Raw genomic sequence first — 57,671 nt, 5'->3', positions numbered from 1 at the left:
TGTTGAAATAGCCGCCAATTCATTTACCGTAAAATTCGGATCACTTACCATTTTATTAAAGCCATTCACATAGATATCCGTGATTTCACTAACCATTTCGATTGTCTTTTTTACTTTGCGTGCATCTTTAATTAAGTTGTTGACTGATTTTAACGCATCGTAAAATTCCTTACCTTGTTTGTAAATCTTGATACTTTCTTGAACATTGCCTATCATGTTGGTAGCCGTAGTTGTACCTTGTACTGCACTGATAACATTCTGTACAAGGTTGGTCGGGTCTGTTACAACCCATTGCGCTTTTGCCTGATGGGAGAAACCCAACAGCGCTACGCATACTATTAAAAGAAATTGTTTCATATTTTTAATAATTAAATTTTTAATACATTCATTTTGAAAGGGAGAGGATTTGCTAATCCTCTGCCCTGTAATAGTTCCCGAAATCGCTCAGGTGAAGTACATCGCGTTCCCTATCATAGGAAAGCCCTACAAAACCATACAGGTTAAAATACCGAACATGACGTAAATATCTTTTTATAGGGCATCGGAAGACGGCGTTGTTCCGATAGGATAGCTCTATACAATAGCCTCCATAGCGGTAACCTTTGTTGCGGAAGATATGAATGGAAGGGGAGCCTTCACGGCTGACCCACTTCCCTTTCACATCCCATAATGAAAAATCGTTCAACAAAGGTGTCATCAGGTCACTTTTCGAGATACGCTCGTATTCGGACAATAGCCTGTTCATGGCTTAATTTTTCTTTTCCAACTTGCTTTCAGCAAGTTGTTTTATTGCCAATTCAATATTTCCGTCGAGTTTATCGGTTAACTGCATTACCTCCATTTTTTCTGTTTCTTCGGTTGTATATGTGAGATACTCTTGCGTAGAAACTTCGGTCGCATAGACTGCTGATTGCACTCCGCCTAATCCGATCCAGACTTCTTTGTATAATCTGGAGGGGTGGTTGCTCATATTAATCGACAGGATTTGTGATTTTTCCTTGTCGGTCAATCCAAGCAGCGACTGAATGCCATCGAACTTGTTCATATACTTACGCTGATCGAGCAGTATTTTACAGTCGGAGTTGTTGATAATGGATTCTTTTACAATCTCCGAAGCCAAAAGGTCATCAATTTCCTGTGTGACGGTAATTGCTTCTCCATAGAATTTTCTGACCGTTTTATAAAGGTATTTTATGTAGGAAGCCATACCTTCTTTGGCAATCGCTTTCCATGCTTCTTCTATTAATATAACCTTTCGAATACCTTGTAACCTCCTCATTTTGTTGATAAAAACTTCCATAATGATAATCGTTACAATAGGAAATAGAATGGCATGGTCTTTAATTGCATCAATTTCGAAAACGATAAAACGTTTGGAAAGTAAATCAAGCTGCTTGTCGGAGTTGAGAAGAAAGTCATATTCGCCACCTTTATAATAAGGCTCCAGAACATTCAGGAAATTTTTCAAGTCAAAATCCTTTTCCCGCACGCCTTTTCCATCAAGGATTGCAGCATAATCCAGTTTTACAAATTCATAAAACGAATTAAAGCAGGGAACGAGGGATTCGTCATATTTCAAACGGTCGATATAGAGACTCACAGCATTGGACAAGGCAACTTCCTCCGCCCGTGATGGCGGTTCATTGTCTCGTTTCCAAAGTGTCATGATAAGCGTCTTGATACTTTCCCGCTTTTCAATGTCGAATACATTATCATCGGTAAAAAACGGATTAAACGAAATCGGATTTTCTTCCGTGTACGTATAATAAATTCCGTCCTCACCTTTGGTTCGGCGGTTAATCAGGTTACATAATCCTTGATAGGAATTACCTGTATCTACTAACACAATATGTGCACCCTGTTCATGGTATTGCCGTACCATGTGATTGGTAAAAAAGGATTTTCCCGAACCCGAAGGCCCCAAAATAAATTTGTTGCGGTTCGTGATTATTCCTTTTTTCATCGGGAGGTCGGATATATCCAAATGGAGTGGTTTTCCACTGATACGGTCACACATTTTAATTCCAAACGGACTAACGGAGTTCCGATAGTTTGTTTCTTCCGTAAAAAAGCAAAGTGCAGGTTCTATAAAAGTATAGAACGATTCTTCCGCAGGAAAGTCCGCTGCATTACCTGGTATACCAGCCCAAAAGAGCGTAGCAGCATCCACAGTATTGTGTCTGGGTTTACAATCCATGAGCGCTAATTGGCTACCCACATCGTTTCGGATACGGCGCAGTTCTTCCAAGTCTTCGCTCCATGCTATCACATTAAAGTGCGCCCGAATTGAAGTCAGTCCGAAACTGTGTGCTTCGTTCAGATACTGATCTACCCACTCTTTGTTAATTTGGTTGCCCCGCGAATAACGGGAAAGCGACTGCATATTGCGAGCTTGCTTTTCGAAACGGCGTAAATTTTCCGCCGAATCGTCCAAAAACAAAAACTGATTATAGATATGGTCACACGGAAGCAATAATCCTACAGGCGAAGCGAATGACAATAGGCAATCACTTCGGTCGGTTGAGAGTTTCTCATACCGCATATCCGTTCCCACCCGAGCTGGCAAATCTTCTACATCCGACAGTGTATGCAGGCATACATGTTTGTTTCCTATGCGAAGACCGTCGGCTCCGAGTTCCATATCTTCCAGACAGGCACTGTCTTCCAATGAGAGGGCAAAATATTTTTCAATAAGTCCTCCATTCTCAGGCGTTCCCGTTATTTCATCATCGGTAAGGCGTATGAGACGGATAAATCCACTGTCATTCACGATACGCTCAAACTGTCCTACGGCTTCTAAAAATTTAATCGCTGTATCCTTATTTACCTCTTTCGGGATAATATTCCCACGACAAAGTGTAGAAAAATTACTTTGCATACGCATTCTGTCCTTTGTCGTTTTTGTAAGGAACAGGTAACAGGAATGATTCAAGTAAGGTCGTTCATTGAAGTGCCGTTCGTAACTGCGGGAGAGGAAACTCATATCCCTATCGCCCGTTTTCGGCTCATATTTTTCGCTTACAAACCAATCCATTTTATGTACCACACTATACAAAGGCAGTACTTTGATAGCTTTCAACCACGAGGCATGTATCGCTTCATATTCCGCTGAAGTAACTGTAAATAATTCGGGTAACTCTACTCGAAAAGCAATTGTTATATCGGCATCTTTACTGATAATACAGTCATGTTCAACAGCCAATAATGGAAATTTACTTTCTACCGTAGCGGCTTTCATTATATTTCTCATCGTGTTCTCTCCTTTCTTTTTCTTCGGAATAAGCGGTAGGACATCTTACGGTTAATCAAATAGCGAGGGTGCTGGCGTTTAGCCAGCACTTTCATCAATCCGTGTTCCCCATATTTCTGATTCAAGTTGAAAGTCAGCCAGACAAGCACAGAGGCAGCAATTACTCCGAAGCCGATACAAAACCACTGGTCGATACCGATCATATAGAGAATTACAAACAGCACAAACACTGCCAACAGTCCGCCTGCAAAAATGAAAAGATACTGAGCTTTCAATCCCTTAAATTCCACACTCTTGCCTATTCCTTTGTTAATATTATACTCCATTTTTTTCCTTTTAAGGAGTGATTGATTATAAAAAGAAAGAGCGAAGAATAGTCGCCGCGACGATAAGAAAAATACAGGCACCGAACCAGCTTGCTGCGGTTTTCGAAGTATCAGGGTCGCCCGAAGAGAACTTATTATATACCTTAATACCTCCTATCAAACCGACGACCGCACCAATGGCGTATATCAACTTCGTGCCGGGGTCAAAATAACTGGTAACCATATTTGTAGCATCATTGATACCCTGTAACCCATTGCCCTGAGCAAAGGCGGAGGAAGCGGCAGCGATAATTAACGTTGCCGAAAGAAGAATTTTTTTATTTGTCATAAACTTGATTTTTTATTTATGGTGCGGGGGTGGATAATCCCCGCACCGAATTAAACTTGTGTTACTAAAATTTTTGGTGTTATTCAAGGATAAGCTGCAAGCTATCCGTAATCATGCTTTTTCATTTATTACTTTTTTAAGTTATACATATTCTCGAAGATCAAAATCTGAAGGAATATCACTCTTGGGAAGATTATCTTCTGTTGATCTTACAGCTATCTTTTGATGAAATGCCGTAAGATAGGTTTCCATAAGGAAATTTACCTTATTCTCCCTTTCAGATTCAGCGGAAACGATAGCTTCAAACATATCGGTTTCCCGCATTTCGAGGAAGACACGTCCGCTCTCTTCCTGCTCCTTTTCTGTCATTGAAGGATTGTGTACCACTTGGCGGTAGGCTTCGCCCATTTGTTCAAAACTAACCCCGAGAGCGGAGTGTACGCCCTTGGTCGGAATATCTTCGGTTTCCTCTTCAAAGTTTTCTGTCTCTTCCGCTTCTCCATTGTTCGGGAAATTATTATTGTAGGAGAGCGGAACTTCAATTCCTATCGGCTCGTTTTTCTCGCCTTCGGGAATGCTTCCAAAAACTTCATCCAACTCATCCGAAGACACTTGTCTGGGGTATTCGGGTACGTTTGACGGTACAAAGATATTTTCTTTTTCCGTATCTGATTCACTTTCAGCAGCTACGGACGCTTCTGGCTGGGAGTGTCCAAGTTCTGGCAGTATAAATTGGCTTTTACCTATTATATCTCCTTTACGTTTGGAGGCAGTAGGCTTACTCTCCTTATTTTTTTTCATGCGGCGAGATTCGGTAGTAAAATAATACACCATCCATGCGGTATATGCAATCGCTGTTATAGCCAATCCCCACAATACATATATTGTTATCATTGCCATTATACCAAATCGTTTCTTTCACGGCGGTAGAGATAATTGATCTCCTCCTTGTGTTTATCTATGTGTTCGGTAATTACATTGTCAATATAACCACCGATAGTCAATCCTTTTTCATTCAGCGAACGAATAAAATCAGTCAATATCTTATGATTACGTTTACTGATATAGACACACTGCCGACGATCAAGCTCTATCGGTTTGAGGTATCGTTCTGCGAACGAGGTCGTCTTTTCCATACTTTCTTCAAGTTCTTTCTTCTTAAATCGGTTCATTGTATTTTTATTTTAGATGTTAAAAAATATCGGGATTTCGTTTTTTATAGAGTTCCGAAATATCTTCCTGAAACATGCTGAAATGATGTTCCAATACATTATCCAGATAACTGTATAAAGAGATTTCATTAGAGCCGATTACCTGAATGATACGTATAATACGGTCGTGAAACTCTTTGCGGATATAAACTGTTTTACCGCTTCGGGTAGATGAAGGAGCATCTTTAATAAAAAGACTCTCATAATCTCCTCCTTTGTTTTTTCGGCGACGAGATTCTTCTTTGTTAACAGTAGCAGCCGTTTTTTCCTCCTCCTGTTCTTCGAATTTTTCCTTATCGGGTTGTTCCGTTTTATAGGGTTGAATTTCTCTGTTCCGTTTATTGGTCTGGCTGATGATAAATGCAGCATCCAGTTCTTCATTATTTTCTTTCTTACCCATAACAGTTTACTTTAACAGTTCGATTAATTCATCCACTAATTTGTCAAGGTTGCTGCCTCGCACCAATGAGCGGTCAGCAGGGAAAAGTGTCGAGCGGAAAACGGGTTTTCGATTTAGGGATTGTTCCCTGCGGAAGCGCTTGGTGTCAGGCAGGAATGTTTTCATCAATGATAATCCCAAATCCCGAATAACCGCTTCATAAACCTCATACAGTTCGGTTTTCTCACGACCGTCCACTAAATTCCAAAGCAGGTAAAGTTGCCGGATTTTGGATTTTCCGCTCGACATTATATGGTCTTTAACCGATATGGCGTAATTGAGTGTACTTTCCAATACGAACCGGTCTGCACAAATAGGAGAGATAATGTAATCCATTTCTGCAAGGGTGTGAATCAGGTCTTCGTTGTTCATGGTTCCCGGTAAGTCGAAAAAAATAAAATCGAAATCATCCTGTGGCAACAGATAGGCAGCATCGGCAATTCCTTCCTTTACATCACTTTCGACTACCGGATAGGCTTTCTTGTCTAAACGGCTAAACTGTTCATAAGCCATGCGTTTGTAGAAATCATCATTCAACGCCATATTCAAATCACGCTCCCGCATTTCTACAATCGAGTGCTGAGGATAGTCGCAATCGACAACCGCTACTTTATAACCTTTTGAATAATGCAGGCAAGATGCTACCAATACAGTCAGCGTAGATTTTCCTGCTCCGCCTTTTTGTGTGGAGAAAGCCACATACTTTGTTTTTCCTTTCATTGTTACTTGATTGTTTAATTATACATTTAATTATCTGTCTTTCTGAACATTCATTTAGTTGAGTAATCAGACATATTCATACCTGCGCAAATTGGAGCACAAGTAAATGAATCCGCACGTTGTTGTGCTGGTATGCTGGTACGCATTTGCGTTGTTGCGCTGGTACAGACTTTCCTGCATATCTGTTTTCTTGCATAGCTGCCTCTTTGTCTGTGTGAGATAAAACATGCTTGTCTTTCTGTATATCCGATTAAGTGTGAAGGCAAGTCTATAATTACCTGCTCATTTATCTTCGCAAATGATGTTTCAACTGATGTTTTATATACTTGATTATTCATACTTGTAATCACATGTTTAATTGATTTCGAATGCAAAGAAAACTCTAATTCTGGAGGGTTTTATACGTTTTTCGGGTTATGTCTGCCTGTGGCATACAACTGGCGCGATTAGGCATAATGCGCATTAATACAAATCGTTACAATGCTCCGTAACTTTGCGGCATGAAGATTTTAAAGCTTAAAGAAGCCTCTCCTTGTACGTTTGACGGGAGGCTGTTTTTATTGGTCTGTCCGCCCCGAAGGCGGGCAGATTTACCTGCCACGAACATAAAATGTTCGGCAGGTAGCAAGCTGTGTTTTCTGCTGCACGAAACACTTTTTGCAGCACAAAACAGCTTGCCCACAAGGGGGAGGAAAGCCTACTCCGAAGTCGTTGGCTTAAGTGGTGTGGCGAGCCACAAATTAAGGAATCAGATTTTATTAACTCATAAAAAATCAGATATGAAAAACAGTAATGTTTCCCGCAAGGGGAAAGGGGGACGTCCCTCAAAGAAAGATCCGGCTAATTACCGCTATTCAGTAAATTTTTCGGCTGTGGAACATGCCCGATTTCTCGACCTTTTTGAGCAATCGGGATTGCAATCGAAAGCGGCTTTTATTAAAGCGCGAGTCTTTGACGATTCGTTCCGTGTGATAAAAACCGATCAGGGAACGCTGGAATATGTTGCTAAACTGACTCAATTCCATGCACAATTTCGTGCCATCGGGACGAATTATAATCAAGTTGTGAAAGAATTGCATACCCATTTTTCGGAGAAAAAAGCACTTGCTTTACTCTACAAATTGGAAAAAGCAACGGTTGAATTGGCAGTAATCGGTCGGCAGATTGTTGACCTTTCAGAAGATTTCCGTAAAAAATGGTAGCCAAAATCACAACAGGAAACGACCTCTATGGTGCGCTTGCGTACAATCAAGAGAAGGTGGATAAAGAAAAAGGAAAGGTACTTTCCACCCATATTTTACGTGAACCGACAGACGGAAAGTTCAGTGTTCCAATAACAATGGAAGATTTTCAGCGGTGGATGCCGACACATTATCGCACAGAAAAACCTGTAATTCACATTTCACTCAATCCTGATCCGAAAGACAATGTTTCGGAAGAACAGTTAAGTGAGATTGCCGAAAAATATATGGAACGTATGGGTTGGGGCGGACAACCCTATATCGTATTCAAACATTCGGATATTGACAGGGAACATATACATATCGTATCGGTACAGGTCAGACCCGACGGCAAAAAAATAAAAGACAGCAAACGGAATGAGCGAAGCGTGGCGATAACTGAATGCTTGGAAAAAGAATATGGATTGCTTCCCGCCAAAGGACAGTCGCATTCGGAAAAATGGCAATTCACTCCAATCGATCATACAAAAGGCAACCTGAAAAAACAGATTGCCTCGGTGGTCAAACCCGCAGCTGCTATGTATCGTTTCCAAACATTAGGCGAATTCCGAGCCTTACTCTCTCTCTATAATATAGGTATAGAAGAAGTGCGTGGCGTGCGTAGCGGTAAACCTTACAGAGGATTGCTTTATACGGCATTGGAAGTAGACGGAAGTCGTGCAGAAGTTACTCCGCTGAAAGCATCCTTATTTGGGAAAGCGGTGGGATTTGATGCTCTGGAAAGGCTTATGAAACATTCGGGAGAGAAAATCAACAAAGATAATATACGTGAAAAGGCTCGCCGAAGGGTGGAAGAGGCTTTGCTTAATGCTCCCGACGAGAATATTTTAAGAGAGAAGCTACGATTGTACAATATTGACCTTTACCTAAGACGTAACGACAGTGGACGAATCACAGGAGTAACCTTTATCGACCATGAGAACCGATCTGTGTTGAATGGTTCGCGACTCGGAAAGCAATTTTCAGCGAATGCTTTCAATGAGCTTTTCGGAGAGTTCCCACGGGACGTGGAACACACCGATAAAGCAATTTTAAAAGAACCGTTCACACCTTTGGCAGAACCGTTCAAGGAAGCGGAGAAAAATGTACCGCCTCCTAATCTTGATAAAAAACAACGGCTCGTTGATCGAAAGGACAGAAAAATATAAACAATAAATCAATTATTCATTTCAAAAATAAATTTTATGCAACAAGAAGATGATTTGAGAGGCTTGGCAAAGGTTATGGACTTTATGCGGGCACTAAGTATTTTATTTGTCGTAATCAATATCTATTGGTATTGTTACGGGCAAATGGTGGATTGGGGTATCCATGTCGGTGTTATCGACAGAATATTGTTGAACTTCGACCGTACGGCGGGACTGTTCGGAAGTATTCTTTTTACGAAACTTTTTTCTGTGCTGTTCCTTGCTCTTTCCTGTTTGGGAACAAAAGGTGTGAAAGAGGAAAAAATCACATGGAATAAAATTATTACGTCTCTCTCCGTTGGAGTCGTGCTGTTCTTTTTCAACTGGTGGCTATTGGATTTGCCATTTCCCTTTGAAGCCAATACAGGTTTTTATATTCTAACCATATCGGTCGGGTATATCTGCCTTTTGATGGGTGGGGTATGGATGAGCCGCCTGCTGAAAAATCGGTTAATGGAAGATCCGTTTAATATCGAAAATGAATCCTTTATGCAGGAAACTCGGTTAATGGAAAACGAATATTCTGTGAATTTACCAACCAGATTTTACTATAATAAACAGTGGCACAACGGATTCATTAATGTCGTCAACGCTTTTCGCGCCTGCATATGCATCGGAAGTCCAGGCAGCGGTAAGTCTTTTGCAGTTATAAATCAATTTATTAAACAACAAATCGAAAAAGGATTTGCGATGTACCTGTATGATTTCAAGTTTCCCGATCTATCGGAAATAGCCTATAACCACCTTTTGAATAATCAGCAAGGATATGAGAAAGTACCTACATTCTATGTTATCAATTTTGACGATCCGTCGCGCTCGCACCGCTGCAACCCCATTAATCCCGCCTTTATGACAGATATATCCGATGCCTACGAATCGGCTTATACAATTATGCTCAATTTGAACCGCACATGGGTGCAAAAGCAGGGCGATTTCTTTGTAGAATCCCCGATTATTCTGTTCGCTTCTATTATTTGGTACTTGCGCATTTATGAAGATGGAAAATATTGCACATTCCCGCACGCGATTGAGTTTTTGAATAAACGATATGAAGATATTTTTCCGATTTTGACTTCATATCCTGAACTCGAAAACTATTTATCCCCCTTTATGGATGCGTGGCTTGGCGGAGCTGCCGATCAATTAATGGGACAGATAGCCAGTGCGAAGATTCCGCTTTCAAGAATGATTTCCCCACAACTGTATTGGGTAATGTCGGGAGATGAATTTACGTTAGATTTGAACAACCCAGATGATCCGAAAGTGTTGGTAGTAGGCAACAATCCCGACAGACAGAACATTTACGGAGCAGCTTTAGGATTATATAATAGTCGTATTGTGAAACTCATAAATAAAAAGGGACAACTGAAAAGTTCGGTGGTTATCGACGAACTTCCCACAATTTATTTTAAGGGTTTGGACAATTTAATAGCTACAGCCCGAAGTAATAAAGTCGCTGTATTACTCGGATTTCAAGATTTTTCACAACTTATACGCGACTATGGTGATAAAGAAGCAAAAGTGATAATCAATACCGTAGGTAACATCTTCTCAGGTCAAGTTGTCGGGGAAACCGCCAAAACCCTCTCTGAAAGATTCGGTAAGGTTTTGCAAAAGCGACAGAGTATGACCATCAATCGCAACGACAAGTCCACATCCATTTCTACTCAACTCGACAGTCTGATACCCGCCAGTAAAATATCAACATTAACGCAGGGAATGTTCGTCGGTGCGGTCGCAGACAATTTCGATGAACGCATAGAACAGAAGATATTTCATGCCGAAATCGTAGTGGATACAGAAAAGGTTAAACGTGAGACTTCCCAATACAAGAAAATTCCCATTATTACCAATTTTGAGGACGAAAACGGTATAGATAGAATACAGGAAATGGTACAAGCCAACTACGACCGTATCAAAGCGGAAACCCGACAGATTGTGGAGAATGAACTTAAACGTCTAAAGGAAGATCCTGTGTTATGCAAACTGTTGCCCGAAGAGAAATAAATAATTGAAAGAAGCTGTTTTAGAGACAGCTTCTTTTTTTATTTTATATTAAAATGTCAGCTAAGCATGCTTTTAGTTGAGCTTTTTTTGCAAAATCAGATACAAATACTTTCATTTTTAACTAAATAGAAATCCTATAATATCTCTATTATACGTAACTTTGTACGCACTAATTCATAAAATGAAGTATTCAGCATGAGGAACTATGATCCAAATCTATATTTGAGTCAAGCATTTAAATTATTTCTATTAAACAATTACGAAAAAGTAACGGTCAAAGACCTTGAAAGAGCAACAGGCAGTAGTAGAGGTGCCTTATTTTATCGTTTTAAAAACAAGCAGGAAATTTTCGAGGCAGTTATTGATAAGTATGTACTTCACGTTCACGAACATTCAAATAAATTTCCCGACATTACAACTTCTTCATTAAAAGGATTCATAGACGAATATATAGAAGGTATTAAAACTCGTATGGAAATTTTCCTTTCTATGGAGATTGAAAATATGTCCCGAACTTATTTCAGTCTGATTTATCAAGCTTTACATTATTATCCGAACTTTGGAGAAAGAGCCGATCGTGTATTTCAAGGAGAAACAAGAATGTGGAATGAGGTAATACAGACAAGCATGAAATCCGGTAAAATCATATCTACGCTAGACTCCGAAATGTTGGCTCATCATTTCAGACAGCTATATTTAGGGCAATCTTTTGAGCAAAGTATGTTGAAAGGACTTGACCCTGAAACTTTAAAAAAACAATTTTATTTAATCTATGACCTTATCAAAAAAACTGAATGATGTTTACATTAACAGAGTAAACTCATTTCTGCCTAATGAGGCAGTAACCAATGACCGTATGGAAGACTTTCTCGGACTTATACAAGGAAAGCCTTCTCGTGTGAAAAATGTTGTATTAAGGCAAAACGGAATAAAATCCCGTTACTATGCCTTAGACACACAACACCGAATAACTCATACGAACGCTGATATGGCAGCAACTGCAATTCGGGGATTATTCGATTCGGAAGAAGAACTTAAAAACATAGAACTTCTTACTGTCGGCACAGCCAGTCCCGATCAGATATTTCCGTCCCAAGCATCCATGACACAGGGATTGCTGAAAAATAAACCTATGGAGGTGTTTTCTACATCCGGTGTGTGCCTAACTTCCTTGCAAGCTTTGAAGATTGCATACCTCTCTGTTTTGGCAGGAGATAAGGAAAATGCTGTGTGTTGCGCATCCGAATTAATATCGGCTTCTTTGTTATCTAAACATTATGATGCCGAATATGAAAAATGTACCAATGTTGCCGAAGATCCTTATATGGCATTTGAAAAAGATTTTCTACGTTTTATGTTAAGCGACGGAGCCGGTGCGGTGTATTTGGAAAACAAACCGAATGAGAATGGACTCTCTTTGAAATTGGAATGGATTGACATGGATTCTTATGCCAATGAACTACCCACCTGCATGCTTGCCGGAGGAAGTTTCAGGGAGGACGGCGAGGTTATTACATGGAAATCGTTCGACAGTCTTGAACTTGCAGAGCAATCGGTTTTGGCTGTAAAACAAGATATACGCCTTTTGAAAAAACACATTATCAAGTATTGGGTTGACCATATTGAAAAATGTATGGAGAAACATGGTACAAAAGATACCGATGTAACATACGTGATACCTCATGTTTCTTCTATGTTCTTTTATCAAAAACTGTTGGAAGGACTTCAGGAACGTAATCTAGACCTGCTTGAAAACAAATGGTTTACCAACCTGACCTCTGTTGGTAATGTTGCATCTGCTTCTATTTATATCGCTTTGGATGAATTAATCAGGACTAAGCCTTTAAAGAAAGGGGATACTATCCTTTTATTAGTTCCGGAAAGTGGTCGTTTTAGCTATGGAACTGTTTTTTTGTCCGTAAATTAATATAACGGTTCTAATAACTGTTAAAAAAGGAAATAGGGAGTTTACATTGCTCCCTATTTTCATTTTACTATTTGAGTAATAGTTCTATTTTAGGGTAAAGCAGATTTAGGAATAATAAAATATTTCCCACCCTCTGTTCCGTTGAGTTCGTTAGCAGGTCTGGTTTCCGCTTCTATCAACGCTTTGATTTCTTCGAAATACAAAATTAATTCTTCAAGTTCTGCATCAGGAAATTTTTTCTTGCTTGTCAAATCTTTGATCCTTACTTCCGTAAGTTGAGGTGCTATACTCGGCAAGGTTGTAATGTATTCGTGTGCCTCGGCAAGCGTGAGTTTTTTGGGTTTTCCGTCAACTACGCATTTTTTCAATTCGTTCAGATATAACTTTTTAAGTTTTTTACGTATGGATTTTGTATTGGCATATTTCTTTTCGGTCGACAATGTATCGGAAACAGAGGAATACTGCAGTTCTAATTGTGAATCGGACGGAACATTGCGCAGTTTTTTTCTGACTTTCTTTACTTTCTGAACCTTTTTCGAACTTTTCGTTCCACCCTTCATATCGGGTTTCTCTGCGGAAAGTTTTTCGAAAAACTCCACTAAGTCCCCATGCTCTTTTTCCGTCAGCAGCAATCCCATATCTTCCAGATGCAAAGAGTCTATCGGATTTGATATGCGTGGTGTAATAGATACCCATTTAGGCGAAACCTTATCAAACACTTTGGTCACTGTCGGAGCGACTTTTGTTTCGGGTGCCATATTGAAACGTGTCGAAAAAATGCTGTCATAACGGTTTCGGTGGCTGCCGACTTGATTAAAAGCATTCTCCATGCTTGAAATCAAATTGAGATTGTCGTATTCGATCTGTCGTACAATCGAATCAATGCCGTTTATCAATAATTCAGGTTCGCTCTGCCGTGTTTTTTCGGGAAATACAACCATTCCCTGCGTCATACTACGCTGTGGAAAATCCAAAGCATACGCATTTTTTGTATTTTCCTTAAACAGGTTTATTTTTCGCAACTGGTCGGAATACACAATCAGCTTTCGTTTCAATACTTTGGTCGTATCGGCATAAGCCTCAATAAGCGCTGTCGATTGAAGAACAAAATTATTGTATATATCTTGGTTATCAGCATACACCTGATAACTCAATAAACGACAATTATAATTAATGAAACTATCTACTATTGTACGCGAAGGATATTCTGCCGTACTTGATTTTTCGCCGAGATACACAATCAGATTAGTTGCACGAGGCATTTCGCCTGCAAGTTTTACCGCATTTGAAAGTGCAAGGTTAGGAATGTGGTTTACATCCGTTCCAAGTTCTTTTGCAACCTCCATTATTCGATCTGAGAAACTCAGGTAATTTTTTTCAAACGGTATAATATGATTGCCTAATGCAGCAGCAAATTGATAATTCAATTCAGACGGAGATGTTTCAAATACCTGTTTTACATTCTGTATAATATTTGATAACATAGGCATTTGTGAGATAACACTTTCTGTAAGGTCGAATGCGAATATTACATTTATATTAACCAAATTGTCCGCAATAATTTTGCTTTCCGCAAATGTTATCGGTTCTCCGTTGACATTAAAAATCCGATTATCGCTTCTGTCGATTACATAACCTGCATCCAGCGAACGGAAAATTAATGTACTGTCCACATGATCGGCAAACAGAACAGGATAAAATGATTTAAGCGGAGAGATTGTAGCACGGAGCGAATCGGAATGAATGGAATCTGTAGCATAAGCTTCATTAAAAATCATTGGAGCACGAGACGAAATCAATCGCTGCCCCATCGGAGCAATCAAAGAGGCATCTATCCAGCCGATAATAGAAGAATCTGCATTTTCGGGCGTTATTTGAGTTTGAAAACAGACCAATGCCTTTGAATCACGATCTTCAAATTTGAGAATATAAGCGATATTGTTAAGCCCCATAGAACTACCTGTCGGAGATTCCAGTTTGGGTTCGGAATAAAGTATCAGAGAATCGTTTTCGAAATATTTGTCGGCTTCAAAAATAACGTGGCTATCCGTTATGGAAGTAAGGTTTTTTAATTTTATTCCGTTCCGCACTTCCGTAATGGTATTGTCGAACAGCAACAGTCGGTCTTTGTGTATCCAGCCACAGTACTTTGCCGCTTTTCTGTTTGTCAGCTTTTGATTTTTCAGTACAGCTGGATCGTATTTAATCAGTTTGTAATAATCTCCTTTTTTACCAATGACAATCAGAGGCTCCATAAATTCCAATTTTGTATGGTCGATTGTTCCGTTCGGAATTCCTTTGGTCATATTATCCGCTCTGTCTGAATATACAATCCATGCCTGTTTATTCTTTTCGGTACGAATTGATTTAACATTGGGATAGTTATAATTCTCGGAATATAGCAATGGAACTTTTTTTGCCCGGGTCATGAAATTTATCGGTCCGCATGACGAGATAAGTAGGCAGATTGCGACAAAAATAAATGCCGGAAGTATATTTTTTCGTGTCATCGTGAATTGTTTTCGTTTGTTGGTTGTTGCGCTTGCGATGTTGTTTCTCCCGGAGCGTACTGAAGAATAATAATGTGATCTATACAAATAGTTTTCTCTATATTATTGCTTTCAGGATTGTTTTCGGAGTTGTTTTGCTTGCCTTCGGGATTTTTTGATTCTACAAAAACCGCTTCGATTGTTGTACCTCGTCCGGTAAGCCGCAATCCTTGACAATAAGAATAGAAATCGTTCCGTTTTGTATTGTTCACAGTAACCAGCACTTCAGGCTTTTTACATAAATATTTGTTCAATATATGGTTGTAGTTGGTATTGAACGATTTTCCATTCGCAATATTTTGTAATTTTTCTTTAATATCGTTTCCTGCCATAGTCATCATATCCGTACTGTCGTTTTCCATGTATTTGGGAAATATTTCTATCCTATGGGTTATTGGATATTGTGTTTTCTCTGTACTGAGCTTTACGATAAAAATACCATGCTTGTCGTATGCATATATGGGCGTTTTTTCCCGAGAATCGATAACACTGCTTTCCCCGAACTCCCAACGCCAATCCCTGTCGTTTCCTTCGGCAGAAAACAGAATGTATTCTCCCTGCATAGCTGATGAGGGAGCATTAATATGTATCAAATGTTCGTTATATTCCTCACTCGCTTTGGGTCGCACCTGTACAAGAAAAGTCTTTTCCAATTCATCATTTACTTTAAGGCGCACCTGATAACGTCCTGTTTCGGGGAATTTATAAGTCCCGGCGCGTTCGCTACTGTAATTGCCGTTCCCAAATTCCCACAACCAACTTTTGGCTCTCGAGGTGCTGTCTGCAAATGTTATTGAATCTCCAAGAACAATATCATTCGAAGATATGGATGCATACACGATACGCTCCCTCCCGCATGAACGCATCATTATAATTAGTCCCACGATAAGGCAGACAACAATCAGTATCGAAACAAGTGCCCGTGTATTTATAAATTTGTTCATTTCGTATGTTCTATTGTTAATTATTTACCGCTTTTAACTTCCTCTTTTTTCTTCTCCAATCCCAACTCGCATTCTTCAAGATTTTGTTTGGCATTGATATAGTTAGAATCAAGATGCCATAAATACTGTTTATCATTGAACCACATTTGATAAAAATCTGCTAAATGAAGATAAACCATATAACGTTTATCGGAACGATTGGCTTCGTAATCTCTTCTTAATTCGTTAATCATGAATTCTATGTCGTTCTTTTCATAAACCGCTTTTACAGAAGGATCATACGTATTGATTTTTTCCACGATAAGGTCGCAGGCTGAGACTGCTTTTTCCTGTTCCCGCTTGAAATCCTGTTGCCGTTTCATTTTTGCGCTTACAATATCTTTTCGTGAAAAAACATGTTGTATATCACTTTGAGAAAGCAATATCCAACCGGACATCCCTGCTCCGATTATAAAGAACATAAGCACATAAATCAATCCGCCGATTCGTTCTTTGCGGTTGACATATATTTTTTTATTATTCGATTTGTTCATATTCTTATTTCCTTTAAGGATTCGTAAATACATTCCGTGCTGCTTTCCGGTTATCTTCAATGCATCGTTGCAATTTCTTTTTTGTTTCTTCTACTTCGGAACGCGTAATACGGATAGAGTCTTTTATTTCCAAAATATCGTTTACTTTTTCCGACATTTTTTTATAAAGCAATGCATCTCCTCCCGGCAGCTTATCCAAAGTGCCGATAAGGTTCATTTTTTGAGTACTGATACGGTTTTGCAAAACCAACTCGTTGATCCGGCGGTCGGAATTCAGCAAGGTAAGATTGTTGTATAGCGAATCGACCTTTTCCGTAAGCAATATCTGCTGTTCAAATGCCGTATCATATTCCACAGAACGCTTTTCTATAGAAACAATTTCTTTATTAGAAGCTATTATAAAAGACCATATACAACCGACGGCTGTTAAAATCGAACAAAATAATGCTATGACGAAAAGTGCATAATTTTGAGTAACATGTTTACTGTTTTTAGCTTTCATATATACTTTATATTACATGAGTTTTGCATTTACACCCAATATACATGGGTTATTTTTATTACCTATTCTGCTTGTGAAAGCTTCCTTTGTCGGACATAAGCTTATTTCGCAAGAGACATTGGCAGGAATGAATGTTTCCAATAAGATTTCGACAATTTTCCGTCCCGAAGTTTGAGGCAATAAATCACGAACGGATTTTTCGGGAACATTTATCTTTACTTCGGCATATTTTTCTTTAATATCTTTTCGCAGAACGGAATTAACTCCCAACTTCATTATGCCGAGTTTGGGCGATTTTGTTCCGATATGAATTTTCCGAATTCCGCATTGAATTGAAACATCATATCCCATTATCATGGAGATTGCTTGAGCTGTTTTATCGTACCTGTTTCTGATTTCGGAAATATGTGGAATGGTTAGGGTAAACAAAGTCGCGGTTTGTGAGTCCATATCTTTTATCACAGTCCAAAAACGACTGAACGCTTCAACAAAAGAACGGTGTTTTCCTGTACGGTCGTATTCGAGTTCGGTTCTGCCGATTTCAACCTTCGCACGGTCTATTTCCGCTTCATACAAAGAAAAGAATTTGCGAATCAAACGTTCTTCTTCCTGTTGCCGTTTTACAGTATCGAGTACGTTTTCCTTGTTGTAATTCTTCAACCCAATGCCGGAATGGAAAAGCGTTTCGGGCAGATTGTCGTATATGCCCGGACGATTGGTTTTTAGAACTAATATTTTTTTCTTTTTCTCTCCATCGTCATCACTATCTTTTAATCTTACCGATACAATTTCTTTGTCAGTTTCACGAGCAGCACCGTCATTGCGCATCAACAGAATATCATCTTCGTCAAATCCATTGTCCACCAATCCCGCAACGATAATATGACTTCGAAAATCGCTGTATAAACTGTTGATATTTTGTATGTCTTTCTCGTTCAGCATGTCGAATTAATCTAAAATACTCCATGACTGGGTTGGTTTCCCTGTTTCTTTTTCTTGTGTTCTTTCCGAAACCACAATGCTTTCCTTGTGCTGACCGATATATTCCAGTTTGCTCATCCGTTCCCAAAGCGAAGCGAAGTTGCGCAGGAAATGCTCGCTCTGAACCATAACGCTTCGTAAGTCGTCGTGTCTGTATATCATATCAAGGGTGTTTGCAATCATTTCTTCAAATGTACCCGGAGCAATATCCGTCCATTCATAGAAATACTTAAGCATTTCTTCTTTATGGCGGTTATCGAGAAATACCAACCCGATATAACATGTATGGGCAAGACTCGATATGTAATTTACGCTTTCAATCGGAGCAGCATAACGGGCTCTGTTTCTTAAATCGAAATAAATGTTGGCAATATATCTCAAAACTTCACGACACATTCCTTGTATATTCGTCGCCAAGTCGCTTTTATTGGAACGGGAATGTATTTTTTCGATAATCAATTTCGACGATTTCTCAATGCTGACGAAAAGGGAATTGAATGTGTTGAAATAATCGACTAATTCGGGGTGGGCAGACATGGATGCCGAAGGCGGAATATAGTTCGTATCGACTACATAACGTTCGCCGTCTTTTCTTAACCTACCGATTGTAAGATAGTTTTTTCCAAACTCCAATGTATTTATATCTCCCGCAGGCATTATATAAAGTGCGTATGAACTTTCACAATCGGGGTGACGGGGAGGTGTTTCCTCGGGATCGGGGTTGCCTGTAGGTGTACGGTTAAACGGATCTACCGAAAGGATAATATCCCAATGACGGATATCGCGGTTTTTAAGGTTTTTATCTTCCGACGGCGAATAGCGTTTAATCAGCGGTAATCCCATTTCTTCCGCATCAAAGTCAATCCGATAGCCGGAAGCTGTTACCGCCTTGCAATTATGTAATTGCACTTCGATATGCCCGGTTATGTGTTCATTTACCCGAATGCCGTTGTAAAGACCGTGTTCCGTTTTCGACGGCAGCAAACCGTAGTTATTGTTTGTCAGATTAAGTTCTGCATTTTCAGCAATCGCCGATAGGAAGTAATTTTCGGTTTGCTTAAACAAATCGGCATGTAAATCCATGCTGTCTGTCCAATTTACCAGTTTATTTTGCGCCATATATTATTGATTTATTTCTATCATTTCGTTTTTAACTCGTTTTGCTACAATCAAATGTTTTTCTCTTATTTTATTGTCCTTAACTGTTATTTCGTAATCGAGGTAACGGCGCGGAGCCAGCAGCCATGATTTCACATAAAATATCCAACCTTCTCCCTCTCCGCTCGATATGTCGATAGGAGAATGTCCCGATTTCTTGTTATAATCCTCAAAAAGCAATTTTATCCAATCGCCGAAAAGCATTTCTTCGGGAACTTTGGCATTGATTCGTATCGGTTCCGTATCACCCTCCTGCTTGAACAACTCTACCATAACCACTTTCAGTTTGCTATGGTCTATATCTTCAGGAGCGGAATATCCGAGAGCCGATTTGTAGTCCCAGACTTTATATACCAAAGCAGGGATATGGATAAATATCTCGTAAGTCTGAATTAACAAGGATACCAAAATCATTGGAAGTATGACTGTAGATGCCCAAAAACCGTATTTCAATTCATTACACAGATTGAAAATAAGAGTAAAAAACAACATGGAAAGTATCAGTTGAAAAATGGTATAGATAATTTTTGTACGATACTTTAAGTCTTCTTTTTTGAAAACCCAGGGCAGCAGTCTGTCATTATACCAGCCGACAATGAAATACACAATGGCAAGCCCAATGTAAGTGTATGGCATAAAATCATAATCCAAAAAGCCAAACAAGGCAGGGATTGCCAGAATTAAGATACTTAGTAAAGTATAGGTAATTAGCCGCTTGTTTTTAAGCAAATTGTTCTTTTTTCCTACTAATGCAGCGAACCCGATTAGCAAAAGTGCTAAAAGCGGGTAAATTAAGTAAGTAGTAAAAAGGGTTGTAATTGGGGTCATATTTTTGTTATCTCGGTTTGTATTAATTATTTTTTATACACGACTTTTTCTGAATGCCTATACAATACTTCCCCTGAATTTTTATCTAAATGGTAAGTGGTTTTCATAAAATTGTTATAAGACATTGCACGTATCACTATAAACCAATATGCAATACCGTCAGTTGTCACTCTTTCGGATATACTAAAACGACTAATTATTTTATCACATCTACCATCTTCTAAGATTGTTACATCTTCTCTTCCTTCTCCAGTTTCTAAATTTATCCATCCTTCATTTTCGATAAATTTGAGTATATCGTCTAATTTGAATTTTCCAAACTTAGTATCTTCATCTACTCGATTAATTATTTTTCCCTCTTCGTCGTAATAAATACTCTCTCCAATAGGTAAGTGTTCACCTACCAATTTACCTGTGTATTTAAGATTGCCATTTGGATAAAATAATTTGACAACTTTATCAAATCTTGGCGCAGGGGGATATTCGTTATAATATGCACCACTCTCAGACATTTTAACCATTGCAATTTTCCACCCATTGCGAACGATTCCTAAAATAATATATTTGGAATTATTCATTAATTCAAAATTGTATGTTTCCATATTTTCTGTATTATTATATTGTGCCTTACAGCAGGTTAAGTTATTTATTACTAAAATGACTATTAATATCAAACATATTCGTTTATTCATATTGGCTATCGTATTTTAGGGTTTATAATTTGCCATTGCCAATGATAGAGACATTTTACATTAGGATTAGGTGGTTCTGTATCCGAATAGTCCATAATGTTGTCTGTAGTTGCATATTTGTAAGTGAATGGGGTATTACGACTGGCACCATCAAAAGGATGTGCCAATTCTAATCCGTGCAAAAGTTCGTGAGCTGCTAAGTTATTATCTGTATTAATTGCTTTAAAACAGACGATATACTTTTCTCCATACGAATAACCTGCAGTACTTTCATTCAAGTCTTCTTCAAAGAGAAAAATCTTGTAATAGTGTTCGTACTTTCCTGCATAATCTGCCCTAAGCTTATCTAATAAAAAGACTTTCATATCCTCAAATTTTTTTTCATCTATTGCATCATAAACAGCAGGAACAGCAGGAATGGCTGGGACGGCAGGAGTAGTTGCAGTGGCAGGGACGGCTGGTACAGCTGGTACAGCTGGCGTAATTTCGTGACAATACAAACTGTTGAAATTATCGGGAGGTTGAGTTAAATCAAATGGATTTGGGAGTGTTTCTATCTCCGGAAACACAAGGGCTTGCCCTAAAATATTTTCTAACTTTAGACTTGCATCGGCGGGCATACTTCCTGTAACTGGATTAGTTCCTTGTAAAAAAGTTTGACACGGAATGAGAACCACCTTGGGTTTAAAATGAAACTGAGGAGCATTGGGCAGTATGCGAAGCATGGCGCATATTTCACCCTTGGGGTCAATTGTGCCATCTGCTGCATCTTTTTTGAAAGCGCGTGCAAAAAGTGTATACTCTTGAGCAAACTCTCCTTTACAACTAATTTTTAGTGTATGGTTTGTTTTGTTTGTTGCAGTTGTTACCCCAAGACTGGAAGTTATTTTTTCCTTGTCCAAATCCAAGAAATTTTTAGCTGTAGAATTGTCAAACTCAAATACAATTTCTTTTGGCTCTTCTTTGATATCAAGATGCAAAACCAAATCAGCATCCTTGCCATTCAAGATTGTCATAATTGGAGTGTAGGTTTCGGATTGCCCCGAAGATGAATTTTTCGGATCCCAATCAAAAATGAGTCTTCGAAAACGATGCTTTAGTCGGGTGTACATTTTTCCTCCTCCGAAAGTTTGATCAATCTCATTAGTACTTTCAATCTGCCTATATATATTAGAGCCTGCAGGCTGAGGTGTTGTTGTAATAGGATATATAGTAGTAGTACTGACACTAGTATCAACAAGGGTAATTTCATGACTATTTCCCGGAATAGTAAGAATACCATGTTGAGTTACGGTTGTTGTAGTTGTAATTGTTGTTTCAGTATTTGTTGTGACAACATTTACATCCTTAATCATAGTTGTTGTTGTTGTAAGAGGGACATTAGTCGGCGGAGTGCCTACAGGAGTAGTACTCGTTTCTGTAGAAGTAGTGGTGGTAGTTGTTCCTATCGTGGTAGTCGTTCCAGTAGTTGTAGGTCCAGTAGTTGTAGTTATTGTACTGGGTGCCGCAACGGGAGGAGGAGTAGTAGTAGTAGGAGCCCATGATCCTGGGGTAGAAGTACTAACAGGTGGAGAAGAGACTACATAAACTTGGTTATTAGGAGGAGGAAGAAGCCTAAATTTGGGAAGAAATCTTGATTGAGGAGAATCTAAATCTTTTTGAAATTGATTTCCATGGTTGTTTCCATCATATTCTATAGTATTTTTTACTAAAATTACTTGTTTATTATCATCATCCACATGAGGTGCTTCATATCCATCATAATAGTGCTTTCCCATGTGATTTTCAAAATCATGATCATGATGATACCCGGGTGCGCCGTCAGTATCTCCCATTCGTATCCAATCGAACCCATACTCACCATTATAGGTATTATTGGGTCTGAATTGCAAAATACATTTTGCTTTGGTTGGTTCACCTAATGACTCTTCATCTGTAGTGATTTTCACCTTCACATCCGTACCAGTAGTCGATTGTTGGGGATTAGCAGCATCTTGGCTGCACAGGATAGTTAATTTATCTTTTGTATTCCTGATGTTTGTAACAGGATTAGCCTCACTTACCAATCCATATAATTCAATTTTATTTCCTGAAAAAGATGTATGCTTTGCCATATATTTAGCAATCATAGCTGACGTAGCGTATGGTACAGATACTACATTGTCTTTCATTTTGACAGAATGAACTCCCAATATATCTGTAGGGTCTATTATAACATCTCCTGCGGGGCTTATAGTACCCTCCCCGTAATTTACATATACTTCTTTCCCGAACATCCCTTTAGTATATATATGCAAGAAACCCGTTTCATTCTTGCAAAGCTCTTTCTGAACAGTTAGTTCAGCACCATAAAGAGCATGTTCATGTTCAGACCAATAGATTTTATCAATTTTAGCAGGCAAGTTACCTGCTCTTTTTATTTCGATATTTGAAGTTATACCAGCTGGAGAAGGAGTAGTTGTAGAACTTTTAAGGAGGGTATAAGTTATCTCAAGAGATGCCCCAGCCAAAGATTCCGGGAAAATTAAGTCAACAGTACCTTTTTTAGGATCTGCCGGTGAAGGTATCATGGGCTTAGTTATGATTCGTGTTTCATTTATTACATGGATTTCTTTGATATTAAAGATAACCTCAGAACCTGCTGCTTCTATATTCAATTCAAAATTAAATACAGTTGGTTCTTCTACAAATCCCTCATTACCGCTAACAGTTATATTTATCACAGGATTACTCATGCTATTCTTTCTTTTTATTGGATATCTAACAAAGTGTCTACTTGATGATCGGTGAGCGCAACCGATTCTCCCAACGGATCCATTTCATTTTGTAGAATGGAAGTCGCATTTTCCATTTGCCCTATACCCGGAAGATCCAGCTGACCGGTCATTGTTATACTTATGCAATTAGGACAGCCACTTGCACATGTTCCTTTGCTTTTGTCTGTGAGAGCATAGCCACCCACACTTATTTCCAGTTTTTTATAAGCATTTGACCATTGGATAATAGCCGGAGTACAAGGTTTAGGAGTAAGAGGACTAACTCTACATACCGCAAATCCGGGAGGATAAAATGTGTTCCCTAATGATAATGTTGTTGCTGTTGGTTTATCTCCATTCATATAAGCCAACTGATGGTTTGAAACTTTCAGTCGTGCAGGCGCAGTCCCAAACTTGCACATACAAAATGCCCCATCTACTATAAATTCCTTGCCCATAGTTTTTTATATTATTTATTCAAACATTCTTTGCCAAATATTCTTCTTATGAGAAAAAACACGTTTCTGTTTATCAGTGTTTATTGAAATTAGTTTAGCATACTTTTGTCCGTCCGGGCTTTCCAAATCAAATCGAGCCTCTATTTTTTCTATATCATTTAGTTCAGAGAAAGTATACTTTATATAACCATCACTCTTAAAATCAAGCGGAAAAATAAGATTAGGACTATATTCCGTTACAATGCCATTACTCTTATTATTTCGCATTGTACATTCATATAATATTTTCATTCCTTTTTGAGGAAAATTATCAAAAGAAAACAAAAAAGAATTTAAATCCAACGGTTTTATTAGTAATTTGATAAAAGAATTTCGTCCCAATGCTTCATGAAATTTATTCTCGTTTTGTATATTACGGGATGCAATTTCAACATAACGCTTGAACGGATGCGTTTCATATTGCTTCTGCATTTCTTGTGTTTTTTGCAACCATCGTCTCTTTATTTGTTCAAAGTTTTTTATTTTCAACAATTCTCCTTTAGAAGATGTTTCCAATTCTATCGGATATATTGAATTCCCAATTTCTATCATCAGTATATCCATTATTTCTTTTGGATATTTATTATTCAATAGTACATTTTCTCGTTCTTCCAGTGTAATGTTATATTTATCTTCTGTACTATCATATCGTGCGATTAAATGTTCACGACAATGATAGTATGTGTGTCGGTAATCCGGAAACACGAAAGTAATATCCACATCATAAAAACTATTTAGACGTCTAAATCCAAACATAAATATCAGTTATTTAATATGCACTTTATCATTACTTTTTATCTCAATTTTTCCTTTAGATGAGATATTTGTTTTTCCTCCGGTTGAAGCTATCGTGATATTATTTTCTACATTTTGATTTAGTTTGTTGCCAATTATCATACTTGTATCTTTTCCTGATTCGATTTCTATATTTCGGTTTGCAGACACTTCGTAATCATTTTGAACTGAGGTAACAGATGATTTTCCGACAGACACACGACTTTCTCCACTTGTTGCATGTGTAAAATTGTTACCTACACTCTGCTGCATATCCCGCCCTACCGATACGATAAAATCTTCACTGGCATCAATGTGAATTGTTTTAGACACCAAATTTATCTGTTCTAATGCCGAAACTGTAATCGTCTTGCTGCGTGTATCAAAAAGAATTTCATTCGCATTTTTATCTTTTATTTTTATAGTTTCAGCATTGACAGAATCGTTAAACTCAATCACATGCCCACTTTTGGTAGAAATAGTCTTTATCGTATTGTCTTCTGCAGCACCTTTGGTATTATCTCTATGGAACAAACTTCCCATTACATACGGTCTGCTCGGATCCCCGTCCTGATAACCAATCATTACATGATCATCTGTTTCAGGAATAAATACGAATCCGCGATTTCGAGGAAAAATCTCACTTTTCCCCGCATCGGGTGTTTGCACACGAATCCAGTTGCTGCTTTCCGATTCGGGTTGCCAGAAGAAACGAACTTTTACACGCCCTTGATTCTTTGGATCGTCGTTGGCTGTTACAATGGCAGGTTCTTGAAAAGCCTGCGGCATAACAATATGGTCATCGGGCAAGGTTTCGGTTACTCCCGCAATACCTGTGAAGGTATTACCATAATGTCCGTCTTTGTCCACACTGTGTTTGACTTCTGTAACAAGGAATGCGCCGAGGTCTTTGAAAAACACATCTTCCATGTTTTGCGGAAGCGCCACTATTGCTACTTCGCCGATTCTGATCGCACAAGTTTTACACTTTGCTTTGAACTTCGACATTTTAACGTATTCGCGGCTCTTCTTTACCCGAACGGCACTTGTCATATCATCCTCGTCAAGAATGGCACGTCCTGTGGGAAGTATTGCCGCAGTGGGATAAATGGGGTCAGAAACCTGTTTAGAGGCTTTCATAAAAAGACTTGCATTATTGATAGTGCCTGCATCTTCTACAAAATGGTTGTTCGCTTCCGGGTTGTAATCGTAATACTTGGTATTCAGATTCAGCATTTTTGCCATACTGCGTACTTCGGAGAGTTCCACATCGAAAGTTACTTTTATTTCTTTCTGTTCCCCCGGGCGTCCGACAATCAGTTTCTTTCCGTCATAATAAAACCATTCGCCATAGGAGGCAAGCACACGAGAAAGGAAAGCGTAGCTTGTTTCCCTGTAACGTGCTATATACGGAATCGGCTGTTTGAGTTCGGGTTTGTTCTCTATATTAACTTTAATGGCTGTATTTTCCAATGTTTCGCTTACTACATTGTACAAGGTGTAATCAACAAAAGCATCCATCGAAGGGTCGCGGTCGAGTAATATTGTCGGGCTTCCACCACGTAGAACAACGGTTCCTTTATCTCCGTCAAGTCCTAAGGCTTGAATATCCGTAACGATTCCCTCGAATTCGTTCACTTCCCCGCTTTCGATATGAGTCATTTTGATTGAAACGGGTTTGTTCAATGTCGTACGAAAAATTTCATCTACGGTAATTGCCCATACGCTTTGCTTTTCATGCCTGTAACTTACGGCAATTTCAAAAACATGATGACTACTTACAGACTGGTCAAGGGTCATATATTCAAAATCACACGGATTTCCGTCAACTGTAATTTCTGTTTTAACTGCATTCAGACTCATGATATTTTGCTTTTTAATTCTTAATTAATAACTATCTTATATTCAAAATCTTCGGGAGAACGCTGTGTTAATCCTGAATAAATGTCCCTTTTGAGAAGTTCAGGATCGGTCAAAAACCGCTCTTTTGTTCCTTCCAATATGATATTCATGGTTTTCACAAAGCCTTGTTTGGGCTTGCTGCTCACTTCGTAACTGTCTTCAATCCTGACATTCTCAAAACAATCGCCGTAATAGCACTTGCAAAACATTCGGATATCATCTTTTGTATAAATGCGGTCTCTTGTTGTGAGAAGGTATTTGTAAATATCCTTGCGGGTGGATTCAGGCGGGGATTTACGACCTCCGCGTGTGGCGGTCATAAGTGTAATTGATGCCGGATTTATATCGGATATCTGCGGAATTTCGAGCATTTCAGACGAACGGATATGATTGGCTATTGCTCCGTTAGTCAGGCAATAACGCATTGTCAGTTTGATTCGTGTCGATATATCGGAACTTAAAATAAGGTAGGAGGTAAGTTCTGCATCATTATCATAGGATTCCAATTTCTTTTCAAATTGCGATAAATGCTCTATCAGGCTTTGCGAGGTGGTCGAAATATCGCGGTCGATAGAAGAAAATGCAATCGATTCATCTCTGTATAAATCCAAAAGCCTTTCGAGAAAATCGCGGGCGTTGAGTGAGTTGAAACGCTCACTTCCACCACGGCGAATCATATAAGTTCCTGCAACATTATTATCGTCATGATTCTGCACCTGTTTATACAGGTTGTTATGTGAATCGATTACGGAGTTCATAAACAGGTAATACTCATTGTACTCTTTCTCAATGGGAATTATGGAAGAAAGCTGAGTTGCCGTAACTGAGGTTTGCTTCTTGTAAACATTTGCTACAGGAAAGCAATTTATATGCACGGTCATTTGTGACAAAGCCGTATCGTCAAAAGCGGGAGGAAATACAATTTTCAACCATATCAAGTCGTCACGTAATTTATTAATTGTTCCTTCATCAAACAAATGAACGATTTCTTCGGGAACGGCTTCGCGTTTCAAATCGCTTGTCTGTATGTCTTCGGTTAATGTAATAAAATGATTATGGTATTTTCCCGAAATTTCATCGTTTAGGTGACGTATCGGATCGAATAACCCGAAAACGCCAACATCGGTAGAGTCAGAAGGCAGCCCCGAAGTTATAGCCAATTTTTTCTTTCTCGAATAGCATTTACTGTGATTAATCAATCGTAGATAGTTTTCAGTGCTGTCCAAAAGAGGAAAATCAAAATAAAAACAAATATCTTTGAGAGATTCGACTTCTTTTGAAACTTCCAAGCCTATCCATGCCGTATGGGTATATAACGGACTTTGTCGAATACCGTTTGCCGTATGTTCACGTCCGCTTCGGGGCGATACTTCATAGTATTTTCCCAGCGAAATCAAAGCGGCTACATCTCCGTTTATAACAGGTACGGTTATTGTCGGGGTAAAAGACAATTTGCGTAGGTTGTGTTTTTGAATAAAATGCGGATCTTTATAGACAAATTCCGCATCGGAAGGTATTTCGAATCTTCCTTCTAAAGCGCGGGCGTGAGCTATGGCATGAGCAGGAGATGCCGCCATCATGTGAGACGGTGTAAATGCACTCGCCAATTTCTCGACAACCCGATCTTCAACATCGTTTAACTCTCCCGAAAGTTTAAATATTTCAGAGGCAAGGACTTCGATAAGCAGTTTGACTACAGGATCGAGCATATCCGTATTGCGAATATTCCACAAGGCTGCCACTCGCTTAAACATTCGTGCTTTTATGCTTTCTTTCGTATATGTATTTTGTCTCATTCCCATAATTTAATCTCTTGATAATGGACCTAAATAAAGTACATGTTTGAAACCATGGTGTTTATTGCTTGATATTACTGTTGCCAGAATGATAACATCGACTCGTTTGCGGACACTGAATCCTTGTACTGCCGTTTCTTCGCGTACTACATCTTTTACATCGATTTTAACTTCTACATTTTTCAAGCGTTTTTCATATTTTTCAATGGCTTCTTTCACATAGTTGGTGAACTTTTCTTCCCAAGTGGCTCTCGATACTATATTTTCAAAATCCATTTCCCATAATCGTGTCCCAAACAACGAATCAAAGCTATGCTCTCCATGGCGTGTAGTCAGGATAAGTGCAAGGTATTGGTCTATCGATTCCAATTCGCTGCACTGCTCCAATGTTCCTCCCGATTCGGAAAAGAACTTGCTTATATCCAATGGCAATTTATAGAAGTTCATCGTTCTTATATATTTATCTTCCCTGACCGAGTCATTATTGTTCTGTGATCAATGTACTTACTCTTATTTCTAAAAGAAGTATATGTTCTACCCGTACTTTTTCTTTTTATATTTTCATTTTGTTGAGCAGACGCAAATAACACCTCTTCAAGATTACTCGTATAATTTGTCGAAACTGACCAGAACAGGTATGTTCCCCTGTAGGGTTCATAGACGGAGAAAATTAAATCCATATCACTCATTCCCGTCATTTCCTGTTTTTCCAATCTCACACCGCTGCTTAACTCTATTCCTGATAAGCCTGCTGTGTTTTCGTTGGACGAAACCTTATTTGCCGACGAAACATAACCCAAGCCAATCACTTCGCCGCCTGTCCACAGACCAAGTTTCAGCAAAAAGGAAAATTCCGATAGTTCATAAGTTTTCATCCTTTGTCTTTCATATTAATTCATTAAAAATTCTTCGTCTTGCAGTTTTATATGCTTTGCCGCCAACACTAAAGTGGTAACGGGATTGTCGCCGCGTGTCGATTTTTTATAGCTTTTACAGACCGCATCCGAAAACGAGAGGGTAAATACAGCTCCTTCGCTTAAGTTGTCGCTGTTTCGAAAAAACTTAATGATGCCGTCTTTCCTTTTACTGCTCCGTGTAATCCACGATTCGAGTTCGGGAGATATTTTATCGGCAAACACAGCATACATGGGAATATAACGGTTGGCTGTTGCGGTACTGAAATCCATATCAAATTCCAACAGCAAATGCTTTTTTCCGTCAATTTCCATTTCACAGGCATGCGCAGGCGCTATACTTTTATCCGTATAGGCTTTCCCTCTGTTGAATATATTGCTGAAAAATCCCATGCTTATTTCCTTTCAAAAAATAAATCGTTATCGGTTGTTATCTCCTTTGCTTCAATCGTAAGGATAGAAACAGCAGAGGTTTTTACCGATGCATCAAAATGCAACTTGTATCCCTTTGCTTTCGCTTTTGCAAAAGTGAACTTTTCAATGATTCTCTCATGCTCATCTGTTGTAACGATTTCGCCGTTTTCTTCCACATCGGGACGAAAAAGCCAATGAAACAATCCATTGTCGCCGAATCCGTCCATAATAACACGCACAACTCCACCCAATACGTCCGAAATAATTTCTCCTTTGGAGTTTGTTTCTCTACGCAATTCGTAATCGAAATGTCGTACTTCGTATCGCTCCCGAAAAAGATTTTGCGGAGAGTCGGTACGTGATTTATGTATGTGGAGGTAAGTGGGCATATCTGTTTATTTCTTTGTTTTATCCATATCTGTTTTAAAATCGTATCCTGCAATCTCATTAGCCTTATCCCAACAGCGTTGAGCATTATAATTATCGTTGAGTTCGGCATAACTGTTACCCAAGTAGTAGAATGCCATGTCTCTAAATGGAGTTTTATTATCAGCTAAATATTCCAGAAATATAGAAATACATCTTTCGTAATCTTTCAACATGTACTTCTGTATACCTATGTTATATAGATTATTTATTGTTGGCTGTAATTCCCAAACCTTTTCTGCATATTTAAGACTAATTGAATCTTCTCCCATGTCTCCATAAATAACGCCTAAATTTTGATAAGCTACAGCATCTAAACTATCCAGTTCAATAGCTTTGTATGAGTCTGAAAATGCACCAATGGTATCTCCTAATTCATATTTTGTCATTCCTCTATTAGTATAGAACTTTCCTTCATTAGGCAGAAGTATTATCGCTGAATCGTAAAGCGGTAAAGCTTTTGCAGGATTATTTTGTAAACTGAAAGACAATCCCGAATTATATAATTCATGTGCCCGAATAGAATCTTGCTGTTCTTGTTTTTTTTCGAAGTTACATCCTATTAAGGAAATAAATATCAATATGATTCCCAGATATTTCATCTATTTTAATTAAAATTTAATACATCCATTTCATCCAGTCGTAGAAAAACACGTTTTGCAGGTATTTTTCCAGCATTCCCATTTTCCGGGCAAGAGGCTTTTCTACCTTTTCGTTCCATTGTTCTTTAGCATGTTCCGGAATGGAGTTCCCTGTGGTTTCTTTTACAATTACATTAGCAATACAATACCCTCCCGCAATAATCCAGCCGACACCGGGAATAAAACCGACAGCGCAAATTACAATATCAGCTCCTGTATTGACATCCAAACCATTTCGACCCACTTGTGTCGCTGTAATTGCTATACTGACCCATGTGGTTACTTTTGCGAAAGACTTGCCGACTTTTGCCATCTCAGTAGCAGCTCGATATCCTCCAGCTCGTGGGGAAGAACTTGATTTAGGTGTTTTAGCAAATTTTCCATCTACTTCATCCCAATAAAAGATATCATTTGCTTGTAAGTCTACCGACCCATTGACGAAGATGTCGAAAATACCGGTCATCAGGGCGGCGTCCTCAAGAATCACATCCAAGTCAGATCCGTTCTGCTGGTCAGCCAGCGGCTCCGGCGACTGGGAGATTACGATCTCTGCCGGCTGGTAGGTGGAATAGCCCAAGAATCCATATCCGGGAAGATAACCTATCGGTCCCGTGTATGGAGTATTAGAGGAGACATACGCCTTAAAAGAAGATATGGAATCCTGCAATATATATTCGTCTTCTGGTTTATATGGTGTTTCCGGCATAAAGCAAATTATTTAACCCAATTGTTATCAAAGTTGATCCCGTTTATCATAAGTTCTTCAGGATAAATAACAATTACTGTTCTTAGACCATTAGCTAAATTGATAGTTCGTTCAAAATTGGCACAATGTGCATTCATAAATTCAACTTTTAATGGAGAATTCGTCGTTTTTGAACGAAATTCGATTTTTCCGTTTCTTGCACAGGAAGTCATCGCCCATGCATAGATGTTTTCCTGTACAGCTTCGGTTAAAGTAATCATTATTCGACCACCACGAACTTCATTTTGAGGTTGTCCCTTAAAATCGACCGATTGGTTGAAAGCAATATTGAATTGGCTGATTTCATATTCTTTCCCTTCAAACAGAAACCAGACGGTCAATTCACTGTCGATTCTGGGGAAGCTGAAAAGATTACTTGCTATTTCTTTTAATTTGTCCATGTTTGTACTTTTTTATTCAAATCCGCTCCAACGTTTATTCAAAGAGACTTGCCCCACAGACAAAACTCTGGTTTGCAAAGTCAATTTTGTGCCTATATAACCCTCTCCTTGTTGCTGATAACTAATATCCATCGCAATACAAGCAGCGTCTGTAAACTTGATTTTTTCCAATGGCATATCATTATCGTCACAAATAACAATCATGCCATTGTTGTATTTACGGGCATCCAATGCCCACCCGATAATATCAAGCGGAGGTATGCCGGGAATGACAATATTAATCATGCCTCCACGAACTTCTGTTTGCGCCTTCCCATCAGAATTTACTCCTTGCGAAAAGTTATAGGAACAATGATCTAGTTCGTAACTATCCTTATAAAGTCCCATGATACTCGCATCGGAGAGTTCGCCTATTTTCAAAAAACTTTTATGTCCGAACATTATTTTCTGTTTTTAATGTTTTATATCCCATGTTAATTCTTCTTTATCATCGACACCGACAACAATGGTGTTTCCTGCTGTCACCTTACCAGAAATCAGCATTTTGGAAATCGGTCGGCGAATTTGACTGCGGATTGTTCCGGCAACCTGACGTGCACCATATTTCGGATTGAATCCGTTATGAGCGAGCATTTTTTTCGCATCTTCCGACACTTCAATCTTGATTCCTTGTTTGTCTAATAATGCGCTTACGTCGCGCATTTGAATATCGAATATACGGATAAGCATATCTTCATTAATCGGAGCAAACGGAACAATTTCTGACAGACGAGCCAAATATTCTGGACGGAAATATTGAGCCATAATTTCCATCAGTTTGGTTGTGTCGGGTGTTCTTCCTTCGGTTATTTCTTTTGCCAACCATTCGCTTCCTACATTAGAGGTAAACAGAACAATGGAATTGGAGAAATCTCCCTCTTTACCTAAGCGGTCGTGCAGTTTTCCTTCGTCCATTATTTGAAGAAAAATATCATACACGGACGAATGGGCTTTTTCTATTTCATCGAAAAGCACTACGGCATAAGGTTGTCGCCTTATCTTATTAACTAAAACTCCGCCTTCTTCGTAGCCGACATATCCCGGAGGAGCTCCTAAAAGTAAAGCTGCTGAATGTTCTTCCTTAAACTCCGACATATCCAATCGGATCATCGATTTTTCATCGTTAAAAAGAGCTTCTGCCAACGCCTTTGCCAATTCGGTTTTACCTGTTCCGGTAGGTCCTAAAAGGAAGAAAGAACCGATAGGCTGTCCGGGTTTGTTCATCCCGCTTCGGGATTCGACAATGGCATCGGTAAGAACCTTTAATGCTCCGTCCTGACCGACCACCCTGCGGCGCAAGGTATCTTCCATATTTAGCAATTTCTCTTTTTCTCCCGATTCTATTTTTCCGATTGGAATTCCGGTTGAAGCTGAAATCACTGCTGCCACTTCATGTGAAGTTACTTTCTCGATAGGTTCTTTGGTCATTTTTTGCAGGCTCTCCAATCTGCCTAACAGATAATTAATCCATTGTTCGGCAGTATTAAAATTATCGGGATCGCCCTCCGCATTTAGCAGTCCTAATAATATAGGACTGAGTTTGCTGTTTATGGAGAAGGACAGTAAGCGTAATTGCTCCACTCTGTCTTCTTCCGCAATTTCTTTTTTCTCTTCGATAGCTGCTAGTTCACGGCTAAACTCTGTAATATCGGTTTTTGCCGTTTGGTTGATTAATTTCACAGCAGCCATTGTTCTGTCTAAGAGATCTATCGCCGCATCGGGCAGTCTACGTTCTTTTATGTAGCGTTTAGCTAATGCCACGCAATCGCCAAGCGAATCATGATCTACTTTGATTCCATGATATTCTATATATCTGCCGAGCACAGCTTCTATCATACTGACTGTAGATTCTTTGTCGGGTTCCGAAACTTGCAGGACTTCAAAACGGCGGTTAAATGCGTGGTCGGGTTCAATCAGTTTACGATATTCATCAACGGTTGTTGCTCCGATAACGGTTATCAATCCTTTGGAAAGTTCGGGTTTGAGAATGCTTGCTGCTCCGTTGTTGCCTTGTTTGGGATCAATCAGGACATGGATTTCATCAATAAATAAAATCGCACCCGGAGTTGTTTCCAATTCCTTAATAATTCCTTTCAATCGATCTTCGATTTCTCCTTTATAGGTAGCCCCTGCAATCAAAGTTCCCGTGTCCAATTCATAGACAACGGCATCTTTCAAATAGCGTGGAACATTGCCTTTAACAATACTGCAAGCCAAACCATCGACCATTGCTGTTTTTCCGACTCCGGCATCACCGATAATCAAGACATTCGGTTTACTGTGGCGTCCCAAAATTTCCATCATCATACGGGTTTCGTTATCCCGCCGTACAATGGGGTATACCGTTCCCACAGCAGCAGCTTCTGTTTTATTTGTACAATATTTAAGAAGATTCGTTTTAGGAAGCGGCATATTACCGCCCGAATCATCGGGCATGTGCATTGCTGCTGTTTGTGTGGAAACGCCACTTAGAAAATGATCGTGAATATCCCGTTCCCTGAGAGGGAACGATTTTAATTCGTCTGCACTGAAACCCGTTTCGGGGACAATAAGCGCAGTAAACACGCATATCGGATTGATTTCCAATGCTCCCCATTGCAAGCGAATGTTATCGGCTTTTTCAAATACATTCGCCATTTGTTCACAAGCCGTAATGTCGCCGCCGGAAGTTGCCTTGGGCATATCTTCAATCCGGACTTCCGCCCATTCCCTTATAAACGCGGAGTCCTGCCCCAATGCGGAAATAAAGGATTCGATCCCTATTTCCTTATGCATTAAAGCATAAAGCATGTGGGCAGGACTATATTGCGGATTACAGTAATCCCGTGCAATTCCTTTGGCTATTCGTATCGCGTTGTGTACCGATTCATTCAGATTAAGAAACTCCATCCGTTCTGCATTGTGTTATTATACTATTGTTGCTGATATTCTGCAACCCAATCTACATAATCGTCGCCTTTTGTTCCGTCAAGTTGAATAATGAAACTCTTGCCCGGAAAATAAGGTGTTAGATAAAGATTCAAATGAACACTGTCTTTTTTATCTTTATCCTGTTCCAAACGAAGCAGTTTGAACTCTTTAATCAGACGATCCGCACCTTGAATACTGTCAAGGAATTTAACGATTTGCCCACGCAGGTCTTTCTCTGTTTTTGAGTTCCAGTTTTCAAAGGCACGACGATTAAGGAAATCGAACAAAACCTTGGTAACATAATCAAAAACACGAACTACCGAATAGGTTTGCAATCCAAGGTTATCGCCATTGAAAAGCGTTTTAGCAGAAAAAGCCATTACTTTTCCGTATTCTTTTACCACCGGAACAAGTCCCATGCGCTCTAATTGCGATAATTCACTTTTTTTCAATGGGAAAGCTACTTCGTCTACTTCGTTTAATCCACCATATTTCTTTCCGGCTGCAACTTGTGACATACGTGTCATATACACTTTTCCCATCAAAGCGGCGGCAGGCGAAACATGTAAATCGTCTTCTTCGCCCAATTCTTTGTATTTAGGGCGTCCAATCAGCCAGTTACAAGCCATGATTGCATTACTCTTAAACACATCGCCTCCGGCATGATTGGCATTGAAGAACATTTCAACAACGTCATCGGGTTTGTCCAAATCGGCAAAGTCGGTAAAAAGTTGTACTTTATTAGCATAAGCTATTTTAGACCATTTTTCCAACACTTTGTTTGAACCTAAATATCCAGGAAGAAGCATTAACGAATAATTCGTGCGAAGATCCAAGCGGTCGTAATTCTGTTTAAGTTCTGCCGCTACATAATCGATAAAGCGCGAATTATCCAAATCCGTTACCTGTTCTTTCGATGCATTGACAATAGTAACATTGGTTACTTTATCGGTTTCCGTATTCTTATAGAAAAGCATTACGTTTCTGTAAGCCCGCTCTAATTCGGATACAGATTTAACCGCGAACAACTGACTTTCAGCTAAAAGCGTAGATACAGACTCGGCTTTCTCTTTACATTTATCGACCATTTCCGAAGTGGATTCGGAACCCGAAAGCATATCAATCCACATATCCAGACTATTGCGTAAAGCATCGCGTTCGGATTGTTTACTTTCGTCAGTAAGAAATATTTGTTTACGGGCTTTTCGTTCAGGATTGAGGTTTTGAACACCATCTACTGAAGATTCCAGAAAAGAAAAACCTCCGAATTTGGAAAGTTTATCCAACGACTGAGATAATCCTTTGGCTTCGTCTTTCTTTGTGCGTTGTGTTACTTCGGGTGCTGTTTCCGTTGCAACATTCACTTTGGTATCTGCCATGTTTTATTGATTTTTAATATTATTCTGTTTCGAGTTCATTTTTTAAGGAAGTGAGGGCTGCAATGAACGCAGCTTTTGTTTCAGGATCCTGTAATGCTTTTTGCAGTACTTTATTGGAGCGAAGTTGTTTTATCATTCCTTCGTAAGAATCCTTTTCCTGACTGAGTCCTGCAAGAAAATTACTCTGCTGTGTCATTTTCTTAACACTGAAATCGTCCACATTATTGAAGCGAAGGTTTTCCTTAACGGGTTGTCCTTCTTCATTTTCGAACTCAATGTCCATATTCGGATTAAAATGAGCAAAAACATCCTCGATCTTTTTTAAGTTGTACGCAACTTCCGGTGTTATGGGTTCATCAGCCGTAAGGTGTTCCACAACCATGGATCGGTTATCGGGAATGTTCGCAATACCCTCGGAGGCATCGATTTTTACTTCGTTACCGCCTATTTCATATTCAAGAATTGCCATATTGTTATAATTTTGAGTTTCGTAATAATAATAATACCCGCATAAGTACACCTGTACCTACACGGGTATCATTGGATTGTTCGGGTGCTTCCCATGTTCAAAATAAAGAATCAAAATAGTGAACAATAGCCCAATTCCAAATGTCAGCAACATTTCTTTAATTATCCTGTTTTTTTCGCCGGAAATTCGCCTTCCATTGCAGGTATTACATATAGGTATCGAATAACGTGATGTACATTCGGGACACAGCCCTTTCCCGCAATCCGAGCATTGCGCCACAGCCGATTGAGAAGTATGATTATAGCAATTCATTGTTTATAGTTTTTTCAATTCAAATTTCCTTTAGTGAACGGAAACCATTCCCGTCCACCATTCTTTTTTGTCAGATTGTATTTCTTCACAATATCTTTCAGCAATTTTTTATGAAGGTGCAGATATACTCCGTATGAAGGGTATTCTGTTAATCCGAAACCAATCATAACTCCGTCTTCCTCTTCTTCCATGCCTTCCATATATACAAAGTAGTTTCTATCACTCGCAGCATCTATATTGAACATGATTTCATTGTCAGAAAGAGTCGGCGGTGTTACACCTTCTATCATACGGTCATAATATTCGTAATCCACCCAACCCTGAGGGCGGTAGGTATCATACAAATCCCTTAGTTCATTGGTAGTCAAATGGTCAATGGAATAAAATTGCTCAATCATAAATTGTAAATATTTAAGAATTACAAAGATAGATATTTTCTATTAAAAAAATGATTCTTGTTTCGCATTGTTTTTCTGAAATCAATATCCTCGAATTGAATTCGGCGCCACAAGCCGCCAGTAGGCTTCCTTATTCGCCCACTCCCGTTTTATTTCTTTGCTTATCAAACAGTTACATATACTTTCGCAGTCGCACTGATATTGGTGCTAACATAAAAAACATTCGTAGATATGAACGAAACAGTAAAAAACGACGAGAAAAAAATCATGCTCGTCGAAGACGTGAAAGACGGCAAAGTAAGAGCCATTACTGATGTGGACAAGGACGGAAATATTAAAACCGTCGAACCGACCAATAAGAATATTGGTGACCTGCTCAATGTAAACACTTCCGATTCTGCAGTCGAAGCGTTTTTCAAAAAGTTTATGGAACAGACCGAAAATCCCGCCCACACGGGTATTTTCATGATGGCTAAGGAAACACTTGAAAACCTTGTGAAAATAGATTTTCCTCCTGATGAATTGGAGAAACACCGTGTGAGTCCAAGCGCAAATCAGCAGTTTCAGCCGTTAGACATTGAAAAGATTGATCGTGCAGACCTTGCCCGTAAAGGTATCCGCTGGGAGGATATGGAACCTCATTTGAAAGCCATGTCATACGGGCATAAGTCCAACAAACTGGTGGATATGAGTCCTGAATTGGAACCGGGCGGTGCTCGAGTCCCAACCAAAGGGAGGGTTTCTCTTGAAGAACAACCGGACAGTTCAATCAAAGTTATTCCACATTATTATCAGGAAAAACCAAATTTAAACATTCCTGTTCATGGAATCCTGCTTGATGAAGAAACAAAAGCAAATCTTTTGAAAAACGGTAATGCCGGAAAAGTTGTTGAATTGGAGTTTGCTCCCGGCAAAAAGGAGCCTTGTTATCTGACTCTTGATAAGCTGACTAACGTTTTGGAGGTTCTCCCTGCAAATCAAATCGAGGCAATCAACAAGATAAAAGGTGTTGAACTCTCCGAAGGTCAGCAATTAGATATTGCCGCTGGACGTAAAGTATTGATAGAGGGAATGACCTCTCGCAGTGGTACACTCTTCGACGGATACATTCAAATAAATGCTTCCGACAAAAAATTTGATTTCACTTATGACGGATTGGACCGTAACCGTTATGCGCAGGAAAATAAAGAAATCCGCAGGGAGAAACGGGAAATCGCGAAAGAAACAAATCCCAAAACCTCCAAAGATGTTTCGCAGGAAGAAATCCACAAACAGGTTTTTATCCCCAAAAAACTATTGGGCGTTGAACTGAACGATAAACAAACCGAACTGCTCAGAGCGGGTAAGGCTACCTATATTAAAGGTATGGTAAAAGATGGTCAGGGAGAACCATTCAATGCGTGGGTAAGGGTTAATCCTGAAAAAAACAAACTGAATTTTTTCAAATGGAATCCCGATTATGCAAAGAAACAGGATACGGAAGTAAAGCCTGCTAACGAAAGTAAAACGCAGGTTGCAGTCAATTCAGAAGGAAAAACCAATGAAGCGACCAAGCATTTAAAAGAACCTCTCAAACAAGGTCAGCAAAAACCGACCGACAATCAACAAAAGAAGCAGGACGAGAACAAACCAACCCGCAAGCCCGCTGTCAAAAAAAGCGGACTTAAAGTTTAATTCAATCAGTATAAATTAATTAAAAATCAATATGAAAACAGTCATTATTGCAGAAAAGCCGAGTGTGGCGAAAAGTATCGCAGCCATTGTCGGGGCAAACACCCGCATGGACGGATATATGGAAGGAAACGGATATATGGTAACATGGGCATTCGGTCATTTAGTCGGGCTTGCCCTACCCGAAGAGTACGGATTTAAGGGTTTCAATCGGGAGCACCTCCCTATTCTTCCCAATCCGTTTATCTTAAAACCTCGCCAAATCAAGGAAGGCAAGGAGTACAAACCCGATGCCGGAGCAGTCAAGCAGTTGGAGGTTATCCGCCGTTTGTTTGCCCAAACCGACCGTATCGTTTCGGGAGTTGATGCAGGTCGCGAAGGTGAATTAATCTTCCGCTATATCTATCATTATCTGGGATGTACGAAACCTTTCGACCGCCTTTGGATTAGTTCGCTTACCGATAAAGCTATCCGCGAAGGCTTACAAAATCTTCGCCCGGGAAAAGATTACGATAAACTGTATGCCTCCGCCAAAGCTCGCAGTGAAGCGGATTATTTAATAGGTATTAATGCCTCACAATCACTTTCCATAGCCGCAGGGCGTGGCGTTTGGTCGCTCGGTCGGGTACAAACGCCCACTTTGGCAATTATCTGTTCCCGTTATCTGGAAAACAAAGCGTTTACCCCTGCAACCTATTTCAAACTGAAATTACAAACAACAAAAGATGCTACAACATTTGCTGTCCTTTCTGTTGATAAGTACGATGAAAGGAAGTCTGCCGAAGAAACGGTTGCAGCAATCATGCAGGCGGCAAATGTTCGCGTTGAAAATGTGGAGCGGAAGGAACAGAATGTGCAACCGCCACTTCCGTATGATTTGACAACCTTACAGAAAGAAGCCAACTCCCGTTATGGTTTTACAGCAGAGAGAACCCTTTCGATAGCACAATCGCTTTACGAGTCGAAACATTTGACCTATCCCCGAACTTCTTCCCACTATATTTCCACCGATATAATGGAGGAAGTGCCGGAGCTGATTGCAAAATTCAAAGAATATGAACGCTTTGCCGCATACGCCAGAAGCATGGATTTGAAAATCCTGAATATCCGTCCGGTGGATGATAAAAAGATTTCTGACCACCATGCCATATTGCCGACCGAAAATCTTCCCGGTAAACTATCGGACGAAGAACGCACCATCTACGAAATGGTTGCCGGGCGTATGCTTGAAGCCTTTTCTCCTGTTTGCAAGAAAGCAAATACAGTGGTCAAATTAAAATGTGGCGAAACGGAGTTTACCGCCCGTGGCAGCGAAACACTTTCTCCCGGCTGGCAGAAAGTATTCGGGTATAAAGAGGAAGAACAAGAAGAAGATACTACTATTCTCCCTGAAATCAAAGAAGGCGAAATTTTACCTGTCAATGCTTGCGGTATTTTGGAAAAACAAACTAAACCATGTCCTATTCACACTGAAAGCACCTTGCTTGCAGCAATGGAAACCTGTGCGAAAAGAGTGGAGAATGAAGCCGAACGGGAAGCAATAAAGGAGTGTGGTATAGGAACGCCCGCCACCCGTGCCGCCATAATCGAAACCCTTTTTGCCCGCGATTATATCCGTCGGGAAAAGAAGTCACTCGTTCCCACCGAAAAAGGATTGACGGTTTATGGGGTAGTAAAAGACAAAATGATAGCAGATGTGGCAATGACGGGAGGGTGGGAACTCGCCCTTTCAAAAATCGAAAGCGGCGAAATGGAGGCTTCTTCATTCCATAAGGGAATCGAAGTTCATGCTGCGCAAATTACCACCGAACTGTTGAACACAAAAATCATTGTTCAGGACGATAAAGCCGGTTGTGCTTGTCCTCGCTGTAAAACAGGACATGTAGTGTTTTATCCCAAAGTCGCCAAATGCGGTAACGGAGATTGTAACCTCATGGTTTTTCGGGAAATAGCGAAAAAGAGTCTGACTGACAAGCAACTTAGCGATTTATTAGTTAAGGGTAAGACCTCGCTTATCAGCGGATTCCAAAGCAAGGCAGGGAAAAGTTTTGATGCTATGGTTACGCTTGATAACGACTTCAAAACCACATTTGTATTTCCAGAACGAAAGGCAGATAAAAAATGGAAATCAAAAAAATAGTTTCTGATTTCCAATAAGATACCCGGAGCAATAAAATATCGGATAGCCATTCAAGTGAACTTTTGTTTTATCGCTCTTTACTCGTATCTTTACACCGAAAATTCCGACATACTTGATTTTTTCTTGTGTGAAAGAAATTTTTGGTGTGGCGCTTCGGGTGGGAACCCGGAGCGCTTTTTTAATTCCTCCTTTCATTTATTAATCACCAAAAATTTCATGTTATGACACCGAAAAACAAGTACCATAAGGGCGAACTGTCCTACTACGAATTGTCCCTCTTATCCTTTCTCCGTGAAGATTTTCCCGAACGTGCCAAAGATGTAGAATTTATCCGTGAACGAGCCGACCATGCAGCGGAAACTTACAACCAAGCCATAAAAAATGGTCATTCTCATATAGAAGCGGAAGAACTGGCTTCGGATGAATTGTTCAAGGGATTGGCATTTTCTCCCTACAACACCCTTGTAATTATCCTTTGGAATGAGTTCTCGGAAGAGATTCCCGAAGACGATGCAAAAAGTGTTGCTCTTATGGTTCTGCCGATTTGCAGCGAAATATTGGCAAAATATTCTATTTCAGACGATTTTATAGATACGCCGGAATACGACCTTTTGTACACGGAGCTTACCGGAACCATTCAAATACTGTTGGAAGATGGCAAGCTTTAATAAGAAGGTGCATTTGCGCCAAAATATCGAAGCGATAAAGACCGCCTTTATGCTCGATAAAGAGAAACGTACCGCGACTCCTGTCGAAAGGGAGGTGCTTTCATTATACAGCGGCTTCGGGGGAATCAAAGCTATTTTGAACCCGCCGCCAAAAGAGACGTCTATCGAACGCTGGCCGAATGCCGACCGCGAACTCTATCCGCTTATCCAAGAACTGCACGAGGTTTTGGAGGAACATTCTCCCGACAAAGCGACATATAAAGCATACTGCGAAAGTCTGAAAAACTCCGTAATGACCGCTTTTTATACTCCGCCTGAGGTTGTTTCCGCATTATCGGAAGTGTTAGATAAAACAGGTATCAAACCCAATCGAATAATCGACCCGAGCGCAGGAACCGGTATATTTGCTGAAGCTTTATCTCGCCGTAACTCCGGCGCAGAAATCTTCAATTTCGAAAAAGACCGTCTAACAGCAAATATCCTCCGCAACCTTCGCCCCGACGACCTTACAACAAGTGGCGGTTTTGAAAGTATTCCTGTTAAATATAATGAGTACTTCGACCTTGCTGCAAGCAATATTCCTTTCGGGGATATATCGGTTTTTGATCCTGCATTTTCCACGCACCGAGACCCGGCTCGCCGTCAGGCAACCCGCAGCCTGCATAATTATTTCTTCCTGAAATCCGTCGATACGGTGCGCGAGGGCGGATTAGTGGCGTTTATTACTTCACAAGGAGTTATGAATGCCGAGCAAACCCAACCTGTTCGGGAATACCTCATGAACAATTGCAAATTGGTTTCCGCCCTACGGCTTCCCAACAACCTTTTTTCGGAAACGGCAGGAACAGATGTCGGCAGCGACCTCGTTATCCTACAAAAATACGCCGGCGGTGAACAAGATACCGAGCGTAAAATGAATTTTATCCAAAGCCGCAAACTCTCCAACGGCATAAGCGTAAACAATACATTCCGTTTATTCGACCGAGTGATCCATACCGATGTGAAAGTCGGAACCGATCCCTACGGTAAACCGGCTATGGAGTTCACCCACGCAGGCGGCGTGAACGCTATTGCAGATGAAATAAGCCGGAAGCTATCCGAGGACTTTTCCAAATACCTCGACAGGGAGCATTTCCTTATACATGCTCCGCAACCGGAAGGGCAGAGTTTTACTAATCCTACCCATTCCGAGAGAGAACAACAGCAGGCTGTCCGGGAAATGGAAGCGGAAGGGTATCGCTTAGATACCTCCACAGGAGAATTGACAGAGTTATCAGTTACCGAGCAAAGGCAGAGCTTAAATGCTTCTGTAACGGAACAGGATAAATACCAACCAACTCCACAAGATTTGGCAGAATATGGGGCTTACGCCGAAGAGCAAGACCGTAAGCTTTGGAACGAACGTCCGCCACAACCCGAAGATTTCGATAACAAGGAGCCGGAGCAACTTCAACTGTTCGGCATTCAACCTACGAGAACAGAAGAACAGCGTATTCCTAAAATTTCCCAACCAGATTTCCGTCAGTCGCTTTTTGACGAAATTGAAACCGATGTAAAAACGAAGCCCATAAAGGAAGAGAAACCACAATCAGTTACACAAGAGCCGCTCATAACGCTTTACGACCTTTTTGGTTTTTCAGAAGAAGAACGGCGACAGATTAAACGTCCTAAGCGCAGACGTTCGTCGAAGTCTAAAGAAAAGACAGAACCGGAGTTGCCATTTATGGATTGGCGGGAAGAAATGGCATACAATGCAGCCAAAAAACGGTTACAAGAAGAGAAAGAGAGTAAGCAAACACCTGTTTCCAAAAATCGGAATGTCTATCCGGTGGAGGATGCCCGACAAGCGGAACACCAAGAACAACTTCGAAAAATCGAACAGGAACAGCGGGAAGAATTTTTGAAACCGCAGCCTTTCACAGCAGAGTTATTGACCCATTACCGTGAAGGCTCATTGGTAACGGACGATACAAGCCGTGTCGGGTACTTGCGGAATATCGACGGACTTCAACCGATGTTCCACCCTTTGGATATAAATGAACAACAAAATAGTAAAGCTTCTCTCTATATTGAGATTCGGGATACTTACCACCATTTATACCATAATGAAGCCGACCGTTTGGAAGCCAATCCCGCTTTGCGTGATATGCTGAACCGCCTGTATGATGATTTCACCGGTCGCTATGGACGGCTCAATGAAAAGAAGAACCTCGACCTTATCAAAATGGATGCAAGAGGAACGGAAATTCTGTCTCTCGAACGCTATATAGACGGAAAAGCAGTCAAAGCCGATATTTTCAACCACCCCGTAGCGTTTAATCCGAACGAGATAACCTCGACCGATAACGCCCACGAAGCATTGGCGGCTTCACTCAACAGATATGCCGGAGTGAATCTCGGCTATATGGCTTCGCTAACGGGAGGAACAGCAGACGATATTCGGGATGAACTGAAAGGGAAAATTTATTTCAATCCGCTTGTGGGCGGTTATGAAGTTGCCGATAAGTTTGTTTCGGGCAATGTAATCAGCAAGGGCGACGAAGTGGAACGTTTCTTAGAGCGGAATCCCGGACACCGTGAGGCGGAAGAATCGCTCCGCGCCTTGCGTGAAGCCACACCCAGACCGATTGCGTTCGATGACCTTGATTTTAATTTTGGTGAGCGGTGGATTCCTGTCGGGATATATAATAAATATGCTTCACACCTTTTCGACACAGACGTAAACGTTCATTACGCCGCCAGCCGAGACGAGTTCAGTGTAAAGTCCAACCGCACGAATGTGAAAATCTCCGACCAGTATGCCGTCAAAGCCTCAAGCCGCACTTATAACGGTTTGGCTCTGATGAAACACGCCCTGCAAAACACTTCCCCCGACATAACAAAAAACGTACGGAAGATGATAGACGGAGAAATGCAGGACGTAAAGGTGCGCGACGGAGAATCAATCCAACTTGCCAATACCCGTATTGATGAGATGCGTGGAGGCTTTTCCGACTGGCTTCGAGAGCAATCTCCGGAGTTCAAAGACCGTCTTGCCGATCTTTACAACCGCACATTCAATTGTTTTGTCCGTCCCCAATACGACGGCTCGCACCAAACTTTTCCCGGACTGGACTTGAAAGGTTTGGGCATTCCCGACCTTTATCCCAGCCAGAAAGATGCTATTTGGTTGGATAAACTAAACGGCGGCTCGATTGTCGATCATGAAGTAGGGGGTGGCAAGACCTTGATTATGTGTTGCGGGGCATACGAAAAGAAACGCCTCGGATTGGCAAACAAACCGATGATCGTGGGACTGAAAGCCAATATCCATGAGATTGCCAAAACATTCTGCACCGCCTATCCGAACGCCCGTGTTTTATATCCCGGCAAGGAAGATTTTACGCCGAAGAACCGAGGGCGGATTTTCAATGAGATAAAAAATAACGATTGGGATGCCGTCATTTTGACCCACGAACAGTTTGGTATGATACCGCAGTCGCCCGAAATACAGCGGGATATTTTACAATCGGAATTGGATTCCGTAGAGGAGAACCTCGATGTGTTACGCCAGCAAGGGAAGGAAGTATCCCGTGCCATGCTGAAAGGTTGTATCAAACGTAAAATGAATCTGGAAGCCAAATTGCAAGAGATTACCTATAATATTGACAACCGTAAGGACGATGCAGTGGATTTTCGCCGTATGGGCATTGACCACCTCTACATAGATGAATCGCACAAATTCAAGAACCTTACCTTTACTACCCGCCACGACCGTGTGGCAGGTTTAGGTAATTCCGATGGAAGCCAACGAGCACTCAATATGCTTTTCGCCCTTCGCACCATTCAAGAGCGGACAGGACGGGATTTGGGAGCAACCTTCCTTTCTGGGACAACCATTTCTAATTCGTTGACCGAACTCTATCTTCTATTCAAATACCTCCGACCACAAGAACTGGAACGACAGAATATCAAAACTTTCGATGCGTGGGCGGCGATATTCGCCAAGAAGACTATTGATTATGAGTTTTCGGTAACCAATGAGATCGTTCAGAAAGAACGCTTCCGCTACTTTATCAAAGTGCCTGAACTGGCTCAATTTTACAACGAGATAACCGACTACCGTACAGCCGCCGACATTGGAATTGACCGTCCTGTAAAAAACGAGATACTACATAATATCCCGCCGACACCGGATCAAGAGGATTTTATCGACCGTTTGGTACAGTTTGCCAAACATGGGGATGCAACACTTTTGTTCCGCGAACCTCTATCCGATAGGGAGGAAAAGGCTAAAATGCTGATTGCTACTGATTATGCCCGCAAAATGTCGCTTGATATGCGGATGGTCGATCCGTCCTTTGAAGACCATGTTGACAACAAGGCTTCCCATTGCGCCCGGATGATAGCGGGTTATTATGAGAAACATAACGAGCATAAGGGAACGCAGTTCGTGTTCAGTGATTTGGGGACGTATAAACCCGGCGAGTGGAACGCTTATTCGGAGATTAAGCGTAAATTAGTAGAAGATCATGGCATACCCGCCCATGAAGTCCGTTTTATTCAAGAAGCAAAAACGGAAAAAGCCCGCAAAAGCATGATAGAGGATATGAACAGCGGGAAAATTCGTGTTTTGTTTGGCAGTACGGAAATGCTCGGAACAGGTGTAAACGCCCAGCAACGAGCGGTTGCCGTCCACCACCTTGATTGTCCGTGGCGACCGTCTGACCTTAGCCAGCGCGATGGCCGGGCAATCCGCAAAGGGAATGAGGTAGCCAAACTATATGCCGGAAACAAAGTGGATGTTATCTTATATGCGGTGGAAAAATCGCTTGATGCTTACAAATTCGGGTTACTTCATAACAAGCAACTCTTTATCCAGCAGCTAAAGACCAACAATCTTGGAGCGCGTACCATTGACGAGGGAGCAATGGACGAAAAAACGGGGATGAATTTTTCTGAATACGTGGCGATTCTTTCCGGCAATACTGAATTGTTGGAGAAAGCACGCTTAGAAAAGAAGATAGCTGCCCTTGAAAGTGAAAGGCAGGCGTTTGTTCGCGGAAAATCGTCCAGCCGTTATAAATTGGAGAATATCCTTTCGACGGTGGAAAAGAATAATGGGATCATTGAACGCATTACTAAGGACTTGGATAATTTCAAATCCCAAGTCCGTACCAATGAAGACGGTTCATATCGTAACCCGATACAATTGAACGGTGTCATAGGGAGCAATCCTCAATTAATCAGTAAAAAACTAAATGAGATTGCCGATAACGCGCGAACACTTGGACAACACGAGCCTATTGGTAACCTGTATGGTTTCTCGCTTTATGTAAAGAGTGAGACAACCAATAAAGACGGATTTGATTTTGTACAGAACCGTTTTTCTGCTCGTGGTGCGGGAGAGATATTCTATCATTATAATAATGGTCAAATTGCCAACGACCCGAAGCTGGCTTCACAAAACTTCCTGCATGCGTTGGTGGATCATATTCCACGCCTGTTGGAGAAATATAAGTCGGAAAATGAGAAACTCTCGAAAGATATTCCTGTTTTGAAAGAAGTCGTGGAAAGTAATTGGCGGCGCGAGCCGGAACTATCGACATTGAAATCGGAAATGGTAGCTTTGGAGCGGAAAATTGGGCAATCACTCAAACCGATTGAAGACAGTAATGGGCAAACAGTCGAGCCTGCTAATGATAATAAGCAAACGTCTGCGATTATGGAGCAGTGGCAGGAACGACCCGCTAACAATATTTCTGAACACTTACAAGGGATTGTAGATAATGTGGGCGGCAAGACTGCTGTCTCCACACCCAGAGCAAATTATGTCCAGAAAACGCCCAATACCATTCCTTCAAAGGGAATGAAACTCTAAACAAGAAAGCCGCCCTTTCAAAATAATGATTTGAATCGGGCGGCTCATCTGCAATCAAAGAGTAGAAAACAAAAAGGGCTTATTTCTTATTAATATTTCGAAACTTGCTAAAATGAGTTTCAATAAAATGCATTACATCGGACTCTTTGTAATAAGTCTTGTGATAAATCATTTGAAAGGGTAGTTCACCGGAAGAACGGTAACGTTGAAGCGTTCGTTTACTCACATTGAGCATTTGGCATAAGTCATAATTATCCAAAAGCATATCACCATCCGGTAATAACGGACGGGATTTTCCCTGCGAAGGAGGATATTGTTTTTCAAGAATGTCGAAACGTTCCATGATACGCTGCATCCAGCCGTCGAAGTATTCTTTTTCGATAAACATACGCCTTGCTTATTCTTGAGGAACGGTAATTACTCCTTTTTGAGCCAACTCACCCAATGATTCGCAGTCGCGCCTAATATTACGGTCTTTCAAGAACTGCTTTATTGCCGCGATACTGTAATAAGTCTTGTGCCCAATAATAGAGTAGGCGATATTTCCATTACTGCGATAGCGCTGCAAAGTTCGTTTGCTTACTTTTAAATAAGCACAAACAGTTTGTGTATCAAGCATAGGTACATCTTGATTCACAACTTCTTTTTTTTCTTTGATAAATTTTTCGATAGCGTTAATACGCCCGACCAATGCCTTGTAGGCTTGTGATTCCATCACGATTACTTCCATATTTTATAGAATTAAAAATTAGTGACGGCAAATGTCGAGAGATTATATGAGCAATATTCACAAGTTGGGATTACTTTTTTCTCAATATAAATAAAATGTACTGAAAAACAAATACTTAAGACTCGACAAGAACACTTTAACGCTATTTTTTATAAATAAAAGATAGGGGTTGTAAAATAACAAAACAACCCCTATCTCGCATTTTCACAGGAAGTTATACCTACTTCCCGAATTATTCTCTTTCACAGAAAATATACAATGAACCAGAAAATATTATAACAATTATACTATTTTTTGGCAAAATTATTCATCTTTCCAATCTTTTTTCCCCGGTCTGTTCTTTTTGATCCGTTTTTTTATTTCTTCACGAAGACGATCAAGGAAAGAAGTCAGTTCTTGACGGATACGTATGTCCGAGAAAGTTCGTGAAACGTTACTTCCTAAATCAATGTTGAACACGCATTCAAAATAGGTGACAATTTGATTCAACATTACTTTCCCATGATTGAAACATCCTGCCGTATCTAAAGCGTAAATTAATTCGACAAGATCTGTTTTTGTTCCTGTCCATGTCAGTTTTACTTTAGGGAGGGCTCCTATACTCTTACCTTGAATATTGTCTAATGAGTCTAACTCACAAAGCAGATAAGCTTGTAACATGTCATTGGCTAATATTTTTGCAACCTTGAAATCATAAATAGTTGAAAAATTAGGATCCCGTTCATAATAAAACGAATCAAGAAACTGTTCCATGTCAGGATTTTCCCGAGTAAAGTAAATTGAATCGGAACAAGTGCCTCCTGATCGATAATAACGGTAAAAGTCAAGGATTTTACTTTGATATTCTTGCGTTGAATCCAATTTACACCTTAAATACTCTTTCTGTTTTTCAATTGTAGCTACCGGACGGTCAATTTCTATATTGTACACTTTCCGATAATAAATAAGGTAGCAAAAGAGTTTAGGCTTTACCTCCTTAAAAAAGTAGATTTCCTCTTCTTCGTCTTTGAAAGAATACTGACTGATAAACGTTTTCAAACGTTCAAAAGCATTACCTAACACAAGGGAAGAGTCAAGACTTTTCTTTAAAATGTTCTTGTCTTCCGCCTCAATCCGATCAATTTTTTCACGGATTTCTTTTTGAAGTTTTTCTGCAAAATTCTTCATGATTATAAATTAAAAATTAATAAAAAGCACTGATTTTCAGTGCCAAATTTCATTATGATGAATTTATAACTTTTCACTTGTGTTTTCGTAAAAATAAAAATTGCAGATGTTTCGAAAACTTCTATTTATAACTTGAAACTCGATTTTATTCAACCAGATATACCTAAGTCGTTGGTTTATTTACAAAAACTAGTAAATAGCATCTTATATGTTCGCTGTAATATAAAATGCAAAATAAGCACTATTGTAAAGAAAGAGTGACAAAAAGTGAATCAATGATGATTATTTATTCACATATAAAGACATAGGCAACCCGGTTTACCTTTTAGGAAGGAAAATCGTTCGTTCGAAGAAGAGAACAAAATATGAAAAAATATTTTGCTTCTTAAAAAAGAATGGGTATCTTTGTGTCCAAGAGTTATTTGAAAGCATGAAAAACGAAGCGTATCTGAGCGCTTTTCTATTTACTTATCCATTGCCCTTTTCATGCGGAAAGTTTTTAATCTTCTCTAAATCTGACATTTCATTCAGATTACTACAAATGTATATAAAATTACGATTTCACCTCGATTTTACCCTTATAAAAGAGAACACGAATGAATGCCGACAATGACACTATAGTTATTACAACTACAAAGAAACCATTCCCCAATTTTATGGAATAATCTATTGTTGTCTTTTAATTTTGATTTTTTATCTTTGCATCAACAAAGAGCTCATTTTAAGGAACAAAGAACACATGGTTGAAAACAAAGAAAGCTTAAATGATTTTGTACTCCGGTTTATTGAAAAGATAAATAGTGAAAAACCAATTGAACAAAAAATTAATGATTTGCTAGCCCAAACTTGTGAGCATTTTCATTTTAAGCGCGGATTTGTTTATCAAACAGACGGATTTCGCTTTTTTTATTTAAAAGAAACAATCGGCAATGAAGATAAAAAAATGCGTGATCGATTTGAAACAGACCAAATGAGCACCATGCATTCTAAAGTAATGCAAGAAAAATCTCCTTTTTATACCATTCGAACGCCAAAATCAGCTCCTGAAGTTATTGATGTTCTAAACTTTCATGGAGTTGATTCCATACTTATAAGACATTTTAAAGATACAGAAGGAAAAGTTATCGGTTTCATTGGATTTGCCGACAGCGAAACTAATATTCTGTTGAACGACAAAGAGTTAAATGCCATTGAAGTAACCACTGGCTTATTGTCGAAAGAAATAGCTATAAGAGAATATCAGGAAAGAGAAATACGAGCCAGCAAAACACTGGAAAGTATTATGAACAACATGGGAGTAGATATATACGTAAACTCTTTTGACGATCATGAGATGCTTTACGCTAATACATCTATGGCTGCTCCTTATGGAGGTATTCAGAACTTTATGGGCAAAAAATGCTGGCAGGCTTTATATAAAGACAAAACAGGCGAATGCGAATTCTGTCCTAAAAAGCACTTGATTGATGAGAATGGAAATCCAACCAAAGTATACTCATGGGATTATCAACGCCCATTTGATAAATCATGGTTTCGTGTATTCAGCGCCGCATTTTCCTGGACCGATGGCCAGATGGCACATGTTATTACCAGTGTGGATATCACCAATCAAAAAAATATAGAAGAACAACTCCGGATAGCCAAAGAAAAAGCAGAAAGTTTAGATCGACTAAAATCTGCTTTCCTGGCCAATATGAGTCATGAAATACGTACTCCTCTTAACTCCATTGTAGGATTTGCCAGCCTTCTTGTCGACTCCGACGACAAGAAAGATCGTAAAGAATACATTGATATCATGCAGGAAAATACGGATTTACTGCTTCAACTAATATCCGACATTTTAGATCTTTCCAAAATTGAAGCCGGTACATTGGATTTCAATATGGGATATGTTTACATCAAAGAATTCTGTGAAGACATTATTCGTTTGTACGAGGTAAAAGAAGACAAGAAAGTACCTGTAGTTTTTGATAGCAATTCACCTAACTTCCTTATAAATAGCGATAAAAAACGATTAATGCAGGTGATCACCAATTTTATAAACAATGCATTAAAGTTCACCACCGAAGGCGAAGTAGTGTTAGGCTATTACTTGAAAGAAGATAATATGCTTGAGTTTTTTGTGAAAGATACAGGTATGGGCATTGCTTCAGACAAAGTGGGTCAGGTATTCGATCGCTTCGTAAAATTAAACTCTTTCTCCAAAGGAACAGGATTGGGATTATCCATCTGCCGAAGCATCATTGAGCAATTACATGGAACCATAGGTGCAGAGTCGGAACCTGGAGTAGGTTCTCGCTTTTGGTTTACTCATCCTTATAATGAAGAACTTGAAAAAGAAATTTTAGGAAACTAAGAAACTGTTTTCATCTTTCATATACTATACTTTTAAGATCACATATACCCATTGGCGGAATTAACTATGAACATCTACTTATCCCCAAAGCTATGCACGTTTCTGATTCTGCTTATATAAGAATATCGAAGAGGTAAAAGTGTTCGGTTAACTCCCTGCAATACGGTTTTTTGTTTTGCTGCAAAAAGTGTTACCGACCAGTACTGGTCGGTACTACCGAGTAGTACTGGTGGGGAGTACCGACCAGTACTGGTCGGTAAAGGTAGTTTGCAAGGAGTATAAATTTAGTTTAGTCAGACCTAATTGACATTGTTGTACACCTTATTAATATGATTTATCTATCTGTGAATTTTCTTTTTCTGAAATCTTTGGGCGATATATCTGCCCGACGCTTAAAAAATTTACCAAACGAAGACTGGTCTGCAAAATTCAATGTAGCCGCAATTTCTTGTATCGATAGTTTTGAATGCTCCAACAATGTACGTGCTTCACTGTAAAGCATTTCATAAATAAAATCAGTCACGCTTTGCCCGGTACTCCGCTTTACTATTAATGTAAGATAATGAGATGATATATTTAAGCGGGAAGCATAGAAATCAACTCCATGCTCCTTTCGGTAATGGGTTACCAATAATTCTATAAACAATTTGATAATACTTTCATAACGGGTAAGGCTATCCTCTTCGTTAAAAGCTGTTTGAATATCTATTATATGACTCAAATCAAGATAAAAGGCCAGCAAAGTATTTAAAATAACTTCTTTATAATAGAGGTGGGTTGTATTTGAAATAGCTTTATCAATGGCCAACAATTTTTCATGCAATAAAAAAGCTTCCTCTTTTCTTAAAGACAATACCGGTTTATTAAAAAGCTTAACTCCATATCTTATTCTTTTATTAATCATATCGGTAGAATCCATCTCATCGGTAAAATCTTTGCCAACAAACAGACATAAGCATTTAAAATCATCACTACACTCACTTAAACTAAATAAATGAGAGACAGATAAAACGACTATTGTATCAGGAACAATGTTATGTGCCTCATGATTAGACGTAAGAATAGCTTTTCCGGATAAAACCAATATAGAAATAGATGCATTCAGGATAACAGGAAAAGAAAAGTTAGAATCAACCCTATATTTATCGAGTATCACACAGTTTATTTTCTTTCTTACTTCGTTCTCCGGCAACGAATCAAAGAGCAAATCACTTATGTTTTTGATATTAATAAGCTTCTTCATATACTTTCATTAATAGAATACACAAAGATAATTCAAAAGTCATCAGTTTCAAATAAAACCAATTTCAAACATTTTAAAACTTTCCTGTATTTTGTTTTTTCAAGAACTTTGCAACCACATTCAATAGTAAGGATAACAAATCAATCGAAACATATATTATGAACAAAATCCGGACGGCCTTAGTAGTTTGCCTACTAAACGGCCCTACTCTTTTATGGTCTCAAGAGTTTAAAATACATAAACTGAACATTGAAGAGATGTTTGAACTTGCAGAGACAAACAGCAAAAGTATTCTCACTTTTGATATTGCCGAAAAAGAAGCCGCACAAGCCATTAAGGTAGCAAAAACGACTTTATTACCCGACATAAATCTTTCACTCTCGGCAAGTTTTCTGGGTAATGGGCGAATTATGGATCGCGATTTCTCCAACGGCATGGACGCGCCCATGCCACATTTTGGAAATAATTTCTCGATAGAGGCTTCTCAAGTATTGTATGCGGGAGGTGCTATTTCGGGAGAAATATCTATGACAAAAGTCAGGCATCAACTGGCACAACTTGAAAAAGATAAGAACAGACAGGATATTCGCTTTTTACTCACCGGTAATTATCTGGAACTCTATAAGTTAAATAACCAACAGGAGGTTTATCTGAAGAATTTAGAACAAACTCAAAAGTTGCTCTCGGATATTAAAGCCAAACAAAAAGAAGGACTTGCTTTACAAAATGACATTACAAGATATGAGTTGCAACTTAAATCACTGGAATTGGCATTAACACAAGTGCGCAATACTCAAATTATACTAAATAATCAACTTGTTACTGTATTAGGACTCCCGGAAGAAACAATTATTGAAGTTGATACTTGTTTCCTTAAAGAGTTACCCAACTTATCATCGGAAGTATATTGGCAACAGACTGCTATTGAAACATCTCCTATTCTTCAACAAGCTCAGTTAGGTATTAAGCAAGCCGGCTACAATGAAAAGGTAGTTAAAGCAGAAAAACGTCCTTCACTCGCATTATTCGCCGGAAACTATTTGGACGGTCCCATTACCATCGAAATACCAACGATCAATAAAAACTTTAATTATTGGTATGTAGGGTTAGGCATTAAGTACAACCTTGCTTCATTATACAAAACAGGAAAAAAGAACAGGCTTGCCAAACTATCCACTCAAAAGGCTGCCGAAAACGAGTTACTGACACAAGAGCACCTGCAAACAGAAGTAAAAGCTTGTTATGTGCGCTTCATGGAATCTTTTATGATTCATGATACACAATTAAAAAGTTTGGAATTAGCTGTGCGAAATTATCATGTTATAAACAAACGTTATCTAAATGATTTGGCATTAATCACAGATATGTTGGACGCAAGTAATTCCAAACTAAATGCCGAATTACAATTAGTAAACGCCAAAATCAATATCATCTTTAATTATTATAAGCTTAAAAAAGCTGCCGGAAATTTATAATCTAACAATAAACAATAAGAACAATGAAACTCAAAAAGAAAAAGTTAATTTACAATATAGTAGTCGGAATCTTAATTGCCATAGGCATTGGTTGGGTATGTGCTCGTTTCATACACTTAGGAAATGTAGAATTTACCGACAACGCACAGGTTAAACAGTTAATTATCCCGGTAAATTCGCGAGTGCCCGGATTTATTTCTAAAATTTATTTTGATGAATACAGTTCGGTTAAGAAAGGAGATACTTTAGCTATTATCGAAGATACTGAATTTCGTTTCCGTTTGGCACAGGCCGAAGCCGACTACCAAAATGCATTAGCCGGAGAGTCTGCCATGAGCACAATTATTCATACTACTCAAAACAACATCAGTGTATCTGACGCAGGAATAAAAGAGGCCAAGATACGTTTAGAAAATGCAGAAAGGGAATACAACCGATATAAAAACCTTTACGAGGATGAAGCCGTTACCAAGCAACAATATGATGCCATAAAAACCAATTACGACGCTTCTAAAGCTCGTTATGAATTGCTCATTCACCAAAAACAATCGACTACACTCTTCAAACAAGAACAAACCCAACGATTAGACCAAACAATTGCCGGAGTAAAACTCGCCGAAGCAGCTTTGGAACTAGCTAAGTTAAACCTTTCTTATACAGTCATCACTGCTCCATGTTCGGGAACTACTGGTAGAAAGAATATACAGGAAGGCCAGCTCATTCAACCCGGTCAGACCATTGTTGATTTGGTAGACGACAATGACAAATGGATTATTGCCAATTATAAAGAAACCCAAACAGCCCATATTAAAGAAGGGCAAGTAGTTGACATTAAAGTAGATGCCATTCCGGATGTCACATTTAAAGGAACTGTGAAATCTATCTCACGTGCTACAGGCTCCAGTTTTTCTCTGATTCCACAAGATAATTCGGCTGGTAATTTTGTAAAGGTGGAACAGCGTGTTCCGGTTCGCATAGAATTTACTTCGGATGATGAGCGGAAAAATATTTCCCTTTTAAGATCGGGGATGAATGTTGAATGTATCGTTAATTATTAATTTATGCACGAAACAGGTCCTTTTTCAATTCCGTCCATTCGTAGTTTCATTCCCGAAAAAGTAAAACCATGGATTTTAGTGGTCTTCGTCATTATCTTCCAACTATCAGGGGGTGTTTATCTGGCTGCCGTTAGCGAGATGGTTGGTTCATTGGCTCTCATGCAGGAAGATATTATGATGGCAGGTTACGCCTCGATGGTTGGCATGGCTTTAACCTTTAACATTATGTTCCGGCTGAAATTTCGTTTCTCGTCTAAAGTAGGATTATTAACGTGTTCTGTTGTACTTATTATCTGCAATCTCCTATGTATGCACACCAGCAGTGTACCTGTATTAGTAAGTGTTTGTTTTGTTGCAGGTATTTTCCGGATGTGGGCTACCTTTGAATGTAACTCCACAATTCAACTTTGGATTACTCCCAAACGAGATCTTTCGGTATTTTTCTGTTATATCTACTTGTTGGTTCAAGGATGCATTCAACTAAGTGGATTAACTACTGTTTATACAGCCTTTCTATCCAAATGGGAATATATGCACTGGCTTGTTATTGGATTGTTGGGAGTCGTTATGATTATTACTATAATAGCTTTCCGCACCTACCGTTCTATGAAGAAGCTCCCTCTTTTCGGAATAGATTGGTTAGGAGCCATCTTATGGGCAGCCATTATTTTATGTATCATATTTATATGTAATTATGGAGAGTATTATGATTGGTATCAATCAATCTATATCAGAATAGCCACTGTTGCAGCTATTATAATGCTAATTTTGAATGTATGGCGAGCAAGCTTTATTCGTCATCCATACATAGAGTTAAAGACATGGAAGTTCAGAATAGTATACATTACTTTAGTATTATACATTCTTATAGATATCTTGTTGGCTCCCTCACATTTGTTGGAACATGTTTATATTGAATCTATACTGAACTATGATTCCCTACATACAATTTCTCTGAATTGGATTGTACTTTTAGGTGTTGTAGTTGGTAGTATATTTACATATCAAACATTTGCTCGTCGCAAATGGCGTTATAAAACTATGACTTTGATTGCTATTACAGCTATATTGGGTTATTTAATGATTTTATACTTTACACTTGATTATAATCAATCGAAGGAATCATTGTTTCTACCCATATTCTTACGCAGCTTTGGCTATGTAATCATTGCTATCTGTTTTCTTACAGCATTATCAAGGGTACCATTTCAACAGTTTTTTCAGGCAATCACCATTCAGGCTTTTATCAGTGCTTGCATTGGAGGTGTATTAGGAACGGCTGTGTTAGGACACTTTTTTAAGGTAGCCATCAAAAAAAATGCTATGCTATTGGGGAGTACACTCGATCATGTTAATCCGCTTGCTTCTTGTATTCCGAGAGGTGAACTTTATGGGGTACTTTACCAACAGTCTGTTATGGTATCGATGAAAGAACTCTATGGTTGGCTGCTACTTTTAGGGATTTTCTGTTTATTAGTGTTTATGATTAAAGAAAGCTCTATTAGTCCTAAATCTGCTTTCCACCCCACTTACAGAAGAATACGAAGATTTGTAAAACATGAATTGAGAAAAGACAAAATATAATCTTGTCACTCTATTAACGTAACTTATGTCTTTTTGTAGATATGGTTGACTCTTTAACGACTCAACCAATGAAAGAAAAGAAGTCCAACGATGCTCACGCTTTTCATTTTCGGATTCGTGAGA

51 protein-coding genes (1 of these 51 running past the window's edge) are annotated in these 57,671 nt (G+C 39.4%); 13 read left to right on the top strand and 38 right to left on the bottom strand.

Annotated elements, in window-relative coordinates; translation table 11 throughout:
- The 9 genes from D0T60_RS05350 to D0T60_RS05310 all read right to left on the bottom strand — a co-directional run.
- Nucleotides 1-357, bottom strand: partial view of a DUF4141 domain-containing protein gene (locus tag D0T60_RS05350; RefSeq protein ID WP_203558286.1) — the 5' portion only. 264 nt of this gene lie to the left of the window's left edge; 357 of the gene's 621 nt are visible here — the first part of the coding sequence; it begins with the start codon at nucleotides 355-357; its stop codon lies off the left edge, out of view.
- A 52-nt stretch (nucleotides 358-409) separates the two neighbouring features.
- Nucleotides 410-745, bottom strand: a complete 336-nt coding sequence (locus D0T60_RS05345; RefSeq protein ID WP_163217124.1) for a DUF3876 domain-containing protein — start codon at nucleotides 743-745, stop codon at nucleotides 410-412.
- Between the two features lie 3 nt (nucleotides 746-748).
- A complete protein-coding gene (locus D0T60_RS05340) occupies nucleotides 749-3,250 on the bottom strand; it encodes a TraG family conjugative transposon ATPase (RefSeq protein WP_163217123.1) in 2,502 nt (833 codons plus the stop codon).
- A complete protein-coding gene (locus D0T60_RS05335; RefSeq protein ID WP_163217122.1) occupies nucleotides 3,247-3,576 on the bottom strand; it encodes a DUF4133 domain-containing protein in 330 nt (109 codons plus the stop codon). Before D0T60_RS05335 ends, D0T60_RS05340 begins: the two co-directional genes overlap by 4 nt.
- 25 nt (nucleotides 3,577-3,601) lie before the next feature.
- A complete protein-coding gene (locus D0T60_RS05330; protein ID WP_163217121.1) occupies nucleotides 3,602-3,904 on the bottom strand; it encodes a DUF4134 domain-containing protein in 303 nt (100 codons plus the stop codon).
- Nucleotides 3,905-4,045: 141 nt separating this feature from the next.
- Nucleotides 4,046-4,804, bottom strand: a complete 759-nt coding sequence (locus D0T60_RS05325; protein WP_163217120.1) for a hypothetical protein — start codon at nucleotides 4,802-4,804, stop codon at nucleotides 4,046-4,048.
- Nucleotides 4,804-5,076 (bottom strand): DUF3408 domain-containing protein, encoded by a 273-nt coding sequence (locus tag D0T60_RS05320; protein WP_163217119.1) that lies wholly within the window; start codon nucleotides 5,074-5,076, stop codon nucleotides 4,804-4,806. Before D0T60_RS05320 ends, D0T60_RS05325 begins: the two co-directional genes overlap by 1 nt.
- Before the next feature lie 19 nt (nucleotides 5,077-5,095).
- Entirely contained in the window at nucleotides 5,096-5,515 is a 420-nt protein-coding gene (locus tag D0T60_RS05315; RefSeq protein ID WP_163217118.1) for a DUF3408 domain-containing protein, read from the bottom strand.
- Nucleotides 5,516-5,521: 6 nt separating this feature from the next.
- The gene (locus tag D0T60_RS05310; RefSeq protein ID WP_163217117.1) at nucleotides 5,522-6,274 is read right to left on the bottom strand and encodes a ParA family protein; all 753 of its coding nucleotides are present in this window, start codon (nucleotides 6,272-6,274) and stop codon (nucleotides 5,522-5,524) included.
- Nucleotides 6,275-7,053: 779 nt separating this feature from the next.
- Here D0T60_RS05310 and mobA point away from each other — a divergent pair.
- From mobA to D0T60_RS05285, 5 genes are all read left to right on the top strand, one after another.
- A complete protein-coding gene (gene mobA / locus D0T60_RS05305; protein ID WP_163217116.1) occupies nucleotides 7,054-7,476 on the top strand; it encodes a conjugal transfer protein MobA in 423 nt (140 codons plus the stop codon).
- On the top strand, nucleotides 7,470-8,663 hold the full coding sequence (mobB, locus tag D0T60_RS05300; protein WP_163217115.1) for a conjugal transfer protein MobB: 1,194 nt from the start codon (nucleotides 7,470-7,472) through the stop codon (nucleotides 8,661-8,663). Before mobA ends, mobB begins: the two co-directional genes overlap by 7 nt.
- A 36-nt stretch (nucleotides 8,664-8,699) precedes the next feature.
- Nucleotides 8,700-10,709 carry a conjugal transfer protein MobC gene (gene mobC / locus D0T60_RS05295; RefSeq protein WP_163217114.1) on the top strand — a complete coding sequence of 670 codons (2,010 nt, stop codon included), beginning with the start codon at nucleotides 8,700-8,702 and terminating at the stop codon, nucleotides 10,707-10,709.
- Between the two features lie 195 nt (nucleotides 10,710-10,904).
- Nucleotides 10,905-11,507: a TetR/AcrR family transcriptional regulator gene (locus D0T60_RS05290; RefSeq protein WP_163217113.1), complete on the top strand. Its 603-nt coding sequence runs from the start codon at nucleotides 10,905-10,907 to the stop codon at nucleotides 11,505-11,507.
- Nucleotides 11,482-12,636, top strand: coding sequence for a beta-ketoacyl-ACP synthase III (locus D0T60_RS05285; protein ID WP_163217112.1), 1,155 nt, complete (start codon nucleotides 11,482-11,484; stop codon nucleotides 12,634-12,636). Before D0T60_RS05290 ends, D0T60_RS05285 begins: the two co-directional genes overlap by 26 nt.
- Before the next feature lie 89 nt (nucleotides 12,637-12,725).
- Here the strand turns inward: D0T60_RS05285 and tssR are convergent, their stop codons facing one another.
- From tssR to D0T60_RS05160, 25 genes are all read right to left on the bottom strand, one after another.
- Nucleotides 12,726-15,146 (bottom strand): type VI secretion system protein TssR domain-containing protein, encoded by a 2,421-nt coding sequence (gene tssR / locus D0T60_RS05280; protein WP_163217111.1) that lies wholly within the window; start codon nucleotides 15,144-15,146, stop codon nucleotides 12,726-12,728.
- On the bottom strand, nucleotides 15,143-16,129 hold the full coding sequence (locus D0T60_RS05275) for a PKD domain-containing protein (RefSeq protein WP_163217110.1): 987 nt from the start codon (nucleotides 16,127-16,129) through the stop codon (nucleotides 15,143-15,145). The genes tssR and D0T60_RS05275 overlap by 4 nt, the downstream gene beginning before the upstream one ends.
- A gap of 20 nt (nucleotides 16,130-16,149) precedes the next feature.
- On the bottom strand, nucleotides 16,150-16,662 hold the full coding sequence (tssO, locus tag D0T60_RS05270) for a type VI secretion system TssO (RefSeq protein ID WP_163217109.1): 513 nt from the start codon (nucleotides 16,660-16,662) through the stop codon (nucleotides 16,150-16,152).
- Between the two features lie 13 nt (nucleotides 16,663-16,675).
- Entirely contained in the window at nucleotides 16,676-17,164 is a 489-nt protein-coding gene (locus D0T60_RS05265) for a hypothetical protein (protein ID WP_163217108.1), read from the bottom strand.
- 12 nt (nucleotides 17,165-17,176) lie between these two features.
- Nucleotides 17,177-18,106 (bottom strand): hypothetical protein, encoded by a 930-nt coding sequence (locus D0T60_RS05260; RefSeq protein ID WP_163217107.1) that lies wholly within the window; start codon nucleotides 18,104-18,106, stop codon nucleotides 17,177-17,179.
- Between the two features lie 6 nt (nucleotides 18,107-18,112).
- Nucleotides 18,113-19,264 (bottom strand): type VI secretion system membrane-associated complex protein TssK, encoded by a 1,152-nt coding sequence (locus D0T60_RS05255; RefSeq protein WP_163217106.1) that lies wholly within the window; start codon nucleotides 19,262-19,264, stop codon nucleotides 18,113-18,115.
- Between the two features lie 3 nt (nucleotides 19,265-19,267).
- Nucleotides 19,268-20,131, bottom strand: a complete 864-nt coding sequence (locus tag D0T60_RS05250) for a TssN family type VI secretion system protein (RefSeq protein ID WP_163217105.1) — start codon at nucleotides 20,129-20,131, stop codon at nucleotides 19,268-19,270.
- A 26-nt stretch (nucleotides 20,132-20,157) separates the two neighbouring features.
- Complete coding sequence (locus D0T60_RS05245; RefSeq protein WP_163217104.1) at nucleotides 20,158-20,733, bottom strand: hypothetical protein; 576 nt, start codon at nucleotides 20,731-20,733, stop codon at nucleotides 20,158-20,160.
- Between the two features lie 95 nt (nucleotides 20,734-20,828).
- On the bottom strand, nucleotides 20,829-23,558 hold the full coding sequence (locus D0T60_RS05240; RefSeq protein WP_163217103.1) for a hypothetical protein: 2,730 nt from the start codon (nucleotides 23,556-23,558) through the stop codon (nucleotides 20,829-20,831).
- 14 nt (nucleotides 23,559-23,572) lie between these two features.
- The gene (locus D0T60_RS05235; protein WP_163217102.1) at nucleotides 23,573-24,037 is read right to left on the bottom strand and encodes a PAAR-like protein; all 465 of its coding nucleotides are present in this window, start codon (nucleotides 24,035-24,037) and stop codon (nucleotides 23,573-23,575) included.
- Nucleotides 24,038-24,052: 15 nt separating this feature from the next.
- Entirely contained in the window at nucleotides 24,053-24,832 is a 780-nt protein-coding gene (locus tag D0T60_RS05230; RefSeq protein ID WP_163217101.1) for a hypothetical protein, read from the bottom strand.
- A gap of 9 nt (nucleotides 24,833-24,841) precedes the next feature.
- Nucleotides 24,842-26,713 (bottom strand): type VI secretion system Vgr family protein, encoded by a 1,872-nt coding sequence (locus D0T60_RS05225; protein WP_163217100.1) that lies wholly within the window; start codon nucleotides 26,711-26,713, stop codon nucleotides 24,842-24,844.
- A gap of 20 nt (nucleotides 26,714-26,733) precedes the next feature.
- Nucleotides 26,734-28,548: a type VI secretion system baseplate subunit TssF gene (locus D0T60_RS05220; RefSeq protein WP_163217099.1), complete on the bottom strand. Its 1,815-nt coding sequence runs from the start codon at nucleotides 28,546-28,548 to the stop codon at nucleotides 26,734-26,736.
- Between the two features lie 9 nt (nucleotides 28,549-28,557).
- On the bottom strand, nucleotides 28,558-28,995 hold the full coding sequence (locus D0T60_RS05215; RefSeq protein ID WP_163217098.1) for a GPW/gp25 family protein: 438 nt from the start codon (nucleotides 28,993-28,995) through the stop codon (nucleotides 28,558-28,560).
- Nucleotides 28,996-29,000: 5 nt separating this feature from the next.
- Complete coding sequence (locus tag D0T60_RS05210) at nucleotides 29,001-29,423, bottom strand: hypothetical protein (protein WP_163217097.1); 423 nt, start codon at nucleotides 29,421-29,423, stop codon at nucleotides 29,001-29,003.
- A 15-nt stretch (nucleotides 29,424-29,438) separates the two neighbouring features.
- Nucleotides 29,439-29,855: a type VI secretion system tube protein TssD gene (gene tssD / locus D0T60_RS05205; protein ID WP_163217096.1), complete on the bottom strand. Its 417-nt coding sequence runs from the start codon at nucleotides 29,853-29,855 to the stop codon at nucleotides 29,439-29,441.
- Between the two features lie 2 nt (nucleotides 29,856-29,857).
- Nucleotides 29,858-30,265: a type VI secretion system tube protein TssD gene (gene tssD / locus D0T60_RS05200; protein WP_163217095.1), complete on the bottom strand. Its 408-nt coding sequence runs from the start codon at nucleotides 30,263-30,265 to the stop codon at nucleotides 29,858-29,860.
- Between the two features lie 6 nt (nucleotides 30,266-30,271).
- Nucleotides 30,272-30,904 carry a tetratricopeptide repeat protein gene (locus D0T60_RS05195; protein WP_163217094.1) on the bottom strand — a complete coding sequence of 211 codons (633 nt, stop codon included), beginning with the start codon at nucleotides 30,902-30,904 and terminating at the stop codon, nucleotides 30,272-30,274.
- A gap of 16 nt (nucleotides 30,905-30,920) precedes the next feature.
- Nucleotides 30,921-31,649 carry a hypothetical protein gene (locus D0T60_RS05190; RefSeq protein WP_163217093.1) on the bottom strand — a complete coding sequence of 243 codons (729 nt, stop codon included), beginning with the start codon at nucleotides 31,647-31,649 and terminating at the stop codon, nucleotides 30,921-30,923.
- Between the two features lie 8 nt (nucleotides 31,650-31,657).
- Nucleotides 31,658-32,089, bottom strand: coding sequence for a type VI secretion system tube protein TssD (gene tssD, locus D0T60_RS05185; protein ID WP_163217092.1), 432 nt, complete (start codon nucleotides 32,087-32,089; stop codon nucleotides 31,658-31,660).
- 12 nt (nucleotides 32,090-32,101) lie between these two features.
- Nucleotides 32,102-32,530 (bottom strand): type VI secretion system tube protein TssD, encoded by a 429-nt coding sequence (tssD, locus tag D0T60_RS05180; RefSeq protein ID WP_163217091.1) that lies wholly within the window; start codon nucleotides 32,528-32,530, stop codon nucleotides 32,102-32,104.
- A 12-nt stretch (nucleotides 32,531-32,542) separates the two neighbouring features.
- Entirely contained in the window at nucleotides 32,543-35,017 is a 2,475-nt protein-coding gene (locus D0T60_RS05175) for an ATP-dependent Clp protease ATP-binding subunit (protein WP_163217090.1), read from the bottom strand.
- A 23-nt stretch (nucleotides 35,018-35,040) separates the two neighbouring features.
- Nucleotides 35,041-36,417, bottom strand: a complete 1,377-nt coding sequence (locus D0T60_RS05170; RefSeq protein ID WP_163217089.1) for a DUF5458 family protein — start codon at nucleotides 36,415-36,417, stop codon at nucleotides 35,041-35,043.
- 19 nt (nucleotides 36,418-36,436) lie between these two features.
- Entirely contained in the window at nucleotides 36,437-36,886 is a 450-nt protein-coding gene (locus tag D0T60_RS05165; protein WP_163217088.1) for a type VI secretion system contractile sheath small subunit, read from the bottom strand.
- 326 nt (nucleotides 36,887-37,212) lie between these two features.
- Nucleotides 37,213-37,596, bottom strand: a complete 384-nt coding sequence (locus tag D0T60_RS05160; protein ID WP_163217087.1) for a hypothetical protein — start codon at nucleotides 37,594-37,596, stop codon at nucleotides 37,213-37,215.
- A 231-nt stretch (nucleotides 37,597-37,827) separates the two neighbouring features.
- Between D0T60_RS05160 and D0T60_RS05155 the strand changes: the two genes are divergently transcribed.
- The 4 genes from D0T60_RS05155 (at nucleotide 37,828) to D0T60_RS05140 (ending at nucleotide 47,935) form a co-directional block, all read left to right on the top strand.
- Nucleotides 37,828-39,270 (top strand): DUF3945 domain-containing protein, encoded by a 1,443-nt coding sequence (locus tag D0T60_RS05155; protein WP_163217086.1) that lies wholly within the window; start codon nucleotides 37,828-37,830, stop codon nucleotides 39,268-39,270.
- A 31-nt stretch (nucleotides 39,271-39,301) separates the two neighbouring features.
- Nucleotides 39,302-41,407 carry a type IA DNA topoisomerase gene (gene topB / locus D0T60_RS05150; protein ID WP_163217085.1) on the top strand — a complete coding sequence of 702 codons (2,106 nt, stop codon included), beginning with the start codon at nucleotides 39,302-39,304 and terminating at the stop codon, nucleotides 41,405-41,407.
- 221 nt (nucleotides 41,408-41,628) lie between these two features.
- Nucleotides 41,629-42,075, top strand: coding sequence for a DUF1896 family protein (locus D0T60_RS05145; protein ID WP_163217084.1), 447 nt, complete (start codon nucleotides 41,629-41,631; stop codon nucleotides 42,073-42,075).
- A complete protein-coding gene (locus tag D0T60_RS05140) occupies nucleotides 42,062-47,935 on the top strand; it encodes an N-6 DNA methylase (RefSeq protein WP_163217083.1) in 5,874 nt (1,957 codons plus the stop codon). The genes D0T60_RS05145 and D0T60_RS05140 overlap by 14 nt, the downstream gene beginning before the upstream one ends.
- 79 nt (nucleotides 47,936-48,014) lie before the next feature.
- Here the strand turns inward: D0T60_RS05140 and D0T60_RS05135 are convergent, their stop codons facing one another.
- The 3 genes from D0T60_RS05135 to D0T60_RS05125 all read right to left on the bottom strand — a co-directional run bounded on the left by D0T60_RS05135 (nucleotide 48,015) and on the right by D0T60_RS05125 (nucleotide 49,832).
- Nucleotides 48,015-48,323: a helix-turn-helix domain-containing protein gene (locus D0T60_RS05135; RefSeq protein ID WP_163217082.1), complete on the bottom strand. Its 309-nt coding sequence runs from the start codon at nucleotides 48,321-48,323 to the stop codon at nucleotides 48,015-48,017.
- A 9-nt stretch (nucleotides 48,324-48,332) separates the two neighbouring features.
- Nucleotides 48,333-48,665: a helix-turn-helix domain-containing protein gene (locus D0T60_RS05130; RefSeq protein WP_163217081.1), complete on the bottom strand. Its 333-nt coding sequence runs from the start codon at nucleotides 48,663-48,665 to the stop codon at nucleotides 48,333-48,335.
- 303 nt (nucleotides 48,666-48,968) lie between these two features.
- The gene (locus D0T60_RS05125) at nucleotides 48,969-49,832 is read right to left on the bottom strand and encodes an RteC domain-containing protein (RefSeq protein WP_163217080.1); all 864 of its coding nucleotides are present in this window, start codon (nucleotides 49,830-49,832) and stop codon (nucleotides 48,969-48,971) included.
- A 739-nt stretch (nucleotides 49,833-50,571) separates the two neighbouring features.
- Here D0T60_RS05125 and D0T60_RS05120 point away from each other — a divergent pair.
- Nucleotides 50,572-52,188 carry a HAMP domain-containing sensor histidine kinase gene (locus D0T60_RS05120; RefSeq protein WP_163217079.1) on the top strand — a complete coding sequence of 539 codons (1,617 nt, stop codon included), beginning with the start codon at nucleotides 50,572-50,574 and terminating at the stop codon, nucleotides 52,186-52,188.
- 334 nt (nucleotides 52,189-52,522) lie between these two features.
- Here the strand turns inward: D0T60_RS05120 and D0T60_RS05115 are convergent, their stop codons facing one another.
- Nucleotides 52,523-53,431 carry an AraC family transcriptional regulator gene (locus tag D0T60_RS05115; RefSeq protein WP_163217078.1) on the bottom strand — a complete coding sequence of 303 codons (909 nt, stop codon included), beginning with the start codon at nucleotides 53,429-53,431 and terminating at the stop codon, nucleotides 52,523-52,525.
- Between the two features lie 158 nt (nucleotides 53,432-53,589).
- Here D0T60_RS05115 and D0T60_RS05110 point away from each other — a divergent pair, with 158 nt between their 5' ends.
- From D0T60_RS05110 to D0T60_RS05100, 3 genes are read left to right on the top strand one after another with little or no spacing between them, the layout of a single operon-like run.
- Nucleotides 53,590-54,906, top strand: coding sequence for a TolC family protein (locus D0T60_RS05110; RefSeq protein WP_163217077.1), 1,317 nt, complete (start codon nucleotides 53,590-53,592; stop codon nucleotides 54,904-54,906).
- Between the two features lie 23 nt (nucleotides 54,907-54,929).
- Nucleotides 54,930-55,964 carry an HlyD family secretion protein gene (locus D0T60_RS05105; RefSeq protein ID WP_163217076.1) on the top strand — a complete coding sequence of 345 codons (1,035 nt, stop codon included), beginning with the start codon at nucleotides 54,930-54,932 and terminating at the stop codon, nucleotides 55,962-55,964.
- 3 nt (nucleotides 55,965-55,967) lie between these two features.
- Nucleotides 55,968-57,548 (top strand): hypothetical protein, encoded by a 1,581-nt coding sequence (locus tag D0T60_RS05100; RefSeq protein ID WP_163217075.1) that lies wholly within the window; start codon nucleotides 55,968-55,970, stop codon nucleotides 57,546-57,548.
- The last annotated feature ends 123 nt before the right edge of the window (nucleotides 57,549-57,671 follow it).

This window comes from Bacteroides sp. 224 (genome assembly GCF_010500995.1).
GTDB lineage: Bacteria > Bacteroidota > Bacteroidia > Bacteroidales > Bacteroidaceae > Bacteroides.
This window is presented reverse-complemented; position numbering and strand designations above follow the sequence as displayed.

Coding starts and splice junctions, on each gene's coding strand:
- D0T60_RS05345 (WP_163217124.1), bottom strand. CDS start 745: ATGAACAGGCTATTGTCCGAATACGAGCGTATCTCGAAAAGTGACCTG.
- D0T60_RS05340 (WP_163217123.1), bottom strand. CDS start 3,250: ATGAGAAATATAATGAAAGCCGCTACGGTAGAAAGTAAATTTCCATTA.
- D0T60_RS05335 (WP_163217122.1), bottom strand. CDS start 3,576: ATGGAGTATAATATTAACAAAGGAATAGGCAAGAGTGTGGAATTTAAG.
- D0T60_RS05330 (WP_163217121.1), bottom strand. CDS start 3,904: ATGACAAATAAAAAAATTCTTCTTTCGGCAACGTTAATTATCGCTGCC.
- D0T60_RS05325 (WP_163217120.1), bottom strand. CDS start 4,804: ATGGCAATGATAACAATATATGTATTGTGGGGATTGGCTATAACAGCG.
- D0T60_RS05320 (WP_163217119.1), bottom strand. CDS start 5,076: ATGAACCGATTTAAGAAGAAAGAACTTGAAGAAAGTATGGAAAAGACG.
- D0T60_RS05315 (WP_163217118.1), bottom strand. CDS start 5,515: ATGGGTAAGAAAGAAAATAATGAAGAACTGGATGCTGCATTTATCATC.
- D0T60_RS05310 (WP_163217117.1), bottom strand. CDS start 6,274: ATGAAAGGAAAAACAAAGTATGTGGCTTTCTCCACACAAAAAGGCGGA.
- mobA (WP_163217116.1), top strand. CDS start 7,054: ATGAAAAACAGTAATGTTTCCCGCAAGGGGAAAGGGGGACGTCCCTCA.
- mobB (WP_163217115.1), top strand. CDS start 7,470: ATGGTAGCCAAAATCACAACAGGAAACGACCTCTATGGTGCGCTTGCG.
- mobC (WP_163217114.1), top strand. CDS start 8,700: ATGCAACAAGAAGATGATTTGAGAGGCTTGGCAAAGGTTATGGACTTT.
- D0T60_RS05290 (WP_163217113.1), top strand. CDS start 10,905: ATGAGGAACTATGATCCAAATCTATATTTGAGTCAAGCATTTAAATTA.
- D0T60_RS05285 (WP_163217112.1), top strand. CDS start 11,482: ATGACCTTATCAAAAAAACTGAATGATGTTTACATTAACAGAGTAAAC.
- tssR (WP_163217111.1), bottom strand. CDS start 15,146: ATGACACGAAAAAATATACTTCCGGCATTTATTTTTGTCGCAATCTGC.
- D0T60_RS05275 (WP_163217110.1), bottom strand. CDS start 16,129: ATGAACAAATTTATAAATACACGGGCACTTGTTTCGATACTGATTGTT.
- tssO (WP_163217109.1), bottom strand. CDS start 16,662: ATGAACAAATCGAATAATAAAAAAATATATGTCAACCGCAAAGAACGA.
- D0T60_RS05265 (WP_163217108.1), bottom strand. CDS start 17,164: ATGAAAGCTAAAAACAGTAAACATGTTACTCAAAATTATGCACTTTTC.
- D0T60_RS05260 (WP_163217107.1), bottom strand. CDS start 18,106: ATGCTGAACGAGAAAGACATACAAAATATCAACAGTTTATACAGCGAT.
- D0T60_RS05255 (WP_163217106.1), bottom strand. CDS start 19,264: ATGGCGCAAAATAAACTGGTAAATTGGACAGACAGCATGGATTTACAT.
- D0T60_RS05250 (WP_163217105.1), bottom strand. CDS start 20,131: ATGACCCCAATTACAACCCTTTTTACTACTTACTTAATTTACCCGCTT.
- D0T60_RS05245 (WP_163217104.1), bottom strand. CDS start 20,733: ATGGAAACATACAATTTTGAATTAATGAATAATTCCAAATATATTATT.
- D0T60_RS05240 (WP_163217103.1), bottom strand. CDS start 23,558: ATGAGTAATCCTGTGATAAATATAACTGTTAGCGGTAATGAGGGATTT.
- D0T60_RS05235 (WP_163217102.1), bottom strand. CDS start 24,037: ATGGGCAAGGAATTTATAGTAGATGGGGCATTTTGTATGTGCAAGTTT.
- D0T60_RS05230 (WP_163217101.1), bottom strand. CDS start 24,832: ATGTTTGGATTTAGACGTCTAAATAGTTTTTATGATGTGGATATTACT.
- D0T60_RS05225 (WP_163217100.1), bottom strand. CDS start 26,713: ATGAGTCTGAATGCAGTTAAAACAGAAATTACAGTTGACGGAAATCCG.
- D0T60_RS05220 (WP_163217099.1), bottom strand. CDS start 28,548: ATGAGACAAAATACATATACGAAAGAAAGCATAAAAGCACGAATGTTT.
- D0T60_RS05215 (WP_163217098.1), bottom strand. CDS start 28,995: ATGAACTTCTATAAATTGCCATTGGATATAAGCAAGTTCTTTTCCGAA.
- D0T60_RS05210 (WP_163217097.1), bottom strand. CDS start 29,423: ATGAAAACTTATGAACTATCGGAATTTTCCTTTTTGCTGAAACTTGGT.
- tssD (WP_163217096.1), bottom strand. CDS start 29,855: ATGGGATTTTTCAGCAATATATTCAACAGAGGGAAAGCCTATACGGAT.
- tssD (WP_163217095.1), bottom strand. CDS start 30,265: ATGCCCACTTACCTCCACATACATAAATCACGTACCGACTCTCCGCAA.
- D0T60_RS05195 (WP_163217094.1), bottom strand. CDS start 30,904: ATGAAATATCTGGGAATCATATTGATATTTATTTCCTTAATAGGATGT.
- D0T60_RS05190 (WP_163217093.1), bottom strand. CDS start 31,649: ATGCCGGAAACACCATATAAACCAGAAGACGAATATATATTGCAGGAT.
- tssD (WP_163217092.1), bottom strand. CDS start 32,089: ATGGACAAATTAAAAGAAATAGCAAGTAATCTTTTCAGCTTCCCCAGA.
- tssD (WP_163217091.1), bottom strand. CDS start 32,530: ATGTTCGGACATAAAAGTTTTTTGAAAATAGGCGAACTCTCCGATGCG.
- D0T60_RS05175 (WP_163217090.1), bottom strand. CDS start 35,017: ATGGAGTTTCTTAATCTGAATGAATCGGTACACAACGCGATACGAATA.
- D0T60_RS05170 (WP_163217089.1), bottom strand. CDS start 36,417: ATGGCAGATACCAAAGTGAATGTTGCAACGGAAACAGCACCCGAAGTA.
- D0T60_RS05165 (WP_163217088.1), bottom strand. CDS start 36,886: ATGGCAATTCTTGAATATGAAATAGGCGGTAACGAAGTAAAAATCGAT.
- D0T60_RS05160 (WP_163217087.1), bottom strand. CDS start 37,596: ATGATTGAGCAATTTTATTCCATTGACCATTTGACTACCAATGAACTA.
- D0T60_RS05155 (WP_163217086.1), top strand. CDS start 37,828: ATGAACGAAACAGTAAAAAACGACGAGAAAAAAATCATGCTCGTCGAA.
- topB (WP_163217085.1), top strand. CDS start 39,302: ATGAAAACAGTCATTATTGCAGAAAAGCCGAGTGTGGCGAAAAGTATC.
- D0T60_RS05145 (WP_163217084.1), top strand. CDS start 41,629: ATGACACCGAAAAACAAGTACCATAAGGGCGAACTGTCCTACTACGAA.
- D0T60_RS05140 (WP_163217083.1), top strand. CDS start 42,062: ATGGCAAGCTTTAATAAGAAGGTGCATTTGCGCCAAAATATCGAAGCG.
- D0T60_RS05135 (WP_163217082.1), bottom strand. CDS start 48,323: ATGTTTATCGAAAAAGAATACTTCGACGGCTGGATGCAGCGTATCATG.
- D0T60_RS05130 (WP_163217081.1), bottom strand. CDS start 48,665: ATGGAAGTAATCGTGATGGAATCACAAGCCTACAAGGCATTGGTCGGG.
- D0T60_RS05125 (WP_163217080.1), bottom strand. CDS start 49,832: ATGAAGAATTTTGCAGAAAAACTTCAAAAAGAAATCCGTGAAAAAATT.
- D0T60_RS05120 (WP_163217079.1), top strand. CDS start 50,572: ATGGTTGAAAACAAAGAAAGCTTAAATGATTTTGTACTCCGGTTTATT.
- D0T60_RS05115 (WP_163217078.1), bottom strand. CDS start 53,431: ATGAAGAAGCTTATTAATATCAAAAACATAAGTGATTTGCTCTTTGAT.
- D0T60_RS05110 (WP_163217077.1), top strand. CDS start 53,590: ATGAACAAAATCCGGACGGCCTTAGTAGTTTGCCTACTAAACGGCCCT.
- D0T60_RS05105 (WP_163217076.1), top strand. CDS start 54,930: ATGAAACTCAAAAAGAAAAAGTTAATTTACAATATAGTAGTCGGAATC.
- D0T60_RS05100 (WP_163217075.1), top strand. CDS start 55,968: ATGCACGAAACAGGTCCTTTTTCAATTCCGTCCATTCGTAGTTTCATT.